General features: G+C 65.0%; 38 protein-coding genes (1 of these 38 running past the window's edge). 13 read left to right on the top strand and 25 right to left on the bottom strand.

Translation table 11 applies throughout. From position 1 onward, the window contains the following. Positions 1-10: 10 nt before the first annotated feature. Positions 11-283, bottom strand: a complete 273-nt coding sequence (locus NI2_RS26705; RefSeq protein ID WP_174552242.1) for a MoaD/ThiS family protein — start codon at positions 281-283, stop codon at positions 11-13. Positions 284-288: 5 nt separating this feature from the next. Then, complete coding sequence (locus NI2_RS26700) at positions 289-1,197, bottom strand: WD40/YVTN/BNR-like repeat-containing protein (RefSeq protein ID WP_243750112.1); 909 nt, start codon at positions 1,195-1,197, stop codon at positions 289-291. Between the two features lie 511 nt (positions 1,198-1,708). Here NI2_RS26700 and gntA point away from each other — a divergent pair. The 3 genes from gntA to NI2_RS26685 all read left to right on the top strand — a co-directional run bounded on the left by gntA (position 1,709) and on the right by NI2_RS26685 (position 5,504). Continuing rightward, the gene (gntA, locus tag NI2_RS26695) at positions 1,709-2,392 is read left to right on the top strand and encodes a guanitoxin biosynthesis heme-dependent pre-guanitoxin N-hydroxylase GntA (RefSeq protein WP_067496187.1); all 684 of its coding nucleotides are present in this window, start codon (positions 1,709-1,711) and stop codon (positions 2,390-2,392) included. A gap of 42 nt (positions 2,393-2,434) precedes the next feature. Further along, the gene (locus tag NI2_RS26690) at positions 2,435-3,070 is read left to right on the top strand and encodes an ATP-grasp domain-containing protein (RefSeq protein ID WP_067496144.1); all 636 of its coding nucleotides are present in this window, start codon (positions 2,435-2,437) and stop codon (positions 3,068-3,070) included. A gap of 490 nt (positions 3,071-3,560) precedes the next feature. Beyond that, a complete protein-coding gene (locus NI2_RS26685; RefSeq protein ID WP_243750113.1) occupies positions 3,561-5,504 on the top strand; it encodes a DUF2075 domain-containing protein in 1,944 nt (647 codons plus the stop codon). Here the strand turns inward: NI2_RS26685 and NI2_RS26680 are convergent. The 7 genes from NI2_RS26680 to NI2_RS26650 all read right to left on the bottom strand — a co-directional run bounded on the left by NI2_RS26680 (position 5,487) and on the right by NI2_RS26650 (position 24,398). Then, positions 5,487-7,619, bottom strand: a complete 2,133-nt coding sequence (locus NI2_RS26680; protein WP_067496141.1) for a DEAD/DEAH box helicase — start codon at positions 7,617-7,619, stop codon at positions 5,487-5,489. The genes NI2_RS26685 and NI2_RS26680 overlap by 18 nt on opposite strands. Then, the gene (gene brxD, locus NI2_RS26675) at positions 7,616-8,929 is read right to left on the bottom strand and encodes a BREX system ATP-binding protein BrxD (protein ID WP_067496139.1); all 1,314 of its coding nucleotides are present in this window, start codon (positions 8,927-8,929) and stop codon (positions 7,616-7,618) included. Before brxD ends, NI2_RS26680 begins: the two co-directional genes overlap by 4 nt. A gap of 124 nt (positions 8,930-9,053) precedes the next feature. After that, positions 9,054-11,840, bottom strand: coding sequence for a BREX-2 system phosphatase PglZ (pglZ, locus tag NI2_RS26670; RefSeq protein ID WP_255284039.1), 2,787 nt, complete (start codon positions 11,838-11,840; stop codon positions 9,054-9,056). A 29-nt stretch (positions 11,841-11,869) separates the two neighbouring features. Then, positions 11,870-15,769: a BREX-2 system ATPase PglY gene (pglY, locus tag NI2_RS26665; protein ID WP_067496132.1), complete on the bottom strand. Its 3,900-nt coding sequence runs from the start codon at positions 15,767-15,769 to the stop codon at positions 11,870-11,872. After that, positions 15,769-19,386: a BREX-2 system adenine-specific DNA-methyltransferase PglX gene (gene pglX, locus NI2_RS26660; RefSeq protein ID WP_067496129.1), complete on the bottom strand. Its 3,618-nt coding sequence runs from the start codon at positions 19,384-19,386 to the stop codon at positions 15,769-15,771. Before pglX ends, pglY begins: the two co-directional genes overlap by 1 nt. Next, a complete protein-coding gene (gene pglW, locus NI2_RS26655) occupies positions 19,383-23,867 on the bottom strand; it encodes a BREX system serine/threonine kinase PglW (protein WP_067496126.1) in 4,485 nt (1,494 codons plus the stop codon). Before pglW ends, pglX begins: the two co-directional genes overlap by 4 nt. 117 nt (positions 23,868-23,984) lie before the next feature. Continuing rightward, entirely contained in the window at positions 23,985-24,398 is a 414-nt protein-coding gene (locus NI2_RS26650) for a DUF732 domain-containing protein (protein ID WP_067496123.1), read from the bottom strand. Positions 24,399-24,541: 143 nt separating this feature from the next. Here NI2_RS26650 and NI2_RS26645 point away from each other — a divergent pair, with 143 nt between their 5' ends. After that, on the top strand, positions 24,542-25,963 hold the full coding sequence (locus NI2_RS26645) for a serine/threonine-protein kinase (protein ID WP_067496120.1): 1,422 nt from the start codon (positions 24,542-24,544) through the stop codon (positions 25,961-25,963). Between the two features lie 128 nt (positions 25,964-26,091). After that, a complete protein-coding gene (locus tag NI2_RS33280) occupies positions 26,092-29,172 on the top strand; it encodes an AAA domain-containing protein (protein WP_084476845.1) in 3,081 nt (1,026 codons plus the stop codon). Positions 29,173-29,428: 256 nt separating this feature from the next. On the opposite strand, the gene NI2_RS26635 is transcribed toward NI2_RS33280, so the two are convergent. From NI2_RS26635 to NI2_RS26610, 6 genes are read right to left on the bottom strand one after another with little or no spacing between them, the layout of a single operon-like run. Continuing rightward, positions 29,429-30,664: an McrC family protein gene (locus NI2_RS26635; RefSeq protein ID WP_208115416.1), complete on the bottom strand. Its 1,236-nt coding sequence runs from the start codon at positions 30,662-30,664 to the stop codon at positions 29,429-29,431. A gap of 10 nt (positions 30,665-30,674) precedes the next feature. After that, on the bottom strand, positions 30,675-32,720 hold the full coding sequence (locus NI2_RS26630; RefSeq protein WP_067496117.1) for a DUF8426 domain-containing protein: 2,046 nt from the start codon (positions 32,718-32,720) through the stop codon (positions 30,675-30,677). A gap of 11 nt (positions 32,721-32,731) precedes the next feature. Further along, positions 32,732-34,039 carry an AAA domain-containing protein gene (locus tag NI2_RS26625; RefSeq protein WP_067496114.1) on the bottom strand — a complete coding sequence of 436 codons (1,308 nt, stop codon included), beginning with the start codon at positions 34,037-34,039 and terminating at the stop codon, positions 32,732-32,734. Then, positions 34,039-35,502, bottom strand: coding sequence for a hypothetical protein (locus NI2_RS26620; protein ID WP_067496111.1), 1,464 nt, complete (start codon positions 35,500-35,502; stop codon positions 34,039-34,041). Before NI2_RS26620 ends, NI2_RS26625 begins: the two co-directional genes overlap by 1 nt. After that, positions 35,499-36,584, bottom strand: a complete 1,086-nt coding sequence (locus NI2_RS26615) for a hypothetical protein (RefSeq protein ID WP_067496108.1) — start codon at positions 36,582-36,584, stop codon at positions 35,499-35,501. Before NI2_RS26615 ends, NI2_RS26620 begins: the two co-directional genes overlap by 4 nt. Then, positions 36,581-37,357 carry a hypothetical protein gene (locus tag NI2_RS26610; RefSeq protein ID WP_067496105.1) on the bottom strand — a complete coding sequence of 259 codons (777 nt, stop codon included), beginning with the start codon at positions 37,355-37,357 and terminating at the stop codon, positions 36,581-36,583. Before NI2_RS26610 ends, NI2_RS26615 begins: the two co-directional genes overlap by 4 nt. 62 nt (positions 37,358-37,419) lie before the next feature. Here NI2_RS26610 and NI2_RS26605 point away from each other — a divergent pair, with 62 nt between their 5' ends. From NI2_RS26605 to NI2_RS26590, 4 genes are all read left to right on the top strand, one after another. Then, positions 37,420-39,918, top strand: a complete 2,499-nt coding sequence (locus NI2_RS26605) for an ATP-binding protein (RefSeq protein WP_133734230.1) — start codon at positions 37,420-37,422, stop codon at positions 39,916-39,918. An 8-nt stretch (positions 39,919-39,926) separates the two neighbouring features. Next, a complete protein-coding gene (locus NI2_RS26600; RefSeq protein ID WP_166655826.1) occupies positions 39,927-41,045 on the top strand; it encodes an aminotransferase class V-fold PLP-dependent enzyme in 1,119 nt (372 codons plus the stop codon). Beyond that, entirely contained in the window at positions 41,042-42,004 is a 963-nt protein-coding gene (locus NI2_RS26595; RefSeq protein ID WP_067496096.1) for an aminoglycoside phosphotransferase family protein, read from the top strand. The genes NI2_RS26600 and NI2_RS26595 overlap by 4 nt, the downstream gene beginning before the upstream one ends. 152 nt (positions 42,005-42,156) lie before the next feature. Next, complete coding sequence (locus tag NI2_RS26590; protein ID WP_067496093.1) at positions 42,157-43,239, top strand: Fic family protein; 1,083 nt, start codon at positions 42,157-42,159, stop codon at positions 43,237-43,239. Positions 43,240-43,347: 108 nt separating this feature from the next. On the opposite strand, the gene NI2_RS26585 is transcribed toward NI2_RS26590, so the two are convergent. The 5 genes from NI2_RS26585 to NI2_RS26565 form a co-directional block, all read right to left on the bottom strand. Next, on the bottom strand, positions 43,348-43,728 hold the full coding sequence (locus NI2_RS26585) for a beta-sandwich lipoprotein (RefSeq protein WP_067496090.1): 381 nt from the start codon (positions 43,726-43,728) through the stop codon (positions 43,348-43,350). A 168-nt stretch (positions 43,729-43,896) separates the two neighbouring features. Next, positions 43,897-45,690 (bottom strand): PQQ-binding-like beta-propeller repeat protein, encoded by a 1,794-nt coding sequence (locus tag NI2_RS26580; RefSeq protein WP_133734231.1) that lies wholly within the window; start codon positions 45,688-45,690, stop codon positions 43,897-43,899. An 82-nt stretch (positions 45,691-45,772) separates the two neighbouring features. Next, a complete protein-coding gene (locus NI2_RS26575; protein WP_067496083.1) occupies positions 45,773-47,281 on the bottom strand; it encodes a serine/threonine-protein kinase in 1,509 nt (502 codons plus the stop codon). Then, positions 47,278-47,493 (bottom strand): hypothetical protein, encoded by a 216-nt coding sequence (locus NI2_RS26570; protein ID WP_067496080.1) that lies wholly within the window; start codon positions 47,491-47,493, stop codon positions 47,278-47,280. The genes NI2_RS26575 and NI2_RS26570 overlap by 4 nt, the downstream gene beginning before the upstream one ends. A 211-nt stretch (positions 47,494-47,704) precedes the next feature. After that, positions 47,705-48,382 carry a TetR/AcrR family transcriptional regulator gene (locus NI2_RS26565; RefSeq protein WP_067496078.1) on the bottom strand — a complete coding sequence of 226 codons (678 nt, stop codon included), beginning with the start codon at positions 48,380-48,382 and terminating at the stop codon, positions 47,705-47,707. 91 nt (positions 48,383-48,473) lie between these two features. On the opposite strand from NI2_RS26565, the gene NI2_RS26560 reads away from it, so the two are divergent. From NI2_RS26560 to NI2_RS26545, 4 genes are all read left to right on the top strand, one after another. After that, the gene (locus tag NI2_RS26560; protein ID WP_067496076.1) at positions 48,474-50,021 is read left to right on the top strand and encodes an MFS transporter; all 1,548 of its coding nucleotides are present in this window, start codon (positions 48,474-48,476) and stop codon (positions 50,019-50,021) included. Between the two features lie 278 nt (positions 50,022-50,299). Next, positions 50,300-50,836 carry a VldE C-terminal domain-containing protein gene (locus tag NI2_RS26555; protein ID WP_084457481.1) on the top strand — a complete coding sequence of 179 codons (537 nt, stop codon included), beginning with the start codon at positions 50,300-50,302 and terminating at the stop codon, positions 50,834-50,836. Between the two features lie 104 nt (positions 50,837-50,940). Beyond that, positions 50,941-51,474: a hypothetical protein gene (locus NI2_RS26550; RefSeq protein ID WP_067496071.1), complete on the top strand. Its 534-nt coding sequence runs from the start codon at positions 50,941-50,943 to the stop codon at positions 51,472-51,474. 62 nt (positions 51,475-51,536) lie between these two features. Then, positions 51,537-52,265, top strand: a complete 729-nt coding sequence (locus tag NI2_RS26545; RefSeq protein WP_067496068.1) for an SDR family oxidoreductase — start codon at positions 51,537-51,539, stop codon at positions 52,263-52,265. 129 nt (positions 52,266-52,394) lie between these two features. Here NI2_RS26545 and ppnP read toward each other — a convergent pair whose 3' ends face one another. The 5 genes from ppnP to NI2_RS26520 form a co-directional block, all read right to left on the bottom strand. Next, a complete protein-coding gene (gene ppnP / locus NI2_RS26540; protein WP_067496065.1) occupies positions 52,395-52,706 on the bottom strand; it encodes a pyrimidine/purine nucleoside phosphorylase in 312 nt (103 codons plus the stop codon). A gap of 37 nt (positions 52,707-52,743) precedes the next feature. Continuing rightward, positions 52,744-53,766, bottom strand: coding sequence for a lipoyl synthase (gene lipA / locus NI2_RS26535; protein ID WP_067496062.1), 1,023 nt, complete (start codon positions 53,764-53,766; stop codon positions 52,744-52,746). Further along, positions 53,763-54,512, bottom strand: a complete 750-nt coding sequence (lipB, locus tag NI2_RS26530) for a lipoyl(octanoyl) transferase LipB (protein ID WP_067496173.1) — start codon at positions 54,510-54,512, stop codon at positions 53,763-53,765. The genes lipA and lipB overlap by 4 nt, the downstream gene beginning before the upstream one ends. A gap of 83 nt (positions 54,513-54,595) precedes the next feature. Continuing rightward, positions 54,596-55,963: a cryptochrome/photolyase family protein gene (locus NI2_RS26525; RefSeq protein ID WP_067496170.1), complete on the bottom strand. Its 1,368-nt coding sequence runs from the start codon at positions 55,961-55,963 to the stop codon at positions 54,596-54,598. Further along, a protein-coding gene (locus NI2_RS26520) for a lipocalin family protein (RefSeq protein WP_067496057.1) crosses the window boundary here: on the bottom strand, positions 55,960-56,170 show its 3' end. Its footprint extends 386 nt past the window's final position; 211 of the gene's 597 nt are visible here — the last part of the coding sequence; its start codon lies beyond the right edge, outside the window; it ends in the stop codon at positions 55,960-55,962. Before NI2_RS26520 ends, NI2_RS26525 begins: the two co-directional genes overlap by 4 nt.

Genomic DNA, 56,170 nt, shown 5'->3' with positions numbered 1-56,170 from the left:
CTAGACCAATTCACCCGCCGGCAACGGCCGGAATAATCATCACCTCGGTGCCTTTCTGGACCGCAGTGTCCTGGCCGTCGAGAGTCCGGCATTCGTCACCGTCGACATAGAAGTTCACATACCGGCGCAGCACTCCGCGTTCATCGCGCAAACGCCGTTCCAGCCCCGGATACTGCTCACGCAGCACATCGAGCACCTGGCGGAGGTCCGCCCCGTCGATGTCGAGTTCCCTTGCGCCGTCGACGTACGTGCGAAGCACCGACGGCAGACAGACGCGCGCCACGGCCCTTATCCGATCACCGCGGCGCGCACACAGAGCACGTCCGGCAGCTTGTCGGCCACCAGCCGCCAGTGATCGCCTTCGTCCGCACTGCAGTACACCTCGCCGTTGCGAGTGCCGAAATAGATGCCTGCCGGGTCGGCATCGTCAGCGCACATGGCATCACGCATCACCGCCGCCCAGAACGGCACCTCCGGCAGCCCATCGCTGAGCGCCGACCAGGTCTGCCCACCGTCCTCGCTGCGGTACACGGCGCACTTGGCGTCTGGCGGAAACCGAAAGCGATCCATGTCCGCGACCAGTGGGAACGTGTAGATCACGCCGGGCCGCCGAGGATGCGCGACGATCGGGAATCCGAAATTCGACGGTGGCAGCCCACCATCGATCGACTGCCAGCGCTCCCCGGCATCGGTACTACGGAACACCCCACCGTGGTTCTGCAGATACATCGTGTCGGAATCCGCGGCATCGAGCGCCACCTTGTGCACGCACTGCCCCCATTCCGGTAACTCTCCCGGCATGAAGTCCGCTGTGACCCCCTTGTTCGTGGGCCGCCACGATTCCCCACCGTCGGTGGTCTGATACACCCCACCCGTCGACATCGCGACAGCCATCCGCCGGGTATCCGCAGGGTGCGGAAGGATCGTGTGCAGTGCGAGTCCGCCGCCACCCGGCTGCCACTGCGTGCGATGCGGGTGGTCCCAGAGTCCGCGCACCAACTCGAAATTGTGCCCGCCGTCCTCGGAACGGAACAACGCCGACGGCTCGACTCCCGCATACACCACATCCGGCTCCGCCTCGGTAGCCGGCTTGATCTGCCAAACTCCTTGCAGCGCAGCATCTGTGTCGTCCGGAAACGCCAGCGGCGCGTCGTCCGGCTCACTCCACGTCTGCCCGAGATCGTCGCTGACTACCATCGTCGGACCGAAGTGACTGTTCAACACCCCCGCCAGCACTCGCGGCGTCCTCGATCGCGTGTCGATCGCCAACGCCTTCACATCGGCAACCGGAAACTGCGGCGGCGCCACCTCCCAGGTCTTGCGCCCGTCCCGGCTCCGTGCCAGAAACAGCCCCTTACGAGTCCCTATCCCGAGCAACACGTCCATCGCAGACCTCCACGTGGTCACCGCAACGCTGACGGATCCCGACGCTACTCCTCGGCACCGACAAGCCGAAGAGATCGCGTGGAGCGGTCCGAATTGCTCTACGAGTGTTCCGACCCGCACCGTCGAAGGTGATACGCGACACGCTCACCTATCCGATTGTGCCCTCGAACGGGGCGAATGATTGTCGGCATCGATTCGATCGATTCGCGCACCGGCTGGTCGGCTGACAGGATCAGCCTCGCAATATGGGCCAGGTGGCTGCATTCGCCGAATGGCTCGCACTCCGGCCCGGGTAGAGATGTGGTCGGAAAGGAACGCCGGGTTGACGACGGATGCGCGAGCTGAAGTGGGGAACTTCCTTCTCGGAGACCGGTTCGCCTGTCTGGCGGGTCGCTCCGCCTGGCGCCAAGGCGGAATCACCCATTGCCACTACGACGTGCTCGGCGGCGAAGAATCCGCCCGCCTGATGGCCGCCGACCTGGCCGAATTCGTCGGCACCGCGGACTGGAGCTCACGAAAGTTCACCAGCTTCATCGCCACCTTCGAACAGCCCCGCGGCGTCGACGAACTCCGCTTCGAAGAACTCCTGTGGCAGCACCTTCAGCTCCTCCACGAGGCCGACGCCCAACGCTTCGCCTGGGCAGACGGCTGCTCCTCCGACCCCCAATCCGAAGAATTCAAATACAGCGTCGCCGGCCACAAATTCTTCGTCATCGGCCTCCACGAAACCCACCGCCGCCTCGGCCGCCGCCCGCCCTTCCCCATGCTGGCCTTCAACTCCCACGACCAGTTCGCCCGCATCAAGGCCGACGGCATGTGGGACCGCCTGGCCGACAAGATCCGCAAGCAGGACATCATGCTCCAAGGCGACATCAACCCGAACCTCATGGAGTACGAAACCCTCTCCGAAGCTCGCCGCTACTCCGGCCGCCCCAAGCCTGTCGACTGGCAATGCCCGTTCAGCGCTCGTCCAGCGCTGGAAGGTGCAGAGGCTCAGCCCGCCTGAAATGCCTGACTGCGCGATTACCCCGCCGACTATTGTGCGAGGGTGACCGCCACCCTGCTGTTCTGCTGTGACCCGCTGAGCCTGCGAAAGGTCGACGAACACTTCACGGAGCAGGCCGAGAGCGCACGAGCCGCGGGCGCAACTGTCGCGCTGCTGGACCACGACGCGCTGCTGACCGGGGATATCGATGCTGCCGTCCGCCGTGTGGCCAGAGACAGCAGAGGGCTGTGGTATCGGGGCTGGATGATTCCGGCGCAGCGATATCGCGAACTGGCCCAAGCGCTTTCATCCCGCGGCTGCAGCCTGGCCGTCTCGCCGGACGAGTACGCCTCAGCCCACGAACTGCCCGGTTGGTATCCCTCGTTCGAGGAGTTGACGCCGCGAACTATCTGGTCGGCGACAAGACCCGGCGAGATCCCCGATGAATCGGTGCTCGCACAGTTGGTCGTGCCGCTCAGGGACGGCGCGGGGATCGTCAAGGACTACGTGAAGTCACGCAAGCACGAGTGGGACACCGCCTGCTTCATTCCCGACCTGCGGGATTCCGAGAACCTGCGACGGGTCGTCGAAAAATTCGTCGAACTGCAGGGAGATTTCTTGACAGGTGGACTCGTGGTGCGAGAGTTCGAAGACTTCACTGACAGGGCGGGCGGCCCCGCATCGGAGGCCCGAGTCTGACGGCGGACGGCAGCATCGATATCCCCGGTCAGCAGCGCGTCGTGGTCCAGCAGCGCGAATCCGTGAACGCACCGTGAGCCCACGTCTCTTCAAATACCGAACCTGCGGAGGACAGCACGCTGGCAGCAGAGGGGGGCCTGCGTGCAATCCGCGCTGTCCAGCCATCAGCTCCAGGTGTGCTGACGTTGAAACGCCAGCCTCCGAAGCGGGAGACGGTCGGCGCTATTGCGGTCAGGTCCGGTTCGACGTGGACTGTCGGGTTGTCGGGGTGCGGGGCGATGAGGATGGGTTCGGCGTCGAGCCACCTGCTGGGTAAGTCGCGGTGGTTGTGCAGTTGCTGGGCGGGACACCCGATGAACGATCTGCGGGCCGCATCCGTCAGCGTGGTGATGACGGGAAGGGCTGTGCCACAGAAGGATCCATGGTGTCGCTGCCGTGCGATACGATCTTGTAGTCAGGTTGCGGCCCGACGGGCTTCCGCTGGACGGATATGCCCCCGCTGCAGCAGGTTTCGTGCTGCTGCCAGGGGGATTTCGACGTGGTGGAGAGGGTTCTGCGGACGACGGCTGCCGAGGTGCGGAAGTGGTCTCTCGAGGCAGTGCTTGTCGAGATGATCATCGAGGGCCAGCGACGCAAGGCCAAGCAGAATAATGCTCACACACGGTCCTGGGAAGCGAGTCTCCCGGAGATTGCAGAGGACCTGTGCGAAGCAGGTTTGGGCGATGTCGAGATGTTGATCGAGTTCCGCCTGCCGGAGTCGCGGGAACGGGCGGATGTGATTCTCGCCGGGATCGATCCACGAACCGGTGATGACAGCTATGTGGTTGTCGAGCTCAAGCAGTGGAGTAAGGCCGAGCTGGTCTACAACAGTGATCGCATCGTGCGGGCCAGCGGCACGCGGGCAGAGGAACTCCATCCGATCGATCAGGTGCGCAACTACTGCAAGTACCTCATCCAGTACATCGAGGTACTCCATGACCGCCCACTGGCAGTACATGGTGTTGCCTATCTGCACAATGCCAGCGAGAACTCGATCAGTACTCTCCGGGCCAGACAGCCTGACCGGCTCGGTCGCCTGTTCACCGGTGAGCGGCGCACCGAGCTCCGGAAGTTCTTGACCGGCAGGCTGGCCCCGCACAGCGGAAGCGCGCCTGCTGAGCGGTTGTTGACGAGCAAGATTCTGCCGCGCCCGGATCTGATCACTTTCACCGCGTCGGAATTGCGCCGTCGAACCGACTATTCACTGCTGGACAATCAGGAGCTCGCCTTCCAACGGGTGCTCGACCAGGTGCGGTTGTCACATGAGCGGAACCAGAAGAGTGTCGTGATCGTGACGGGTGGTCCAGGCAGCGGGAAGAGCCTGATCGCGATCACCTTGCTCGCGGAGTTGGACCGAGAAGGATACAAAGTCCGGCATGCGACCGGTTCGAACGCCTATACCGAGACTCTTCGGAAGTTCCCTGCGAAGGGTTCGAAGGACCTGAAGGATCTGTTCCACTACTACCGAACCTTTGCGGACTACCGGCAGAACCAGCTCGATGTTCTGATCTGCGATGAAGCGCATCGCATTCGCGCGGTATCGACGAATCGTTTCACGCCTAAAGCGGAGAGGGCGAAGCGACAGGAGCGACCACAGATCGATGAACTGATCGCCGCTGCCAAAGTCCCGGTGTTCCTCCTCGACGAGCATCAGGTTGTGCGTCCAGGTGAGGTGGGGACGCAGGAGGAGATCCAGTCCCACGCGACCCGGGCGGGCTTCCCGGTCCACACGATCGCCTTGGACGGTCTTTTCCGGTGTGGTGGCAGCGATGAGTATGACGAGTGGGTGCGCAGACTGCTCGGACTGCGAGTGGGTGGACCGACACCCTGGTCCGACGACCCCGCGTTCGAGGTCCGGGTGGCGCAGTCGCCGCAAGAGATGCAGGACTTCTTGCGTTCGAAGCATGAGGCGGGTGAGTCGGCGCGCATCACTGCCGGGTACTGCTGGCCGTGGAGCGCGCCGAACGACGACGGGAGTCTGGTCGAAGACGTCAGCATCGGGTCGTGGTCGATGCCGTGGAATTCCAAGGCTGCCAGGACGCTCGGTGATGCTCCGGCCAGTTCGTTCTGGGCGACCGACCCGGCCGGATTCGGGCAGGTGGGCTGCATCTACACCGCGCAAGGTTTCGAATACGACTGGGCGGGCGTGATCATCGGCCCCGATCTGGTATTTCGTCAGGGACGCCTCGTCGGCGTGCGCGATCGGAACTTGGACGCGGCGATGAGGTCGAAGGCGTTGTTCGATGAGGATTTCGGCAAATTGATTCGCAATGTCTATAAGGTGTTGCTCACCCGTGGCATGCGTGGTGTCGTCATCTATTCGACAGACCCCGAGACCCAACAATTGCTCACTGAACTGGTGCCTGCGAAGGCTATGTCAGAGCATGTGCCATGAGGTTCGTTCGCTGAGGACCTGACGGGCGCCGTCGACGTCCGCCAGCCGGGCGGAAACGGTCGCGGCGGCGAGGTGGTCCGGAAGAACATCGGAGAATTTCAACCCTCTCGCTGCGCGTTCGTCGGCGATCGGCAGGACCAGGACCGAGCCCGGCCCCCGTCGCTCCGCGACAGCGTCGCGCCAGAGGCCGACGGACAGATCGGGTCGGAGCCGGATGCTGAAGTCGTTGGGGCGTTGAGTGGGGTCGACGACGGTGGGCAGGGATGCGGCGAGGGTGGCGTTGGCGCGATATCCCGCCCAGGTCCACCAGCGAACGGCTTCACCCTCGCGTTCGATCACGGTGGATTCGCCGCTGACTACATTCACGGCCCTAGTGGCGCGGATGTCGTCGAGTTGTCCACGGGCTCGTTTGGTCAGCGCTACGGGTGGGTCTGCGCCGAGCAGCGTGTCACGGATGGCTCTGGTCAGCTCGAACGACAGGCCGCGCAGGCCGATGCTCGACCATTTCGCGACGCCACCGGACTCGGCAGGTTCGACGAAAGCCCGTCGACGTGACCAGTCGATGTAGTTGACGTGCCAGCTGCGTCCTGCCAGCAACAGTAGACGGGGGCCTGGTCGGTCGTCGGTCAAGACGGAGGGATCTGTGTGCCCGATTTCCTGACGGCCTGCCAGGACGGTGAATTGTGGGGGTGCGGTGAATGCCGCGGTCAGGTCGAGGAAATGCCTTTTGCCGAAACGCTTTTCGGCAGCCGGGCCGATGTGGAGGAGTCCGCCGTCGTCATCGAGGTGGCCTTGCTCGACGAGGTGTCGCAGAATCGGCGTGGCCGAGGCATCGAACGGGGACAGCCCGTTCCATTCCCGTGGCCAGATTCGGTCGCCGAGGGTGTGGTGCTGGAGGGTGACGGCCAGAATTTGTTGCGCGACGAGATGGCGTGGCTCCGGTGGCGGGATGATCGGCTCGACCCAGCCTCGTCCCCACAGCAACAGCAGTCCGGCGGACTGGACGAGCGCGTCGTCCGTGGTCGCCAGGAACAAGCAATTTCGGGTGCTGCCCGCGCGGCGTCCGGTACGGCCGATGCGCTGCAGGAACGACGCAACGGTGGTCGGTGAGTCGATTTGGATTACTCGGTCCAGGTCGCCGACGTCGATGCCCAACTCCAAGGTGGAGGTGGACACGATGACGCAGTCGCGAGCTTCTGCGAAAGCCTGTTCCGCGCGCGAACGCTCATCGACGGAAAGCGAGGCATGCGAGAGGAATACGGTCACTCCACGGGTTCGCAGGGCCGCGCCGAGCTCCTCGACTTGGCGCCGGGAATCGCAGAACACCAGTCGCTTCTCACCACGATGCAGTGCTGCGATGACTTTCGCCGCATTCTCCAACGACCCGACATAGTCGAGTTCGATCTCTCCTGGAGGGGGAGCGGCGATTCGACCGGGCACCGGCAGCGTCACACCCGGTGCGACGACCTGCCCGGGGCGGGTTCCTGCCCCCGAGCCCTGGAGCCAAGTCAGCAGTTCGTCCGGATTGCCGACCGTCGCCGACAACCCGACCCGCTGGATCGGCCGACCGGTGACCCGTTGTAGCCGTTCCAGCACCGCGAGCAGATGCCAGCCGCGGTCGTCTCCCGCGAAGGCGTGTACCTCGTCGATAACGACAGCACGAACATTGCCGAGGAGCTGATTGTGATCAGTTTTCGTGCCGATCAGCATGGCTTCCAACGACTCCGGCGTGGTGAGCAGGATGTCGGGGTGTTCACGTCGGATGCGGTCTCGACGAGAATTCGTGACGTCACCGTGCCAGAGTGCGGCTCGCCGACCCAACCATTGGGCATAGCTGTCGACGCGTGTGACGAGGTTGTTCAGTAGGGCTTTCAGCGGGCAAAGGTAGAGGATCGATATGCCGGTCCACTTCTGCTGTGCCATGGCACTGAGCAGGGGAAAGCAGGCTGCTTCGGTTTTTCCACCTGCTGTGGGTGCGAGGAGAACGACATCCTCACCGTCGAGTAGCGGCGCGATCGCCTGCTGCTGCAAAGGGCGAAGTCCCGGCCAGCCGAGCGAGTTGACGATGTGGTGCACCACCACGGGATCGAGTCGATCCCACACCTCTTCCGTCACAGCTCGAGGTCGATGTCGTCGGCGCTGACGAGGTTGCGCTCGCTGTCGGTGAGCTCCGCAGTGTTGACCGTGAGTTGGTAGTGGGTGCGCGGGTCGAAGTCCGGGAATTGGTCGACGCGGTCCAGCACATCGCCGACCAGCTTCTTGAGGAACAGTCGTGGCGCGATGCCGACCTTGCCGCCGAGGGTGCCGTTGACGGCGCGGGCCAAGTCGGCGATGTAAGCGTCGTCGGCGACTGCCCGGATGCGGTCGGGATCGGTGCTGCCCTGGGCATAGAGATCGCGGATCGTGATTCCCAGTGCCACAAGGGATTCCATCGTGAATCCGGAGAGCCGCAGTTGCACCGCGCGGGGATTGTCGAAGCGAGGGTCGGTGGTGAAATCGGTCGCAAGGCGTTGGGCGAGAGGTGCCAGGCGCTGCACGCCCTGCTGGCCGTCGTAGAAGGCGGGTGTGCCGGTGATGAGGAGATATAGGCCGGGGAAACGTCCCGAATGCACCTCATCGATGAGCTGACGCAGCGCGTTGAGCGCTTTGTCGCGCGCATCCGAACGCACGCGTTGCAGAGTCTCGACTTCATCGAGGATCAGGAGCAGCCCGCGATGGCCGCTGTCGCGGAGAACCGTCAGCAGACCTTGGAGGAAGCCGAGCGCACCGAAATGGTCGAGCTCACCGCGAACGCCCGCGGCTCGACGGGCCGCGGCGGCGACGTTCGGTTGGCCTCCCAGCCAGGCGAGGATTGCCGCGGCGGTTTCTTCGTCGTCCTCCGCCAGCGCCCGGTGGTAGCCCCGCAGTGCGGTCGCGAAGGAGGGAGCGTGGCGCGACACCTCGGCCAGCCGTGCTGTCATCAATTCGCCCACCGCCTCGGGCAGTGTGTCTTCATCGGCCCCGGCCGCGAGCGCGTCCTCCTCCAACGCGTAAAACCAGGCGTCTACCACCGGGCGCAGGGCGCTCGGTGGGAAGCTGGACGTAGTGAGTTGCTCGGTGACCCTTCGATATACGGTCTCGAGCTTGTGCAGTGGCGTCTCGGTTTCCGAGATCTGGATCTCGGCGACGGCGAAACTCTTCTTTCGGGCACGTTCGCCGAGCCACCGGGAGAAGAACGTCTTACCGGAGCCGTACTCACCGCGAACCGCTTTGAAGACCGCACTACCAGAGGCGACCGTCTCGAGTTCGTTGTCGAGGGCAGCCTCGAAACGGTCCAGGCCCGTCGCCAGAAGGTCGAGTCCGTTGCCCGGCACGGCGCCGCGCCGCAGTGCATCGATGACGTCGCGACGACGGACTGCGCTGACCGGAGAAGGAACGCTACTCATCGGGACAATCCTGCCATGGGGCGTGGGTGCTCCCGACTCCACGAGCGGCCATGTCGAAGGGTGGGACCCGCCTTCGAAGCGCTCGAACGGCCGACGACGGTATACGACCCATGGCGTAGTGCGATCATGCCAGGCCGAATTGCGCTCGCAGGCGCCCGATATTGAGGCGCAATGTTCGACCGTCGGCCAGGATCTCGAGGACCTGAACGCCATCGACATTCAGTAGCTGTCCGAGGATCGCGGCGAAGCCGTTGGCGCGTGACGGTGGGTCGCCGACACGTTGAGCCAGCGCGGTGGTGGACTGCGGACCGTCCAGGAGTGCGCGGATCGCCTTCTCCAGCTTCGAATTGGCCGGTTTACGGGCCAATTGTTCCAACTGCGCCGCGAATACCTCCGACGCGAGAAGGTCGGCGACAAGATCCGCGGCCGGATTCGCGGGGCGGGAGAGCGGTTCGGCGGCGGGCAGCGGGATGTCGAGGGTGATCTGCGCGGCAGATTCCTCGGCGATCCGATTCGCCAGGCGCTTGGCTGCCTTTTTCACCGCGGCTGGTGGGGGCGGTGTGGGCAGCGGATCGGTGTCGTCGCGCCACCACGCGGGACGTTGATCGCCGAGTTCGAGCCAGCCGGCCGGACGGTCGGCGCCATACGGGAGGAAAGCTAGAACCGGGATGGTGATCTCGGCCAGCGCCGCCCCGCCGTGATATCCGGCTTTCTGAGCCGTGTACCGGGAGTCGTTGTCCCACAACGCGACAATCGAGGCACCGGGCTCCGGCCAGACGACCCGTGGTCCGTGCAACAGAATCTCGGTGTCGGTGCGTCGATCGAACTCGGCAGCGGGCACGCGATGCCGTGCGGATTCGACGCCGGTGGCCGCGATCGTCTTACCGTGCCGGTCGATGACATGCCCGTGATCGCTGGTGATCAGCACGACCATGCCCCGGGCAGTCGCCGCTGATGCGAGCGCTCGAAGGTCGCCGATCTCGCGAGATTCCCAACCGGAGTCGTCGAGTTTGGCCTCCTTGGCCAAGCGGTCGTCGATGGTGTTGAGGACGACGGCGACATGACAATCCGGGTCTTCCAGGGCTGCATTGAGGTCGGCGCCGAAGCGCTCACCGGGCTTGCTGCGCAGGTCGTTCTTGTGGAAGACGGCGGCGCGTTTGGCTCCCCAGAAGGAGTGCGCGGGGAACAGCCGCTGCTCGGTCTTCTGGTCGCCCTTCATGAGTTTGCCCGCGAACAGCGAGGTGCGCGAGACGGCGGTCAGGCTGGGCAGTGCCGCGGCCATGCAGCGACGGCGGGGCTCACCATCGGGCAGGGGGTCGTGTTCGGCGAAGGTGGTACGCAGTTCACCGGCCAGTTCGGTGGCGATGGAGGCGCTCATACCGTCGACGACGATCAGCAATACGCGATGCGTGGCGGCCAGCGGTCGAACCACCCGGTGGAGGAAGGATTCCACGGTGAGCAACGAGCCCGGTGGTGTCCCCGATTCGGTCCACACCGCAAGGTTTTTGGCGAATTCACGGTCGAACTCGCGGCGGACGGTCCGGGCTCGGGTCGCGATGGATTCGTACGCGACACGCAAGGCGGGATCGTCGTCGCCACCGGCGTCGAGATAGTCGAGTGCCCGGTCGGCCCAGGCGGTGCTGTGCATCTGGCGGTTGAGAGCCGCGGCCACGCTACCGTCGACGGTGGGGTCGGGGTCGGTGTCCAGCCACCGGGCGAGCCGCTGAGCCATCCGTACCCGGGTGATGCGGACGCGGTGATCCGCGGCGAGGTCGTGTTCACGCAAGGCGTTCACGGCTCGGTCGATCTCTTCGCGATTACGACGACCGAGCGCCTGCCCCGCTGCGGTGAACCTGGCTTCCAATCCGGCCGTGAGGATGGGGCTCTGGGCGGCGGCTTCGCCCGCGCCGAACTGCCGCACCAACAGATCAGCCTGTGCGAGGACGGTTTTGGCGATCTTGTGGGCGGCGAGGGCTTCGTCGCCTGCTTCATCGTGAAGATCATCCGCGACCCGGGCTTTCACCAGCAGGTTGCGAACATAGTCCTCGCAGGTTCGTCCGAAGGTCGCCAGCAGGCGGTCGAGGGCCTCGCCCTGGACCGGGGGGTGCTCGCCGAGCCAACGCTCGACGCGTCCCCGTGCCTGATACACGGCGTTGCCAGGGGTGGCGTGCTGCCAGAGTGCCGCACAGACAAGTCCGTACGCAAGTGCCTCAGGCCCGTGCCCAGCCTTGGTGAGGGCGCTGACCGCCGTGCCGGTCGCACCGGATTGCTCCGGCTCGCTGAGGAACTCGATGAGGCCGTCCCGTTCGGGAGCCCGGAGATCGAGCAGCAGTTGGGGCGCCCCCGGGTGCTGGGTCCATTCGAGCAGCGCGATCGGGTCGATGCGATCGGCACCGGAGTGGATGCGCAGTCGTCGACCTGTCAGCGCGGTCAGGGCCGCGACACGCGACAGGACACGACCAGCCATCGAGGCGGGCCAGCCTTGGGCGCCCGCGGCGTCGAGCAGTGCCTCGCACGCCCACCCCGCACGCTTGAGCCGCGGGTCGATGGCCGTGGCGCCGAACGATTCGCGGACGATGTCCCATCGGTCGACGGCGTGGACACGTCCTCGGTGGGTTCGAGCCAGGATCGCTGGGTCCAGGTCGTGTTCTTCGACATCGGTGAGCACGACGAGGACGCGCGGGTCGGGAGAGATCTCGCGGGCATGAGCCAACACCGTTTCGTGCACCGCGAGCGGTGAGGCGGCCACTGACACTCGCGCGGAACGGCCGTCAGCGAGGGAAAGGGCAGGGTCCGTATCCCATTCAGGTTCGGCCCTCAGTAGCAGTATGACCGGTGCGCCGGGTGTCGTCAGGTCGGATTGCAGCCGTTTGTGCGACGAAAGGTACTGGGCAACAGTGGCTCTCGACATGCGCAGTGCAGTGGCTTCGGTTGTGGTTGTCATGGGACGATCCGCCAGGAGATTTCGATACGCGCGGTGGGCTCGATCTCCGCCAACCCCGCGAGCTGCTCGGAGACGGTGGCTGCGGCTGCGCTCGCAGTCGTCGTGTACTTGCCGGAGCGGTTCACGGTGCGTGGTTTGGAAGGGTCGATCGGCGGAACGCTGGTCTCGGTCGTCAGGTCGACTTCGTTGGGTGTCGGTTGTGGCGCGACCACCTGGACCGTCGTGGCAGGTGCGTTTGATGCTTCTGTCTGCTGTCGTCGCAGCGATTCTTCGCGCAGTCTCCGGGTCGTCAGCTCCGTGACCTGTCGGTCGGTGGTGCGCAGCGCGTCGGCGAGATTGCCCGACCGCTGATCGGCGCGAGCGGTCGTGCGCAACGAATCAAGCAAGGATTTGCCTTCGGGGCCAAGCAATTCGGCCTGCTCGAGGTTTCTCCACGCGGTGTGTGTCAGAGCCGATGTCACTTGGTCGGCTGTCTTGATCGAGGTTGCGTACCGATCCGCGTTCACTCCGTCCAGGTCGAAGTGAGCAAGGGCCTCTACCGCCTTCTTCGCACCTGCCGATCCGCCGGTGCCGACTGCCGCAAGAGTCGAGAGCAACTCCAACGACCGACGCGCGAGGGCAAGGCGTTCACCGGCCACACTGTCATCGAGCTGCAGGAATTCGGCGTGCTTCTCCAACTGTTCGACGAGCCGTGCCGCCGAGTCGTGGTATCTCGTTGCAGCAGCGTTGATTTGCCGAGCGAATTGCTGCACCGGCCCACCACGAAGCAGGGTGGGTGCTTTGTCGCCGAAGATGACTTCGAACCGATTGCGTGCGGCATCGAAGTCTGCCTCGCTGGGCAGCGGTTGCCGACGCAGCGCATCGCCAGGCTGGATCTTGGTCAGTTCCGGCGTGTCGATGGGTACACCGCCGCGTACCCAGATCCGGTCGTCCATCTCGGCGAACGAAGCGATCACAAGGTTCGCGATATGTGCCTCCAAGCCGCGAGGTTGCGGCCGGTCGATCCAATCGCTGAGCGAGATGACCGACAGATCGCCGGTGCTGCCTGCGTTCTGCGCCTCGCGACGGAAGTGGTCGGCCCATCGCTTGAACAGTTCGAAATAGGCTTCCTTCTGCTGGCCGAGGCCGAGGGGCTCGGCGATGCGACGCATCAGTGCGCGTTCTTTGGCGGGCACTTCGAAACGCCCGTCGCGAGCTTCGGCTGCGCCCTTCACCTGTGCGAGAACGACTTTGGCATCAGTTGGCTTCACCGCTATGCCGCTGCCGTCGGGGTCGAGGTTCGGGTGCTCGGGGTACTGGTGCGCGAGGAGCTTGCCTGCGAGATTGCGGATCGCGTCGTGTAGCGACTGGCCGATCGACACGGTGAGGCCGTCGATATCGGGCAGCGGGTGGAACAACTCGCCCAAGTCGCTTGTGACGTCCTCGGGTTTGCGTTCGGCCAGGCCGTAGGCCTGCTTGAAGGTGGCGAGCACGCGTTGACGCAGGACCTCGCGCTGAGATTCGAGCAGTTGTTTGGCGCTGGCGCGGTTGTCCGGGTTGAGGTGCTGGGCGTACTGGGTGTCGAACCGGTACGGATCGGCGAGGGCCTTGGTGATCACCAGCAGGCGCCGGAAGTCTTCCCACCGCGGTTTGGTCAGGTGTGTGGGCAACCAGGCGACGGTGTTGGGATGATTGCCGCCCTGTTCTTCTTTGAGGCGTCGGATGCGATCGGCATCTTCGATCGGTGTGTGGGTGCCTTCGTCGTACGGCAGGTCGATGACGATGCGCCAGTGCGCCGGATCGGCGGGCTGGAGCTCGTGGTTCGGCAGTGCGTCTTCGTCGCTGACGTTGCCGAACACGACTTCCGCGGTGCGGTTGGAGCCACGCCAGACGAAGCGCAGTTCATCGGCACCGAAGCGGCCGTTGGCGCGGTCGAGACCGAATTCCTCGGCCAGGAGATCATGGGCGAGGGCGAGCCGGTTGGGCGGATTGTCGTTGACCTGCGCGTTGGCGATCACCGATTCCACGTCGACACCGGAGAGTTCCAAGCGCACACCGGGATTGGTGTCGGTGCCGGTCAACTTGATCTCAGGGAAACGACCAGCCCACTCGCCGACCATATCCTTGATCACGCCCTCTTCCCGGCCGGGGATCATGGTGGTGATCGAGCCGTAGTTGAGTGCGCCGAGCCGCCGAATGGTCAAGTCCCGCAGGGCAGGAACGCTGGGTGCGAGGGCAGCCAGCAGCACGGTGCAGGCGAGGCGGTTCTGGCCGACGAACTTCTTGCAGTTGCCGAGGAGCTTCGCGTCGGTGATGGTGTCGCGCCGGTTGATGTAGGCGTCGACGTCGTCCTCGGTGACCTCGCACGTGCTGAGGAGGTACGGGCGCAGCCGAGTTTTGTACAGCTTGTCGGCGGCGTCGAAAAGCACCTTCTTGTCGGCGACGAACGGGCGGTCACCACCGCGGGTGAGTTGCTCGTAGAGATCACCCAGCGGGACCAGGTCGCCCAGGCGCAGTTCGTTGCGGTGATCGGCGAGGAGCTGGCCCATCAGCTTCAGACCGGTGCGGGAACGCTGCAGGGCCGCAGAGATGTGGACGAGCGTGTCGAGGAAAGCGGGGGAGAACGGGTAGCTCAACCGGAACGAGGCCTCGTCGGCGCCGGTGGTTGACTCGTCGGAACCGAGCAGCGTGTCCCACACCTTCGGGCCGAGCTTCCTGGTCTTCTCGAATGCAGCCTCGACCTGGGCGGCCGCAGCGTCGTCGCGCGGCTTGAGCAGGCGGGCGTGTGCGATCTGCGGCAGGTTGCGGTCTTCGAGGCTGATCAGATCGAACCGGCCGGATGCGTGGTTGAGCGCGTCCTGGATCGCCGATTCCGCGGCGCCGGCGAGTTCCTCACCGACCAGTTCACGCAGGTCGCGCTGGCGGGCGATGAACGAGATGATCGGGATATCGCGCCGAGCGTCGCCACCCTCGCGGAAGTTGGTGATCTTGCTGGCTTCGCGTGCCACACGCTTCTCGTCGTGGATGAGGCTGGCCAGCCACAGGATCAGCTCGTCGAGGAACAGGATGATGCCGTCGTAGCCGAGCGACTTCGCGTGCGAGGCGATGACGCTGAGACCCTTGTCGAGGGAAATGAAACCGGACTCGTCTTCGGCGGCTTGATCGGTGAACCCGGGCAACAGAGTGGTGCCCGCGTCGTGAACCAGCTTGGCCCGCAGCTCGGGCGGGGTGGTCGGATTTACCAGGTTGAGGCCGCTACCGTCCTCTGCCTCGAATGCCGACAGTGCGGTGTCGAGCTTTTGCGTGGTCCAGAAGGCTTCGGAATCGCCCCATTCGTCGTCGCCATCGTCGGTCTGGTCGCGGTTGAGGGCGCCGAGGAATGCCTCCTCACCCATCGTGGTGCGCAGCGAGCGCAGGTTGGTGAACAGCGCGTCTGTGCGGTACACCGGCGGAATGATCGCTTCGGGATGGCGCTTGCGAACGAACTCGACGTAGCCGCCGAGAACGCGCTGCTCCATCGCCTTGGCGTCGATCATGTGGTACGGCACCATCAGGAACTTCTTGCCGCCCGACAGCAACCACTCGTGCTTGGTGAGAATCGGATCGAACTCACTGCGGGACCGTGCCGCCGGGTTGCCGGAAAGCAGTGCGTAGAGCACTGCCATGAAGTGCGACTTACCGGCACCGAACGAGCCGTGCAGGAAAGCGGGCTTGGATGTGTTCCCGTCGAGAGCCGACTTGATCAGCCCGAGTGCTTCATCGAAATTCTCGAGCAGACGCTCCGTCACCACATAGTCCTTGACCGCCTTGGTCGAACCTGCCTCGGTAACCGCATCGGCGAGCGCGAGCACATAGTCCGAACCGGCGATGTGCTCCTTGATGTCGATGAGATCGCGCAGAAGTGGGCGCTGGTCCATCAGTTATCCCCCTGTGCTGCTTCAGCTTTCTTGGTGGTGCGCTTCGTTGTGGTGCGACGGCCGCGGGTCGCCGGTTGCGGTCGCCAGTTCCGCAGATCGTCGTCGGTCAGGCCGTGCTCGCTCTGCCGGTCGCGTCGATCGCCCGCGAGGAAAGCTGCGGGGGCGATGCCGAAGTTCGGGTCGATTTCGTTGTGCCACTGGTCGAGCCATGGCTGCAGTTCGAGCAAGCCCGCGAGGAACGGGGTGATCTCCTCGGTGGAGAGGTTGTGCTCGGCGAGGTAGATGGCGATGGCCATGGCTTGTTCGCGGTGGTCCCAGCCTGCCCAGCCGTAGAGCTCGGGGGTGGCTGTGTTGGTGGAGCCGTAGGAGATGAAGCGTTCCTTGGGTACGTCGAGTTTGCCGCGGGCCTGCCAGTAGGAGGTGCGCAGGAAGTCGGCGGAGGTGTACTTCGGTGGGACGGGGATGGTCTTCCGGAAGTCGTTCTTGGCGGCGCCGTCGGGCATGGCGTCTTCTTGGCGCTGCATGTCCCACACGTGTTCCCAGTCCTTGCGCTTCTTCAGGCCTGACGGCTTGTAGCGCAGGGCTGATACGAACGGGACGTGCTGATCGGTGATCAGCTCGGCGACGACCTTGGCGAGATCCGTGCGTGGTGCATAGAGCCCAGCGACGGACACGAAGTCATCATCTGCAGCCAACCGATCCGTCAGCCTGGAAAGTGTGAGCATCTGTGGTTGATCGCTGTCGCCGAACCACAACTGGCGGGTCTCCATACGGTCGAGAAGCCAGGCGCGAAGCGCAGTCTCCTGCAGCGCATCCCAACCCTCTGTCGCCCAGCGTCGCTTGTACTCCGGACGTTCGATCATGCCTATCGCGCGGTTGGATTCAATGATCGCGATCCGCTGCTTGACAAGTTGTTTGTATGAGTCGGGCCAGTGTTTGGGTATCTCTGTTACTGGCGCGACATTATGTCGAGTGAACCAGTCATCAGGGGCTTCGCCACGAGCGGCCTTACGTGCCAGAACTATTTCGAAGGCGCGTTCACCGAAAGAAATTGGAGGATAAGTGCCATCAGTGGCTATTGGAGGTTCAGAAATCAGCCCGTAGATCGAGTACACCTGCCAGTCCAATTCCTCCTGGGTAGCCGTCATCATAGCTCGGGTGGCCTCCCATTTTTCTCGCTGGCTACGCATGAGAGAGATCGTTGGAACATGTGCAGACACTGCCTCCATGGGCGAGCTGACCTGCATTTCCTGGGCGAGCTTATCGAGCTGGGTTGCCAGTCTTGTGGGGTAGATTTCCGGCAACGGGAACTGTTCGAGTTTGGTCCCAGTGAACTCGTAGAAGTCATCGAAGGGAACCCTAGATTGCCGTGCGCCCTTTGAATCAACGGTGCTACCCTTGTTGTGACTCACCATCTTGAGCCAGAAGCAGGCGGTGGAGCTGTTGAGCAGCCCGAGCAGCCGCAGATGCTCCTCCTCGCTCGCCCCCTCCGGCAACTTGATCACCGGCGCGGACTGCTTGAACACCTTCCCGCCCCGGTCCAGCACGAAATGGTTGTGCGTTGCCACGAAGGCAAAGGTTATCGAGAGCGGTGTGCGGTATGCAGATGGCGTGTACTGCATGTACTGCCACCACTGAAGCCCGGCGGCGGCCATGTCGCCATGAAAGGTCCGTCGAACCTCGAGCATTCGTCGCAAGGGCCACAGCTCTACATCGATGCGGGCTGCTTCGTCGCCGTAGGGAAAGAAGATTCGTTCCGCAGTTGGCGCGTTCCAATCGCGGACGATATCCCCGGTGACCAAAGGCCGCAACGCCGCGGTATCCACGCTTGTCCGAAAAGAGTCCCGCAGAGGTCTGACGTAGGCTTCGTCCGCTCCTGCACGGATAGCCCGCCCGATTGGAGGTGCGATCACCTGCCGCATTCGAGTTACGTCGGCGGGCTCGAGTTGCTCTACGAGTTCGAGACCTCCGTCAGCAAGAACCCACGGCTGTCTTCCGAAGTAGCGACCTCTATCGAGGTCATCGACTGACATCCAAGCGCTTGACGACCCTGGCTTGTCGATCTGGTCGACAATCGCACGCCAAACGTAGCCCTCCTCGGGCCGTTCCGGTGCCTTCGGCTCGCCCTGTACGCTTCGTGCAGTCCGAATGGTGGTGCCACGATACTTCCCTGAGCGGCGAGTACCGACCAGGATGACAGTTGGTGTGCCATGGCCAGGAATGTATGCGCCAGAGGTATCGATAACCTCCGTGAGTTCCACGGAGTGACCGAAAAACTCTTCAATCAGTTTTGTGCCGAACTCGCGCTTCATGAACGAGTTGGCTGTGATTTGCCCTACGCGACCATACCCTGCCCCGTCAATTGATCCTGAAACAGCAAGCTCAAAGAACTTCTGGGCAAACGGGACGGAGAGGGCATAGGTTCCTCCGCACGCGGAGTAGAGGGTGCGATAGATCTCGTTGAGGTTTTTGTCTTTCACCGTGATATATGGAGGATTTCCTACGACCACGTGATACTGCCCCGAATCAAGTATTCCGGGATATTCCTGCACATCCTCGGTGGCGTATGAGAATTCTGAGAGTGGGTCACTGCTGTCACTGTCAAGACTGAGTTCGAGTTGTCTTGCCTTGATTAGCGAGTCTCCAACAGCAAGCTTGATAGGCCACTCGTAGTTGGCAGCGGCAGCGAGGGTTCGGACGTTAGCTGCGGCCATCGCTGAAACGAGCAGTCGAAAGCGTGCGATGGCGATGGCAAAAGGGTTGAGGTCGACGCCGTGAACGGAATTTAGTGCGGCTTGGACTCGTTCGTGTCGGTCCTTCGTCGGCTGTGTATCGGCCCAGCGCTGGTTTAACCGCTTGAACGCACCAAGGACGAAGTGCCCTGATCCGCAGGTCGGGTCGATGAGTTTTAATTCCTCGTATCCGAATTCGCGGATGGCGGGTTCAAGTGTGCGGTCGAGGATGAATTCTTCGACGAATTCGGGGGTTTGGAGGAGGGCGTAGTTTTTGCGGATGTCTTCGGAGAGGTCTTGGTAGATGTCGCCGAGGAAGCGGGTGTCCCAGCCGTTGATGCCGTCTTCGTCGAGGGGGTCGGTGAAGTTGTGGACGAGGGTGCCGTGTTCGTCGCGGGTTCGCCAGAATTCGATGAGGTCGCGGGCGCCGTCGTGGGAGAGGGGGATCTGGTAGAGGGCGTTGTGGTTAGGGTCGAAGAGGAGTTTGCCCGCTTGGCCTGCGCCGAGTTCGGCGAAGGCGCGCATGAGCCAACCGCGATAAGTGGGGTCGGGGTCGGTTTCGACGTAGGCGTCGTAGCGGGCGTGGGCGAGTTCGCGGCGGTCGTCGGTGGGGCCGGTGAGGTAGGGCTCGGGGATGAGTTCGTTGTCTTCGCAGAAGCGGACGAAGACGGTGCCGAGGACCCAGGCCACGGCGACCTGGGTGATGCGTTCGTCGAGCCAGGAGGTTTCGGTCGCGGCGGTGCGGTTGAGTTTGCGAGCGTGGGCCCACTCGTCGTGCAGGCGGGCCTTCACCTCGGGCAGGACGCGCAGCTGGGAATTGAGGTCGGCCTCCGCCGCGGTGACCTGCGTCTTCAGGTCGGAGAGCAAGGCGGCGCGGTCGATCATGCGGAGACTCCTGAGTCGGTCTGAGGCTTGGCGCGGTGGTGGTTGTTGATCCACGAAGCGGGCAATTGGATCCACTCGTTGAGAGCGGATTGGTACGGCACGGCCACGGCACCTAGGTGCGGGGGACGCATCGGGTCGGCTTGTGGGCACAGCAACCACAGGCCGCCCTTGCCGCGGCGCGCCTGCTCGGCCAAGCGGCCGAGCAAACCCATCGCGTTGTAGCGGGCGAACACCAGGGTGTCGGTGAGTAGCAGTGGGCCGTTACCTGCGATATTCGCCTCGATCTCCGGTCCGATACGGTTCCACGCGCTGATCGCGTATTCGGAGAACTTCATGGCGGCCTTCGATCCCGGCGGGGCGACGTCCGCGCGCAGAATGGTGTCCCAGGTCGGATTCTTACCCTTTGGAAGAAGCTCGTGCATGGTGGCCAGGAACAGGGCGGTCACCGACATCGGGCGAGCCGAGAAGCGGTCTCGCAACTCTGCCGCCGCATTGGGACAGTCCTCATCGTCGTTGCGCATGATCGTCGCGGTGAGCACCCGGAACCCGTCCCGCACCGACGCACCAACAAGCAGTTCTTCGGCCCGGGCGGCCTTGGCAAGGTTGGGGTCGTCGGAATATCGACCAGCGGCATGGGAACTGACGGCGGTGGTCCAGCGCGGGGTGTGAGCGGTGTAGCTCGAGTTCTGCTCGGCGATCTCCGGGAGGTAGCGCTGGGTCCGCGACGTCGGGTGCGTCGCCACAACCAGTCCGAAGCCCGCGTCCCGCAACGCTTTTGTGAGGTCAGCAGTCGGCAGATCCACGTTGCTGCCTGCGATCGACAGCTCAGGGAACCGGGCAAGGATGCGTTCGAAGACGGTCTGCGCGCGAAGGCCGGGCTGGTCTTGCAGCGGCATTCCGGGCGTGAGGGTGACCAGGCCTGCCTGAGTCAGTCGGACGGCACGAACCAACGGCAGATCACGCGGGTAGATCTCCAGGCGGGGAGTGACAGCCGCATTGCGGGACGCACCGACGGCCACCTGCACCAGGCGCCGTTCGTCCAAGGCGAAAGTGCCCGCAGGCGGCTCGATCGCCCCGAGCCGGTCCAGAACGGTGGTCGCGGTCGGCAGGGTTTCCTGGTCGGCCAGCGCGTCAGCGGTCTTGCCGAGTTTCAGTGCGTACTGAGCCAGCGCGGGCGCAGCAGGAGCGTCGAAGGCATTGTCCTCGTCAGCTTCGAGGGCCAACACCACGACAGGGTTCGCGCCGGAGTCACGCTTCTGGGCGACGTAGATCGCGGCCTCTTCGGGCGCGAGCTGCTCCACCTCGACCACTACGCGCACCGCGGCCAACCCCAGCGCCCGGCGTTGTGAACGCTCGTGCAGTCGGGTGCCGCGCCGGGCGATGAGAGCGTCGGCGAGTTCGGTTGCCGACGCCACCCTGCCCAGGCTCTCCAGCAGTTCGAGAACCTGTTCACGCAGAGCCTGAACGGCGGGGTCCTTTTTCCATTGAGTGCGTTGGCTTTTCAGCAGCTGCGCTACACGACCCGAGGTCAGATTCAATGTTTCGGCGACTGCGGCCTGTGTCGGCCAGGCATCCAGCTCGGGAAGGTCGCCCGCGCCGGGGATGCGGAGCAGCCGAGTGATCGCGTCCACTTTGTTGGCGTTGGCGGCCCGGCGCTCAGGGACGAAACCGGCAGCCAACGCGTCCAAGCTGAGGGTGCTCAATAACCCGCTGCTGAGATCGGTTCCGGCCGCGGTGATTTCGGCCTTCGCCTCCTTACGAACCTCGGAGGCAAGAGGAGTGGGCTCCTCTTTGCCGAGTCGGCGTCCCCACTGCTTCAGACGGTCCTGGATTTCGCGGCGGGAACGGGCACCCAGGCCGGGTGCGTTGATCAGCTTGCCGCGACCGTAGTCGAGGAACTCGCCGACCGTATTGACGCCGAGGCCGTAGAGGAACTGCTCGGTTGCCGCGGTGACACCGGCCTGGGACAGGTGAGTGTCGAGGGTCGCCTGCTCGGCGATCTGGCGCCGCTGGTCCTCCGGCGACTCCTCATTCGTATCGACCACCGGAGCGGGATGCGAGCTCAGCGGCCGTGACGGTACGGACCTGGTCATGTCGAGGAAGATCTTGCGCCACGCGTCGCGCATCGGCTTCAGATCCGAAAAGCGTTGAGCCGTATCGCGATGCAGCGCCTTGCGGAAGAACTCGACTAAACCGTCGCGCACCGACGGATCGAACGCATCGGCGGCAACCTCGGGATACGGGAACTCGACCGGATCCAGCTGCCGTGGCAGCACGCTGCCGTCGCCCCACCGCGGCAATTCGCCGGACGCCATCTCATGCAGGGTGACCGCCAAGGCGTATCGCTCGGCGTGAGCGTCGTAGACACCCCGCAGCAGTGTGCCGATGAATGGGTCGAGGTAGCCCTCGGTACCGGCGTCGGTGTTCTGCACCGGGTAGCCCGCCAGCGAGAAGTCGATGAGAACCAGCTCGCGAGTGCGGTTGGGACGCACGCGAATCGCGATGTTGTCCGGCTTCAGGTCCCGATGCCAGACGCCTTCACCCTCGAGGAAATCGAGGGCCGCGAACAGGTAGTCGCTGTAGGTTTCGAGGCGGCCCACCTGCAAGCGGCCGTTGTCGCGGAGTTCGCGGGCGACAGTCTCCTCGGTACGTCGCCTGGTCTTGGAATCGCCTTCCAGACTCAGCTCGTCGCCGACGTATTCCAAGACCAGCGTGGTGCGGCCGGCGAGGGTCGTCACGCCGGGGTCGACGAGGTCGATGATGCCCGAATGCCTGCGCAGCCCGCGCAGCACGCTCGCCTCGCGCGTCAGTACCTCGTCGCGGTCATCGGACAGCGCGACCTTGAGCACCACGTGGTTCTTGCGCTTGTCGGCGTCGGCTTCCAGATCGCGAACGAGGAGAGCACGGCTCGTGGACCCGGTGCCGAGGCGGCGGCGAACCAGCCAGCGGTCGGCCAGCATATCGTCGGGACCGGCTTCGAGCGGGTCGAGATCGGGTGTTTTCGGTTCTTCCTCGAGCGGGGTCGTCAATTGGTGTTCGACGCTTTCGAGGATTTCGATGAACTCGGCGATCGAACTGAAACGGCGCGTCGGTCGGTATTCGGCCGACGCGGCGACGAGCAGGTCCAGATCCTCCGGCAGATCATCGACCACGGCGCTCGGTCGAAGTTCTTCGCCCGCTTCGAATCGGGCCAGGAGCTCGGCCTGCGTCGAAGTCGGAGCCTTGCCGGTGACCAGGAGATAGGTGAGCATGCCCAGGCCGTAGACGTCCATCGCGATGGGATCGGGCGCCGGGGCGCTCACCTCCGGTGCGAGATAGGCGTCCGAACCGCTGGACAGGTGGTGCGCCGACAGCAAGGTCGGGGCGTGCCGCGTCATGGACAGGGCGGTGCCCGCGGAACGTTGTGTCGCTACCTGCCAATCCGAGATCTGGAGCAATGGTTCGCGCCACCGCTCGGCATCGTTCGCACCCCGACGAGGGACGACGTGGACCGACCGCGCAGCAAGGCCACGGTGATAGAGACGGGCAGAATGCGCCGACCGCAAGGTCTCCGCGAGCTGCCGGACCAGCTTGACGCGGTCGCCGAGGCTCAGTACCGCGCCGTGATTGGCGAGGTACTCGTCCAGATGCAGGGTTTCGGGGTGATAGCGGAAGATGAGCGCGGGTCCGGCGCTGTGCGCGGACGGGTCGAAATGCTCGAGCTGCACGACCCCGGGGTGCCGGAACCGACGCAGAACGGATGCTTCGCGGCGGGCGGTGGCATCCACCGACTTGCGTGCCTGTTCATCCGCTCCGCGGGCGCGGAGATAGATGCGGACGCGAACGGGCTCCCGCAGCTCGGTGTGGCGGGCCAGATAGTCCTGCCAGGTCGGACCGGCGTCGAGGGGCTTGCGTTCGAGTTCGTAAGGGCCGACAACGAACTCGGCGTTGCTGCGTCGGATGCCTACCTTTTCCAGCCCCTTTTTGATCGCCTTAGCGCGCTGGAAATCGATGAGGTGCTTGATGTCTCGCGGAGCTGCGTTGAGCCGAGCGATCAGCTCGGCGACGGTGTGGGTGTTCGCACGATCGCCGGGGAGCAGGTCGAAACGCATGTCCGGGTGGGTCAGGCATACCGCCGCCCCGACGAAAACGTTGACCTTCTGGTGATTGAGCAGCCCGGCCAGCTCACGGCTCTTTTGGGTGACCAGATGTAGTGGGCTCCGAATCACTCGTCGGTCGCCGCGATCGTTGGTCCTGATCCAGTCGCTGCCCTCGGAGGTGAGTCGGCCCCGCCAGTCCTTGAGCTCGACCATGAGCACCCCGTTGGGGGCGATCACCAGCAGATCGACCTCACGCACATGCCCGGTATCGGCGGTGAACGTGAAGTTCGACCAGGCAAACCACGGATCGACATTCGGCAACTGCGTCCGGATAGCTTCCAGCCCCCGGCGCTCATGCTCGAAACTCGACTCGGTGACAGTCGTCCACCGACCCTCGTCCATATGTGCGCAGTCCTGTCTCGTCGTATCGGCAGTTCACCGCCGCCACAGCCCTATTTCCGAATAGCAACACTAGCTTGCTCCGAACCTCCCCGAGGCCGAGCGGGCCGACCGGGTAGATCAGAGAGAGTGGTGCGGGCAGTAGGCCGTAATCGCGGCGTCGAGGAAGGTGTAGGGGTAGTCCAGCGTGTCCCGGGTGCTCTCGGCGAGTTCGATCTGGTTGCTCGCCGAGCCGCCGTGCGTATCGAGCCAGCGGCACTCGGAAAGAGCGAGGCGAATCGCCGAATCCTGGACGCTGCAGCTCTTCTCGTCGAAGTCGGATTCGCGCAGGAAGACGCGGTCGGCCGCTGACCGTCCACCGCAGTCGCTGCTGGAGGAGCCACCGGCTGAGCCGGTACTCGGTGCAGCGATCGCAGCGGGTGCGGTGGCGGACAGTGCGGCGGCCGTGGCGCCGACAGCGAGCATGGTCGAGAAGATACGAGCGATGCGCATGGGATGTTCCTCGGTGAAGTAGTAGTGGATCATGTAAACCATAGAGTAAAGTGAAAGCATTGTCAATTGAATTGTCCTGATTGCTTTGCGTTCATTCGGCGCTCGTGTCGACGAAGCCGTGCGTGGGAAGATCGACAGGTGGGCGCGGCATGCGCGCATCCACACCGAGTGCACGGAGGTGGGCGGTGCAGCCGCAGGTTGTGGGAGGGCGCTACGAGCTCATCGGTGAGATCGGGGCAGGCGGCATGGGGCTTGTGTACGAGGGTTTCGACCGCCATCTGAAGCGACGTATCGCCGTGAAGTTCACCCGGCCCTCCCTCGACAACGACCCGGGGTGGGCCAAGCGCTTCCTTCGAGAGGCCGAGCTGATGGCGCGGATACGTCATCCCGGGTTGCCTACGATCTACGACGCAGGCATGGCGGCGGGCAACCCTGGGCGGCCCTACCTGGTGATGGAGTACGTCGACGGCGTCACATTCGCAGCTCTACTGCTCCGGCACGGACCGCTGCCGGTCGGGGTGGTCGCAGCGCTCGGCGCGCAGACCGCCGCGGTACTGGCCGCGGCACACCGTCATCGGATCTATCACCGTGATCTGAAGCCTTCGAATTTGATGCTGTGTGCGGATGCCACGGTGAAGGTCCTCGACTTCGGCCTCGCCGTCGCGCTCGACGCCGACATGACCCGCTACACAAGTACCGGGCACACCCTCGGTACGCCCGCATTCATGGCACCCGAACAGGTCGAGGGCAAACCGGTGGTACCGCAAACCGACATCTACGCGCTCGGACTGGTCCTGCACGAATTGCTGTCCGGTCAGCCGGTAATGACAGGAGCAACGCCGTTCGTGGTGTGGCAGAACCAGATCCACCTACCCTCGCCGGACATCCGGAACGTCAGGCCCGACGTGCCCGACGTCGTTGCCGATCTGATCGCCGACATGCTCGCCAAGTCGCCCGCGCAACGCCCGGCCGACGCGGCCGCGGTGCATGCGGTGCTGCTCGAGCACGCCGCCGACCTGGGCATACTGCCAGAAGTCGACGACCTGCCCAGCCCTACCGTGCTCTACGCACTCGCGGTCGGTAAGGGAGGGGGAGCCGGAATGCCCGGCTCGACCGCCATCGACATACCCTGTGTCGAGCCGGGGTCTGAGACACGTGCTGCTGCTGTTGGCCTCACTCGGGCTGAGCTGCGGCAAGCCGTCGAGCGGGCGCATGACCGGTTCGACGTCAGCATGCTCGAAACTGTCGTCACCGAGTTCGAAACGATCGTCGAAGCCGCTGTACCGCTGTTCGGTTCGCGTGATGCGGACGTGATCGAGGCCAGGGAACAACTCGCGGCTCTGCGATTCGACCAGCGCGACTACAGCGCGGCATCAGCGTTCTACCGCGCGCTGATCGACGATCTGACCTCCGAACTCGGGCCCTACGATGATCAAGTGATGCGCTGTCAGCGTCAGCTGGCGCGCTGTGACGCGAACGGTGGCGATAGGAAGGCAGCGCGCGCACGCTTGGCTGGCCTTCATACGCAGATGGCTGTTCGCTACGGCGAACAGGACCGTCGGGTGATCGAACTCGCCACGGAGATACGAGAAATCGGGATCGGCTGACGCACCTACCGAGCGCGCGCAACAGCGACGCATTCGCGAGTAGTGACCGCCCGAAAAAGGTTGTCGGAGTAGTGTATTGGGGTCGGGGCCCGAGCTGGCGGGGTGAGCGCATACTTCGGGGGTGAAGCGTGAGTGGAACCATTAGGCCTTACCCGATTTCCGAACTACTCGACGCTGTTCGGCTCGAGATCGCGGCCGAACTTCGTTCCGACGGGGGTGACTCGCCGAAGATTTCGCTGTCGAGTGGCGTGTTGGTCTCCTCCTCTGTCGACCGCGTCGAATACCTGTACGCCTGTAAGAAGTGGGATGTGTCGCTGGACGGCAGCCCTGTTCTGGTGCGTCCATCGCGGTCGAGCGACCCGTGGACTCCCGCGGAAGTGTCGCGTTTTCCGGATGGGAAGGTGCGGGTGGTCGTCTCCCGCCCGATCGCGGGAAGAACCTCGAATCTGCAGTTGCGCAAGGATGATTCGGCGATCTTGACGGTACTGGCGCAGCGCATCGAATCGGTGGCGGCGGACGAGAAGATTCGCGTGGACTCCGCCGGCTGGGTCCTCGGGCTGGGACGGCCTCACCTCGGCTATGAGAGCGACCCCGCCCGTTGGGTTTCGAACTGGGAAACGCTGCGATTGAACGCGCGGCAACGGACCGCGGTCGCGCATGCGCTGTCGAGCGAGGTGACCTTTCTGTGGGGGCCGCCTGGTACCGGAAAGACCGACGTCGTCGGGCATATTGTCGAAGGCAACTTCCGGCAGGGGCACAATGTTCTCTTTCTCGCGCCGACCAGGGTTGCCGTCGACCAAGCGCTGGAAAGAATCTGTGACTTGCTCGTCGACGAACCGGGATTCGCCGATGGGATGGTTCAGCGCGGTGGCGATATCGAGTCCAAGACGTTGCGCGAGCGGTTTGGCTCATCGATCGATATCGAGCAGATCACTGTCCGGGTAGCCGCAGATCTGGACGCGCAGTTCGATGAGATGTCGGCAGCGTTGGCGAAGGCCCAGGATGAAGTCCAGCTCTACACCACTGAAGCGGCTTGGCGGGAAAGCCTCGCCCAGGCACGCGAAGATTCCGCGACGGCCGCCGCAGCGCAATCCGAGGCAGAACGAGCGATTGATCAAGCACGTCTCGAAGTCGACACGCTGCAGAGTGCGCTCGCGCGCGTCGGAAGCCCCAGCGGGTTGTTCGCCAACCGTCAGGCAGCGCGAGTGGAGAGACTTCGTCGTCAGTGTGCGGACGTGGAGGGGCGGAGACAGCAAGCCGCGCGCGATGCTCACAACGCCAAAGCACGCGCGACCGCGGCCGCCGAGACCATCAAAGCCGTGCACAGGGAGCTCGCTGTGCTGGAGCCGAAACTGCGTGGGGTGGCACCCCTCCCAGCATTGCAACGGCACACAGAACAACTGCGTACCGAAGTCGAGGGGCTTCGTCGAGAGCGCGACGATATTCGGCGGACAGTCCGTCGCCGATGCCGGGTCATGGGAACGACGGTGGCCAAAGCGGTGCAGTCACGCGCGCTGCTGGAACGAGTGGACGTCGTTGTCATCGATGAAGCAGGAATGGTCGATCTGCCTTCGGCATGGCTCGTGGCCGGACTCGCACAAAAGAGAATCGTGATCGCTGGTGATTTCCGGCAGCTGCCGGCCGTGACGAAGGGTGCGGGAGACTCGAAGGCCACCGATACCGATCGTGCGCACTCACGGAAGTGGTGCGCTCGCGACCCGTTCCGGGCAGCCGAATTGGTAGACGACTCGGGTACGGTGCGCGAAGATGATCGGCTGGTCGCGCTGGATACCCAATATCGAATGCGTCAGCCGATCTGTGCGCTCGTAGATGCGGTCGCTTACCCCGATGCGCCCTTGAAAACCGGGCGAGGCGACGGAAGCAGTATCCCTGCCAACTCCCTGGTCGATACGGCCATGCTGCTCATCGACACCTCCCGGCAGCGAATACCCGGCCCCGACAACAAGGCGAACACCGTCAACGAGGCGGTCGTGCACGAATTGATCCGCGGGTTGCAGTACGAAGGGGTACTTCCTGGGCGGAAGTGGCAGGCCGCGGAGATACCCGCAGGTGCACAAGCTGTCGACCGCCTCGCCGTCATCGCACCGTATCGCGCGCAGGTCAAAGCACTACAAGGAAGTTTGAAGTATCGCTTCGGCGCCGAATACGAGGGTTTGGTCGACACCATCCATCGATTCCAGGGCAGCCAGCGTCCGGCGGTCATCTTCGATACCGCGGTGGGCGCGGGCAAGGATCTCGGCTACTTCTACCGCGAGACGGGGCTGTCTTCGCAGACATGCAGGCTGCTCAATGTGGCACTCAGCCGCGCACAGGACCATCTGATCGTTGTCGCCGATCTCGAGCATCTGAGAAGGCATCTGCCGCCACGTAGTGAGGCAGGCGCGATGATCGACTATCTCGAGGCACATGCGCAGGTGCTGTCGGCCGATCAGTTCGTGCCGATACGTGACGCGGCCCAGCTGTCCGAACTTTCCGGGGAAGAACTGAGCCGCCCCGCCTTCTTCCCTGCGGACGAAGTACCGAAGGCCGTGGCATGGGACATCGCCCGCGCAGCGCGAAGCATCGAGATCTACTGCCCGTTTCTGGATCCCGAGCCCGTACGAAAGTGGTCGAAACTGCTCGACGAACGAATTCGGGCGGGCATTCGCGTCGTCGTATCCACGAGGGGCACCGACGAACAGCGAGACGACAGAGCTGCAAATCGTCACCGCGCGCTGATCGGCGAATTGCGAACTGTCGGCTGCGAGGTCGATTTCCGTGAGCGGATGCACGAGAAGGTTCTCATCATCGACGGCTCCGTACTGTGGCACGGTTCGCTCAATCTGCTCGCCAACTTGGGACCGACGGACCTGATGATGCGCTTCACCGACCCGGCGTCGTGCGAACGTGTCAACAGAGTGATCGACCGTGCCCGTAAGGACCGGGCGGCGCGAAACATGTATGCCCCGGCATCGGACCGTGTCGAAGCCGCGCCGACGGTCCGAGCGAATGGCTCGCCCTCGATGCAGCGACCCGAGCCGGGAGTGATCCTGAACGGTCGGCTCTACCTGAGCGTTCCCTTCGCCGATAAAGATGAGGCGAAAAGGCAGCTCCACGCACGCTGGGACGGGGAGAACAAGCTCTGGCATGTCGACGTGAGCGAGGTCACTCGGGATCAGGCGCAGCGCTGGTTGCCGCCCGCGCCTTGACCGCTGACCTTCGGTGCAGGTCAGTGGTGGGCAGGTCGCAGGGTTCGCTTCAACTCATCGTTCGAGATGCCTTGTGTCACTTCGACTACCCGATCCCAACCGTCCTTCCAACCGGCGCTGACAGCGATGGTTCGCAGGGTGAGGGGCTGCCGACTGCGACTGTGGCGTTGGCTTGGTCGGCGAACTTGTGGCTGATGCCCGGCGGCTCGGCGGTGCCGAAGCGGGATCGGATGGGATCGCGGCCACCGCGACGGCGCTACGAAGCAGTGTGCTGACTGCTTTCCGGGCCCCACAGCTCGCTTCGGAGCCAGGCTGCGCTCGAGGCGGGGGATCGGTCGACGTCGATGCCGATGGTGTGGATTGTGCCGAGGTGGCGGTTGTTGCCGCGGATGCGCAGGGTTCGGTGGGAGTGTCGGTGGGTGGCCGGGTGGATGATGGCGGCTTCTGGGGTGTCGGTCGGGGAGTAGCCGCTGATGTAGGTGAGAAGTTGGTGGGTGTCATCTGCGGAGACGGAATTGCCTTCGTAGCGTTTGTATTTCGCGTCGACGGGAAAATAGTGGGGCGCTGTGGTGGGACGGAAGGTGACGACCACGTCGGGGCGGAAGGTACGGGTGGAGATGTCGCCGGTGACCGTGATCTTGGTGGCCGTTGCCGTGGTGGCGCCGGGTGGGGCGGCGTCGGCGAGAATGCGGGCGACTGCGGTTTCCCACAGGGTGGGGAGGTCGAGGAGGAGGCTTTCAGCGGTCGAACCCACGTCGGTGAGTAGATCGGTGACGCCGCCCGCGCGCAGGACCAGACCGGCCCAGACGTGGGCTGGGCGGTAGCGCCGGTTGAGTCGAGTGTAGGTGGCTCGGTTCAGGGCGCGGACGGCACCGGAAACCCTTCCGGACGCGGGGAACTCGGCTGCGAGTACGGACAGGCGTTGGGCCAGTACGGGATCGGAGACCATGGCCCGGGCGGCGCGGAGGGCATGGCCGCAGACTTCGTTCTCCCAGATGGTTGGGCTGCGGTCGAAGGTGTCGAGGTGGAGTTGGTCGAGCATGCCGTAGCGTCGGGTCGCCTGGCTGACGGCATCGAACCGGCCGCGCAGTACCGGGGCGAGTTGCTGGGTGCGGACGTAATCGCGGCGCAGGCCGTCGCGGGCCAGGATGCGGCATTCGTGCAGCAGTGCGGCGGCGACGATATCGGCAAAACCTGTCCGGGAGACGGACCATTCGCGTGCGGTCGCGTCGTGGGGGACCGGCGCCGCCAAGGCGTAGCACAGCCACCGGATGAGGGATTCACCCGTGAACGTGAGCTTCGGATCGATCACCAGACGTATCCGGTCCAGGTTGAGGACACCGACCGTTGCGCGGGCTGTGAGGCGCCAACCGGTGCGGGACTGTTCCACACTGAAGCGGCGCCGATCTTGAAGTGCTCGGAGGCGGACGAGGTCGGCTGCGGTGAGTTGGTCGTCGGCTACCGAGACAGACGCGTATTCGCTGATTCTCACCTCGGCCCGTTCAATCATCGAGACCGCTGCCATCAGAGGTGAATTCGGCAGCCAGGGCGATCGGCAAGTCCGTTACGGTGAATACCGCGGGGCGGCCCGTATCGGGGTCGACGAGGGTGCCGAGGATTCGGTGCAGCAGTTCGGTACGCCCCATGCAGTAGTCCTCGAGCAACGGAACTATGTCGTGGTAATAGGCGGCGGCGATTTCTTCCTCGGTCGAGACCGGGAGACCGTTGTGGAGCAGATAGGCGTGACCGATCTGATGGTCCGCGTCGAGATGGGTAGATATGCGGTCGTTGAGGGATGAGAGGAATTCGGACAGGTCGAGTGGTCCTATGGTGCCGGAGACAACGTCCGGGTCCGGTCCGACAAGGACGAATGCGAAGCGGCGCCGAATCGCGGCGTCGAGATGGCCGACACTGCGATCGGCGGTATTCATGGTGCCGATGATCCGGACATTGGGCGGAACGGCGAAAGTGCGCTGGCTGATCGGCAGATCAATGGAGAGGCCACGCTTGTCGGTTTCCAGGGCGGTGATCAGTTCGCCGAATATACGGGGCAGGTCGCCGCGATTGATCTCGTCGATGATGAGCAAGAAATTGTCGGCCTCGTCGGCTTTCGCGGCGTCGGCGCACAGCTTGTGGAACAGTCCGTCGGTGAGTTCCAGATGCAGGCCCGCGGTGCCGGGATGGTGTGCCGGTTTGAAGCCTTCCACGAAATCCTCGTAACCGTAGGAAGGGTGGAAGGTGACCAGTCGAACGCGTCCGGTGCGGAGCAACTCGTTGACGGCCGCATTGCGGGTAGAGCTGTCGATGTCGGCTGTGCGACCGTGGATCGCGAGCGCCACGTCGAGCGCGCGGCGGGTTTTGCCGGTGCCGGGCGGGCCGTGCAGGATCACCTGTCCTTTGCGATCCAGGGCTGCCGTGATCTCCGAGATGGATTCCGGCAGTTCAGTTTCAACAGAGGAGGCCTGCGTGGGAGTGTCCGTCCGATTCTTGGTGATTTCGGCGAACAGGCTGTCCTTGACCTTGACAAGGGTACGTCGCCAACCCTGCGGTGTTTCCAGGCGCTGCGCGAAACTGGTATCCCAGTCGACGGGGACGACGTGTTTGCACTCGTCCCGTGAGTCGTCGAAATAGTAACCGCCGGTGACGGTTCCAATCGCCAGCACGGTCGACAGACCGCGGTTGGCGACGATTCGATCACCAGGCTCGAGATCGCGATAGGCGAGCAGATTCTTCGCACTGCTCACCGCGGCGCTCGGCAACAATTCCGCGAATGCCTCCTTGAGATCGGCGTCGCTGGTGTATTGCGTGAGGTCGCCGAGTTCGTCCCAACCGACGCAAATGTATTTGCCGTCTACGCAATCCTGCCAATGCTTCGCCTGCTCGCCCGGCGCGATCTTCCAGATCGCACGGCGACGTTCCCGCGGATCGAAATTGTCGTACAGGAACTGCATTACAGCGTGAGGTGCCCAGTCGGACAGCTCCTGATGCTGTTTCACGAGTGCAAGAAGCTGACGGTTCGCCCGCCAGGACGTAGCACCGCGTTCCGGGGTTCCGCCGAGACGTTCGATGAAGCTACGCAAATGGGAGCCCGAGAACACGGGGAGGAAGTGCTGGGGAAAATAGGTTGCCAACGACTTCGTCACCAGCGACTGGCCGGATCGCAGAGCATCCAGGTCGTCGAGTTCGTCGAAGGCTTCACGTTCGGCCGCGTCGAACGCCGCGACGAACTGTTCCCGCAAACGTCGCCATCCAGCCTCGAGGTCCGAGCCGAGTTGCGGAGCGAGCTTCCATTCACCCGAACTGCGTCGGAAAATGATGTGTTTGCCCGCGCTACCGCCACCGATACCACCGAGGTCGACTGTGTCGAACTCCATCAGACGGCAGTACGTGCCCGGACCGCAGCCCAGGGCGTAGCGCTCCACAGGGAGGGTCGGCCAGTCCGCCAACGGGAATTCGACAAGGACCAGCTTTCGCTGCTGCTCGGCCTTGGCAACTCGGTCGGCGGCCTGGCTGGTGTCGTAGGCGGCGATCGCGGTCGAAATGTCCATGTGTCGTTGTCCTACAGTCGAATTCGATGGCGTTCGAGGTGGCTGAGGATGGACTGGTTGGCTTCCCAGCCGTCGGGGAATTTGACCGGCACACCCAGGTGGACGGGCTCCGTGGACGGGTAGGCGTCGAGGAGTTCGGCGATGCCGGTTCGGGCGACCACGATGCAGGCGTGGCGGTGGCGGGAGGTCAGGACGCACAACCGCCCGGCTTCGAGGTGGAAGGAGCTGGCGTCGCGGCGGCCTGACAGGGGGTGGAGGACGATGGTGATGTCGTATTCGCGGCCCTGGAGGCGGTTGGCGGTGTCGACGGTGACCGTCTCAGCGAGGGTGCCGCGCAGGGCCAGGCGGATGGCTTCGGCTTGGTCGCGGTGGGCGGTGCCGATGGCCAGGCGGTTGGCGGTGACGGGGTGGATGCCCTGTTCGGAGGTGGCGGTGGCGCCTCGTTCGAGGATGCGGACGGCCAGAGAAGCGATGGCGGACACCGCTTCTCGGTCGGTGCGCAGGGTGTTGCGGGCGGGGAGTTCGTAGAGGGCCCAGCCGTGGTCGGCTGCTTCGTCGAGGCAGCGGTCCAGCGGAGTGCGCAGGCCGTGGGTGACGTAGGAGAGTTGGCGGGTGCCGGGGGCGGTGCCTGCGGTGAAGGGGGTGAAGGGGTAGAAGGCGGCGGAGATGACGTCGGCGGCGGTGGTGGGGAGGCGCCAGGAGACGGGGAGGCGGTGGATGGGGATGTGGCGGTCGCGGTTGTTGGCGAGCATGACGGGGACGGCGCTGCGGGTGGGGTCCCAGTCCAGGCCTGCCCAGCGGTCGGATTCGACGGTGGCGAAGGGGTCGAGTTGGCCGGGGTCGCCGACGAAGAGGCCGCGGTCGAAGCGGCCTGCGATGCGGAGGAGCATTTCGGAGCGCATCTGGTAGGCCTCGTCGACGATGGCGTGTTCCCAGGTGCCCTCGGTGAGGGTGGCCCATTTGGCGGCGGTGCCGATGAGGATGGTGCGGTCGGCGAGGTCGTCGACTTTGGCGGCGGCGCGGACGTTCGGGAGGTCGATGCGGTCGCTGGGGCGGTAGTCCTGGGCTGAGAGGCGGCCGATGGGGAGGTCGGGGTGGGCGGCGGCCAGGCGGGCGATGAGGTCGTCGACCTGTTCGTTGGTTTGGGCGACGATCATGCGCTGGGTGCCGTCTTGGGCGAGCTGACCGGCGGCCTTCACGACGAGGGTGGATTTGCCCGCGCCGGGAGGTGAGTCGACGACGATCGCCTTGTGGGAGGTGTCGGCTAGGTCGGTGAGGATATTGCTGACGGTGGTATCAGCGGCGTGTGCGGCGGACATCAGTTCTCCTCATCGGTTTCCGGTGGGCCGCCGTGGGTCCAGGGAGTTTCCTCCGGGGGTGGGAGGGTGGCGGCTCGGAAGTTGCCGTTGGGGCCGAAGCGGGCCAGGACGATGCGGTCACCTTCGACGTTCACCGTGCCTTCGGCGGGAGCTTTTGCGCTGCGGCCCATTCCGCCGCTGAGTTCGAGCACGATCACGTCGTCGTCGACCTCGAGAACCTTGGCTTGCTGGTTCTTGACGGCGGCGTTGTGCAGTGATTCGCCGGCAACAGGTGTGAAGGGGTCTGTCGTTGTCACGCGCAGCAAGGGGCGCAGCACGCTTTTGCCCTTGTCGCTCAGCGTGGTTCGGGTGGGCTCGGAGTCGATGACGGTGGCGAGACAAGCTTCGCCTGCCAGTCGGCGCTCCAGCATGACGTAGGGATCGTCGTAGGCCATTGCGGCGGTGAGTCGTTCGAGCGCCTGTTCACGGGCGAGCAGTCGCCGGACGGCGGAGGTAGGAGAATCGCGCCGGGACTGGGCCTGGGTTTCGACGATCTCGGTGAAGTAGGAGAAGGAGCGCACATCCTCGGCCCAGCGGGCAGCCACACTGGATCCCTCGGGGAGCGCGCGCAAGAGCGAAAGGCCTTGCCACATCAGCTCCCACGTCGGTTCCAGCTGGGTTCGGAGCGCCTGTTCGAGGCGCTGGACGGCGCGGGTGCGGGCGATGTCGTCGGCGGCTGTGTCGTAGGCGTTGATGAGTGGGGCGAGGACGACATTGTCGAAGCCGGGATCGGTGGCCGGACCGGCCGGCGGGCAGATGGTCGGGTCCTCGGCGCGGGCCGCGGCTTCGGGACCGGTCAGGTTGTCGGGCGGTGCGATCCAGCCGAGGAGAGCGGTGAGGTTGGCGTCCTCGAGAGCGGATTGCCCGGTGGTCCAGTGCGTGGACAGGTGTGACGTGAGGGGTGCGAGCGCGGTCGAACCAGGATGTTCGGCGCGGTCGCAGTACCAGGTGAGCCATCGGCCGACGAGCGGGATGGCGGGGGAAACGGCGTCATCGCCTTCGGTGCGGCGGAAGCGCAGGGAACGTCCGAGGAGCTTCAAGAAGGTGACGGCGGCTTGGTTGGGCACCCAGATCTGCGGGGCGTCGACACAGCGGTCGATGGTCTCGTTGGTCTTCTTGTCGATCACGACCGGTTCGGTGTCGTCGGCGTGGCGGTCGATGTGGGGGAGCAGGATCGCCGCCAGTTCCTCGGCGAAGCGCAGGCGCAGGACGCGGTCGCGGGGCTGCGGGACGATGAGAAGCCTCGCCTCGTCATGGTTGGCGCCGACCAGCACTGCCAGCGGTGCCGCCGCCTCGCCCGCGAGATGCAGGGGGATGAGGACGAGGGGCTGCTCGGCGAGGTGACAGTGGCGGACGGTCGCGGTCGGCACGGCGCGGCCGGCGTCGACCGCCTCTACTTTCGCCAGTGCGGACAGCACACTCACGCGATCTCCTGACGCAGACGGTGTGCGGTACGGAGCAATTCGGCGATGTCGACCTGGTCCTCCGTGGGAGTGCGCGAACCACGGGCCAGAGTGAGGACGTCGTCGATATTGTGCAACCCGCCGAGTTCGTCGCGGACGCCGCGACCGAGCGAGTCGACGGAACCGCAGGCACGGGCTTCGGAGCGGCAGAGGAAACCGAGTTCGCACGTGGAGATGCACTCGGGGGCGAAGCGGGCGGGGATCGCGGAGATCACGTCGTCCAGTTGCGGGCCGGGTTCGAAAGTCGCTCCGGGCGGGACCAGTTCGACGAGAGACTCGATCGACGTCAGCCGGGACAACTGGCGCGAGACGACGGACAGTTGATTGCGCAGGTCGACGAACGTCGCGGTGGGACGGTTCGAGAAATCCTTCGTGCACACCAGGATCGCGTTGTGGGAGACGAGCTTTTCGGGGTCTGCGCCCAACTCCTCGAGCAGGCGCCGCAACGCGATCACGTACACCGCGGACTGACGCGCCGCGGCCGCGACCTGTGCGGGGTCGGCCTGGCCGTCGATCATGGGGAACGACTTGATCTCGACGATGTGGAACTTGCCCTCGATCTGGAGGGCGACCAGATCCGGCTCGAGGTACGCGAGCGCGCCGGCGATGTCCAGACGCAGCATCGGATGGTCGAACAGCGTGCCTTCACCGGTGTCGAGCGCCTGCCCGAGTAGTTGGCGGGTGCGCTGATACCGCACCGCGTTTCCGACGTTCTCGCCGACCGCGTCGAGGTTGTGATAGGCCACTTCGGGAATGGTCAGGCCGAGGACGTCGCGCAGGAGCGCGAGCAGATCGGCGCAACCGTTCGCCTTGACCATCGACTCGAAGGCGTTGCCGCGCGTAATCGCGAACGACGACTGGCCGTACTGCGGCGGGTAGCCGAGTTCCCGTGCGACAACAGCCTTGTCGACAGCGGCGGCGTCGAGCAGCGCGCGGCGGGCGCAGCCGGGGTTCGCGGTGAGCGCGGCGATGGTCCGGGCGTTGTGACGGATCGAGGGGGCTCCGCCGCGCAGCTCCTGCAGGCGGGCCGAAAGTTCTTTCATCCCATCTCTTTTCGTGTGGCGGCCAGGCTCAGCCGGGTGCCGAACAGTTGGGCGGGTTGATCGAGCTGCTGTGCCGCCCTGGTCGCGGCATGTTGCCGCTGGAATGCGTCGTCTTCTTCGTGGACCGCGAGCTCGCGTTGTGCGGCGGTCTTCACGTCCTCGGCATCGATGGAATCGGGGGTGCCTGTTACGCCGGGGATGGAGTTCGCCAGGCGCCACATCAAGCGGATGCCGTCCGGTGAAATGTCCGGCTGGCCTCTGACGTGGTCGGCCAGTCGGATCGCTGAGGTCAGCAGGTTCACTCGGGGGCTCAGGGGTCCGATCATGCGTTGGGGGAGTGTCCAGCTGCTCAGGGCGAGGAGTCCGCGTGCCGGAGCGAGGAGGTCGGTGGTGAGTGCTGCGCAGATGTAGTACGGGCGCGCGAAAGGTGCGGCGCGGAAGGAGCGTTCCTCGTCGCGGCGCAAGCTCGTCAGCCGTGCGGGGGCCAGGTCGCCGGAGAAGAAGGCGGTGTGGACCTGCATCACCAATTTCGGCGCCGACGGTGCGCCGAGCAGGGTGAGTGCGCGGTGAACATGCTCGCGTACCGGAACATTCGGATCCGGGGTCGGTGTTTCGCCGGGTCCGAGAACTGCTTCGTCCCACTCGGTTTCGACCGCGCGCAGCTCATTGCGCAACTGGCGGGCAGCCAGGCGGTCGCCGGCGGAGACGGCGCGTCTGACGGCTGCGCGCAGTTCGTTGATGCGGGCTTCCAGCAGCTCCGCAGCTTCTGACATGGGGCCGAGGGTAAGTGGAAGTTCCAGTGATGTCCAGTATTTTCCAGTAACTATTGTCCCGGTTGCTCGGGATCGATTGCCCGACAGCGTCGATCGAGGCCATGCAGCGGCTTATGATTCAGGTAACAGCCTTGTGCGCTGCGCAAAGGCACAGAAGCGAGGGGAACGCTTTGGCGGGGACAGCTGCACCGGCACCGTTGGTGGACAGAATCGATGAGCTCGCGACGTTGCTGAATACCGTCGATCGGTCGGTAGAAGAACGTCAGCTGAGCGTCATCGTCCTGCGCGGTGAGGCTGGGGTGGGGAAGACGAGTCTGCTGACCCGCTTCGCGCACGAAGCGGCGGTCCGACACCAGGGCGCACACCTGCTCACGGGCTACGGCCAGGCAATGCTGAATTCACTGGCCTCGGACTCGTTCCAGGCGGTGCGTGAGTGCCTGAGGTCGATGGCGTCCTCGGCGCAGCGATCCGGATCGCCCACCCGCTGGCAACGAATCACCCAGTCCTTCAAAGAGAATGCACCCGACTGGATCGAGTCGGTACCGGTGGTCGGACAGGTGCTTGCCGCGGGCGTGCGAACGGGGCAGTCCTATGCGGCGAGCAGTGGCGGTGAGCGCACAGAGATGGACAGCCGTCTCGACCAACTCCTGCTGCTCATCGAGGACATCGTCACGGATGCTCCGCTGCTGATGGTCCTCGACGACCTCCATTGGGCGGATACGGCCACGATCGACCTTTTGACGACAATCGCGCTGAGAGTCAAGGGTCCGCTCGTCCTCGTCCTGGCGTATCGCTCCGATCAATTGAAATCGACCGACGAGACACATCCCCTGCAACGCACAGTCTTTCGCTTGTGCCGATATCTGCCCGATACCCAGGTCATCGACTTGCCGCGTTTGTCTCCCGAGGACACCGAGGAACTGGTCCGGCGAACAGTGGCAGGTCCGCGGATCGCGCCACACGCGGTGTCGAGGATCGTCCGGATGAGTGCGGGTAATCCATTGTTCGCGGAGTCGTTGGCGCGCGTGGATCACCGTAGCGGGCATCAACCGCCGCGACAGATTACAGCGGTTATCGAGGACCGCCTTTCCTACCTCACTGCCGAGGATCAGCGGTTGCTCGAGACGGCAGCGTTGATCGGCTACAACTTCGAAGTCGACTACCTTGCCGAACTGGCCCGGCTCGATGTGGACGATGTATTCGAGCGGTTGCACGTGCTGTTCGACGAGCACGATCTGGTCCGTCCGGCGGAAGTGCGAAACGAATACGACCGGTACCGGATTCATCATCCGCTGTTCGCGCAGGTGCTGCGTGAGCGTGGCGTGGCGAATGGACCTCGGTGGCGGCGCCACCACGCCAAACTGCTGCAGATTCTCGAAGCCGAGCAAGACTGGGACGACGAGATGTGGGTGCGTGCGACAGCCGTCGCCGTCGAAGCGCGCAACCGCGCGAAGGCCGGGTCGTTGGCGTTGCAGGCGGCTCGACGGCAGTTCACGCTCGGAGCCGTCTCCAAGGCGCGTGACCTCGCCCGAATCGCGGTCGAGCACACGCCGAGCTTCGGTGCCCACGCCTTGCTCGCCGAATGTTTGTCCGCCGGTGGTGACCACTTGGCAGGGGTCGATGCCTGCGTAGCGGCTCTCGGCCTCACCGAATCCACGACAGTCGATCCGTCGACCTTGGCACACGTGCGCCTGCTGTGGGCGCGCAATCTCCGAATGACCTGCCGCTGGACACAGGCCGTCGACGTGCTCGACCAGTTGGCTGCCGCGTACCCGGAACCCAGCGAGTTGCTCGCGGAGACGTTGAATCTCTATGCCGAGGTCGCGCTGTGCGGTCCGGTTCAGGACAGTGCACGATGCATCGAGCTCTGCGACCAGGTAGCGGTGATGTCCGCGGATCCCGAAGTGCAGTCGCGGGCATTCGGCCATCGAGGGCTGGCGCATCTGACCGCGTATCAGCCCATGGAAGCCGAACAATGGTTGCAGAAGGCGATCGACGTCGCGGTTGCTGCCGATCACCCCTACGCCGAATACGAGGCGGTGCACTGGCTCAGCAAGAAGACGATGGCGTGCATGGAACTCGAGCGGTCCGCTCAGCTACTCGCTCAGTTGCGCGAGATGTCGCAGACGTCCGGGGTTGCCAGCGAGAACCCGCCACACGTCCGCGACCTCAGCCGTGTGCTGGGGCTGCTGGGTGAATTTCCCAATGCCGCGAACGCTTTTGCGGTGTTCACAGATCTCAGCCAGGTGTCTGCGGCGGGGCGTGTGTCGACGACATTGGCATGTCAGCTGTCCGAGATCGAGTGGCTGCACGGTTCAGGGGCGGCGGCCGGCTTTCTCGACGAGTTGTGCAGGGCGGCCGATGAAGACTTTCTGATGGTGGAATCACGAGAACTGCTGCGCCGTTTGGTGGATGGACTTCGGGTGCGGCCGGCGATCTGGGATCCCGTGCACTATGCGATCAGCGAGTTCGGGGTGTCCGACGACGACGCACGTGCCGCCGACGCCATCTTCCGGTTCGACGTTCCGAGCTTGGCTCAACTGCGCGCGGGACTGCAATGAAACCCGCTGTGGCAGCGGAGTTCCCACTGGCTGCCAGGCTTACGCAGTTCAATCACGCCTCGTACGGGCTCAGCTCCTTGCGCGTGATCGAACAGGGAGAACGTCTTCGGCGTCGGATCGAATCCGACCCGACTGTGTACTTGGGGTCCGAGTTGACCGATCGGCTCCTGGCGCAGACCACGAAGGTGGCTCGGGCCGAGGGATTGGCCGAAGAACGAATGACGCTGTGCACCAATGCAACGTCGGGCGCTGCTGCGATCATCGATTCGGTTCCGCTGTCTGCGAACAGTACGGTAGTCGTCCTCGATGTCGAGTACTCGTCGATACGCCGTGCCTGGGAGATCGCCTGTTCGAAAGCCGGGGCAGCTTTCGTGCCGGTGCCGGTGCCGGTGCCGTTCGAATCCGCTGCTGATCTATTGTCGGCACTCGATGCACGCACCCCTGAGCGGGTCGACTACCTGCAGGTCAGCGCGATCACTTCCTCGACCGCGATACATCTGCCGGTCGCGGAACTCGGTGATTGGGTGGTGCAGCGTGGTGGCCGCCTCATCGTGGATGCGGCACACTGCCCCGGACACATTCCATTGGAGCCAGACCATTGGAAGGCCTCGGCGGTCTTCGGCACCCTGCACAAGTGGTATCCGACCCTCAGGCCGGTTGGTTTCCTTTGGCTCACGCCAGAATTCGATGCTCTCATCCGGCCGGCCGAGGTGTCGCTGACATGGGATTCCGCGAACCTCGTCGAACGGTTCTCCTGGCCTGGCACATTCGATCCCGTTCCACGCCTCTGCGTCGACACCGCCTTCGAGCAGTGGCGCGAATGGCGAACGGAGGGCCTGCTCGAGCAGTGCCGGACATTGGCCGACTCAGCGGAGAATTCGCTGGCCGGGGTCGGCGCCCGATGCACGGCGTCACGAGAATTTCAGCCGCCACGGCTGCGTGCTTTCGTTCTGGACGGAGCCGACCCAGCCGAGGTGAAGAACTCGCTGCTGGGCGATGAGGTCCGGGCGTGGGTCGGGCAAGGCGCGCAGGGAGAATGCCTGCTGCGTTTGGCGACGCATATCTACAACGACGAGAACGACGTCGACCGTGTCACCCACCGAATCAAGGAGGTGCTGTCTCGATGAACGTCCCGACAATCCCCGAACGGCTGGAAGCGGCGATCATCTTCCTGCGCGGAGAGGAGGACGGACGTGCCTGGCTCGGTGCGTTGCCCGACCAGCTCGGTGACTACGCGGCGCGGTGGGGACTCGAGCTGCACACCATCGCCGAAAACGGCGCGATGTCGTGCTGTGTCTTCTGTACAGAAGTCGAGACCGGTCGTGCCGCCGTGCTCAAGATTCCCGTCGATCTGGAGGCCGGCAACACCGAGACGCGGATGATCGAGCGGTGGGCCGTCGGCAGTGCCGCACCCACCGTTCTGCAGCACGACACCGAGACCGGGGTCTTCTTGATGACCCGGATCATCCCGGGCGCAGTCGCTTGGCCAGGTGCTGATCCGGCCGAATCGGACAAGTTTGCCACGCTGCTCAGCAGGCTCAATGCTCCCGACCTGCCGGAGCCGCCGGTGCTGAAGGACATCGCCGACATCGCGGAGATGCGAATGGGTTGGGCGAGAGAACGATTCGATGATCCGAAGTTCGCGGCCTCGATCGAACGTATCGACGGCAAACGGCACCTTGCGTCAGCGCAGCGCGTGCTCGAAAAGTTGTTGAGTACCACGGGGCGCCGGCATGTGCTCCATGCCGATTTGCAGGCCAAGAACATCTTGCAAGGCCCTGACCTCTGGTACACGATCGACCCGTTGGGGGCAGTCGGAGATGTGAACGCTGAAGCCGCGTTGTGGGTGGCAATTCAGGACGGGCCGCGCACGATCTCCGAGCGACTCGATGATCTCGCTCACCATCCACTACTGACGCCGAGCCGCTTGCAAGCGTGGACCTATGTCTTCGCGGTCGCGGAGTATCGACCCTACTTGCCTGCTTCAGGGGAACGAATCGAGCGATTCATCGCTCTCGGAACTCCGGCGATTGACACCCTTCTGACCTGCGAAGACTGGGCAGTGGAGGATGGGCAAACTACGTGAGTAGGGACGCTGGCACGGGCGGAAGACCCACACATGCCACCGTTCGCCCGGTAGGTCCTGCGCATGTAAAGAAACTTCACATCTTGTTATGATGTGTAAAAAAATCAGAGAAAACTTTACATATCCCTGTGCTGATGTGGCATGTTTAGACAGTGAACAAGTGGCAGCCCGAGATCCCCTACAACGATCTTCCGCCTGTTCCGTCCGGCGAGCAGCTCGAGACGCGCGACGTGCTCAAGGCTGCGATCTGGGCGAACAGGGCGCTTGCCCAGTTGGATCAGGCTGCGCTCGCGATGCCCAACCCTACGGTGTTGATCAACACGATTCCGTTGCTGGAAGCTCAGGCCAGCTCGGCGATCGAGAACATCGTCACTACGACGGACGCGCTGTTCCGGCATGTGGACGATGACGCCCATGCGGATGCGGCAACGAGGGAGACCCTGAGATATCGGCATGCGTTGCGGATCGGCTATGAGCACACAGTCGAGCGGGGTCTTACCACGTCGACCGCGATCGAGGTGTGCAGCACGATCAAAGGTCGCCAGATGCGGTTGCGGGACCTATCTGGCACGCGGATCGGGAACCCCACGACAAACGAGGTTGTGTACAGCCCGCCGGAAGGCCCGGATGTCATCGCGGGCAAGCTCGCGGAGTGGGAACGCTTCGTCCATTCGGAGGATGGTGTCGACCCGTTGATCGTGATGGCCGCCGCCCACTATCAGTTCGAGGCGATCCACCCGTTCGCGGACGGTAACGGGCGGACTGGTCGCATTCTCAACGTGCTGATGCTCGTGGAAGCCGGTTTGCTACGTCTGCCGGTGCTGTACCTGTCGCGCTACATCATCGACACCAAGCACCAGTACTACCGTCGGCTGCGAGCGGTGACCGCCGAGTCGGCATGGGAGTCGTGGTTACTGTATGTCCTGGCGGGAGTGGCGCAGACTTCCGAAGCCACTGTTGCCAAGATCAATAAAATCCGTTTGCTGCAGGAAGATTTCGCACAGCGGGCTCGGACGGTGTGCAAGGGGGGATCACATTCCGAGTTTCAGGCTGTCCTGTTCGAGCAGCCGTACTGCCGGATCGCGACGGTGATGGAAAGGTGCGATGTATCGCGTCCCACGGCCACCGGCTGGCTGAGTGGGCTGGCCGGCGCTGGGATGCTGCGGGACGTGAAGATCGGGCGTGACAGAGTGTTTATCAACGCCGAGTTCCTGCAGTTGTTGACAGCGCCATGACTTCATAGACGCTTCGGTCCGACAAGCTAGGCGGGGGAGGAGATACTGCGGCAGACTGCCGATCTCGACGGGAAGATCGGCCGTCTGCCGTTGGTGATGGTCACTGGGTCAGGGGCGGTCGACGTCGGGGAGGATGACCTCGGGCTTGAAGATGACCTTGTAGTGGTAGCGGTCGACTTCGGCGGGCTCGAGCTGTTCTACGAAGTAGCTGACGTTGTCGGACAGGCCGAGGAAGTGCTTCTTGTATTCGTCGTCGCCGGTTTTGCAGGTGACCTCGAGTTGGTTGTTCTCGTCCTTGATGGAGCACTTGCCCTCTACCGACAGCAGGTACTTGTCGGTGATTCCGTTGAAGAAGACCACGCGGCGGTTGATCTTGAACTGGTCGGATTCCTTGGACAGGTTTTCCGAGACCACGTCGGCATCCGACGAGCAGCCGGTGAGTGTGATGGCGGACAGTGCTGCGATGGCGACGATGAGCGTGGTTTTCATTCCCTACCCCTACTTCGGTGTATCCCCCGGAGAATGACTCCTGGATGACCGATTTTAGCTGTGGGTGGTTGGATTGCCAGGCGATATTTGCTGGGGCACAAAGGCGTTGACTCGTCCATCGGCCAGAGAGTGAGGCTGGAGAGGCGCTCCCGACCGGTGGGTGAGGGTTCAGCGGTAGCCGATGATGTCGAGGGTGGCGTCGCCGATTTCCTCGTTGTTCTGGCAAACGACCAGGATCGATGCGGGGACAGGGAGAAGTGTCGGCTGAGTCGCTTTGGGGCGGCAGGTGGCCTCGATGGGGACGGCGTTGGGGGAAGTCGGATTTCGGAGGGGCCAGCGCGAAAGCCGCAGTGCGGTGTTGTATTCCAGCGCGATGATCTCCTCGGCGAGGACATGGACAGCACCGCTGTTCGGGTCACTCGGCGACATCTCGGCGACTCGGGTGCGTGAGGTGCCGTCGTAGGTGGTCAGGTCGACATGGCTCTGGCGGGTCGCCGGGTCGAAGAGCCCGACGAGAAGGTCCGATCCGTCGGCGGCTGCGGCGAAGGGTGAACCCGAGGTCCGGAGTGGGGTGGTGGCGAGCTGGTCCGGTTTTTCGACGAGCATGTATGCGGGGTTGTCGGGAGTCCAGAAGTCGATGAGCGTCATGTTCTGTAGCAGCGTCAATGTGGGCTTGTTCGAGGGCGAGGCTGGGTAGTCGCGGTGGCCGATCACACCTCCCGTTGCGGTGTCGATCGCGATAACGCGCCATGTCGAGCCGCCGCAGCGGAGCACGCGATAGACGGCATCGGCGGTGACGCGGGTACCGACATCGGTGGAGCGGCAACCGGATTCGGCGACGGGTGTCACCCATCGGCGGGCCGCGGTGCGGGCGTCGTATCCCTTGACAGCGGTGTCGGTTTCCACGATCAGGGTGTCCGACGCGGGGGCCTCGAGGAGGCGCGCTGGGCTGTCGGGGTCGTCCGAGGTGAAATCCGTGTGGTCGTCCGAGGTCCACAGGATCTGGCCCGTGACGGCGTCGAAAGTGATGCGGCGGGTGCCGCTTCGACCCGTCCAGCGGGTCGTGACGATGGCACCGTCGGCGGCCGTGATGGCCGATCCGCGGTCGTATATCAGTGTGCGGGTACCGGATTGGGGCCTGCGCAGGTAGTGCCAGCGTGGTTCGCCGGTTGCGCCGTCGAAGGCGCGGAGGCCGTCGACGCCGATGACGAGGAAACCGGTGCCCGCTGGGATGACTTCGCGTCCGGTCGCCTCGGGGCGGTTGTTCAGTGGCGGAAGTTGCAGTCGAAATGCTTCGGTGCCGAATCTGTCGGCTGCCGCCGGCACCGGGGTGGGGGCGGCGGTGCTGTGGTCGACGTTGAGCCTGTCGTCGCCTGCGCGCACGGCGACCACGCTCACCACAGCGGCGATCGCCAGCCCCATCGCCACGGCCGCCGTCGAGGTGCCCCGGCGAAGTGTTCTTGCTACACCCATGTGAAAAGCGAGCGGCAGCACCAGGATCGACCCGATCGCGACCAGTGCGAGCGCGCCGACCGAGGTGGTGAGTTGCTCGAAATACGGCATCTCGGTTCGCAGGGTGGTGTAGCTGCTCGGTAGATGCTCGTTCCAGGACATCGTGCCGAGGAAGCCGAGTACCAGCACGACGGTTGCTGTGGCGCCGAGTTCCCATCGGTGATGAGTGCTCCACAAGTCGGCCTGTCGTGAGCGGCCGGCGAACCATGCCGCGACAGCGATGGCCAGTACCAGTCCGCCGGCCACGGCGGCGGCTCCCGCGACGTGACCGGCTTGCGCGTACGTGTCTCTCACCGCGACCGGCGCCGTGCCGAATCGGCTGAAGAGGCCGAGAGCAGTTCCGCCGGTCAGGAGTCCGGCACCGACGGCACCCGCCAGCGCCTTGTACCGTGCCGAGCGTCCTAGGTCGCGCGTAAGAGTCGGCAACGACGGGGACGGCCCCGTGCTCACTGCTGTTTCCGTGTCCCCCACGAAACCCCTCCTGACCGGCGCACTGGTGGCAGCTCGGACTCGTCCAGCATATTCGGCGGGTCTATTGCCCGCCCGACAGCAGGTCGGCGAACTCGTTCTGCCCGCATTCTTTCGCCTGCACCGTGAGCAGCTGCCGCAACCGTTCCGGAAGCTCGGTTCGTATCTCGCACAAGCCTTTCCATATCGACAAGTCCGTCGGGGTGAACGTGGCCACGAGGGCCTCGATGTCACCGAACTCGTCGAGGAGGGTGAGGGACCGTGAGCGGGACGCGACGTCTTGGCGCAGGGCGATCTTCACCACGGTTGTGGTGCAGTCGGCGGCCGGGGCGGCGGCCATCGCGGCGACAAAGCTGTCGTCGGGAAGGTCGCTGATCGCCGAAGCGAGAGTGTCGTGGGTGGATTCGGGGAGGATGTCGAGCAGCGGAAGGGCTTCGGGCCACAGGTTGTGGGTGGCGGCGGTCGCGACCGCGGTGGTGAGGGTGTCGGGCTGATGCACGACAGGGAGCGAGGCGAAGCGTTGGCGGGCCTCGGGGTCGAGGGCGAGGGCTACTGGGAAGAGGGTTTCCCAGTGGTCCCGGGCCTGTTCGATGAGGGTGGTGAGGACGTCGTCGGGTTCGGTGGAGATTCGGGCGGCGACGGGCTGGAGTTGCGTGGGGGCGAGGTGTTCGGCGAGGGGGAGGAGGTCTAGCCAGAGGTTGTGGGTGAGGGCCAGGTCGGCGATCTTCGTGAGGACGGTGGGGTCCTGCATCAGTGGCCGGGTGGCCAGTCGTCGCAGCCCGGCGGTTTTCATTCCCGCGGCGACGGGGAGCAGGGTGTCCCAGGCATCCAGGGCCGTGACGGCGGTGAGGAGGCCGTCGAGGATTTCGACGTCCTGGGCGGCGACTTCGTCAGCAAGTTGCGAGCGTTGGGTGGGGCCGAGGGTGTCGAGCAGGGCGATGGCCTCGGGCCAGTGGCCCTCGGCGTTGGTGGCGTGGATGAGTTCGGGGAGGCGGTCGGTGATGAGCGACAGGAGGCGGTCGGCGGCGCTGGGGTCTTCGAGGTAGTAGCCGACGTGCAGGAGATCGATGTCGGCGGCGTGGGGCAGGGCTACGCGCAGGACGTCGTCGGGGACCGAGGTGGCCAGGCGGCCCATGGTGAGATAGTCACGGCGGCTGAGCAATTCGCGGGCGACGTCGGCGGCCATGCGGTCGGGGATCTCGGCGATCACCTCGGCGGCGCGGCGGGGGTCGAGCGTGACGGCGACGTCGGCGAGGAATGTGGGCGACAGGGCGCTGGCGATGGCGACGGCGCGGGCCGGGTCGACGGAACCGGCGATGGCGGCGGCGAGGACCGGGCCGAACGCGGCTTCGGTGATCTTGGCGGCGAGGGTCGGCGGCACCAATTTGGCTGCGGCGGCCGTCTTTTGCATGCGACGGGCCTCGCGGGCCGAGACCTGGTCACTGATCTGTTCGCGGAAGGCGCGCAGGGCAGACGGGGGGAGCGCGGCGAGGAACTCGAGATCGGCGGCGGGGCGGTCGAGTGCGGCGGACAGGCGGGCGATCTCGGCGGCGGTGTGGTGGGACGCGGTCATAGTCCGAGCACCTTCTTCACGGCGGGGCGGGCCAGGCGGGGGATGAGGCGCATGCCGGAGTCGAGTGCGTCGTCGAGGGCGGCTTTGCGCTGGTCGAGGGCGGCCTGGACATAGGTGTTCAGGGTGGCGAGCTCGTCGGGCGTGAGGGTGGCGAACTCGGGCGGGGGTGGGGTGCCGAGCGTGGTCGTGAGCTGGTGCAGGGCGTCCGGCACGGGCCGTCTCCATTCGATGCGGTACGGATGTCGGTGCGGGTGACGATACTGGGCCGACCTGACGATGCGCTTGGGGGCGACACGAAAACTATTCGGGCAGAGTGCGATTGGCGTAGGCGGACTACGGCAGCGACGCTGCTTCCGCACGCGCGAGCCGGAGCCTGGCAGCGGAACAACCTCGAGTGGTTCGGCGCCCGGGTGGAGTGGCGTTCTAAGTGGGCCTCTCGAGGTGAACATGGTGGGTACCGGTCTGGTCGACATGATCACCGTCGATGGCTCGGCTGTGGGCCAGCAGGGCCTCGTAGTCGACGGCAGCCCCGCGCATGACGGTCTCGATGACGCGCTCGGCGTCGGCGTCCTCGAGATGGTTGCCGAACAAGGCGCGGTAGTGGACGAAGGCGGCGATGATGTCGAGCATTCCTTTGATGTCGACGTCGTCGCGCAGATCGCCGCGGTCGACCGCGCTGCGGAGCATCGCGCGCACGGCCTTGCGAGACGGCTCGATCACCGCCTCGAGGTAGCGCTGGTGCAATGCGGGATCGGCGACGCATTCGGAGTACAAGGCGCCGAACACTTCTGGACTGATGGTGCGGTAGGCCGCGAGGAAGATGGTGAGGCTCTCGGCGATATCGCAGAGGGTGCACCCGGTGTCGGGTGGACCGGGCGTGTCGAGGCGGCTTTCGATCGCCGCGAGCACGAGTTCGGGACGACCGGACCACCGCCGGTAGATCGCGGGACGTGAGGTCTGTGCCGCGCGGGCGACCTCGCCGACATTGACCGCGAAGTACCCACCGTCCGCCAGCAGACGCAGCGTCGCTTCGGTGACGTCGGTGGCGATGCGGGCATCGCGCGGCCGACCACCCGGCCTGCTGCTCGTGGGCTGCTTCATGGACCTAATGATAGGCATTCGTTACGTGACGTAGCGTAACTATTCCTGATAGCCTTTTTCGTGACACCATGTAACGAAACTGGGGGTTGTGATGGCGGCGCAGAAGGCGACGATCCGCGAGTGGCTCGGACTCGGACTGCTCCTGTTACCGATGCTCGCGCTGGCGACCGACCTCACGGTGCTGTTCTTCGCTCTCCCCGCGATCGACGCGGACCTGCGACCCAGCGCCTCACAGATCATCTGGGTCACCCACGTCTACGGCTTCCTGATCGCCGGATTCCTGGTCACCGCAGGACGACTCAGCGATCGGATCGGTCCGCGTCGCTTGCTCCTGATCGGGGCCTCGGCCTTCGCGGTGCTCTCCGTCGTGGCCGGTCTCGCCACCTCCGCCGAGATGTTGATCGCCGCGAGGGCCGCACTCGGGATCGCGGGCGCGACCCTGATGCCCGCGCTGTTCTCGCTGCTGCGCACCATGTTTCGTGACGACACCCAACGACGCATGGCGATCGCCATCGCGTTCAGCGCGTTCACCGTCGGCGGAGCTGTCGGACCGGTCCTCGGCGGAGTGCTCCTGGAATTCTTCTGGTGGGGTTCGGTCTTCCTGATCAATGTGCCTCCGCTGGTAGTGCTGCTGCTCGGCGGCCCACGGCTGCTGCCCGAACGCGCGGAACGTAATCGCGCCCGGGTCGACCCGCTCAGTGTGGTCCTGTCGGTGGCGGGGATGCTCGCCATCGTCTACGGGCTGCAGGAGCTCGCGGCGGGACATTCGGGCGACGGCGGCCAGGTGTGGCCGCAGCTTCTCGTCGTCGGAGCGGGGCTCGGTATGTCGGCGTTGTTCGTTCGGCGGCAGCGCCGGATACCCGAGCCACTGTTCGATCTGGAACTGCTCGACAACCGTCGGGTACGGGTGTCGCTGGTGGCTCTGGTTCTGATGGGCATCAGCGTGACGGGCCTGTTCTATCTGTTCACGCAGTACTTGATGTTGGTCGCCGGAATGTCGCCGCTGCGAGCCGGAGTGTCGACGATGCCCTATATCGTGGCCAACATCGTCGGCGCGATGCTCGCTCCCGCCGTTGCCGCTCGTCGCCGACCTACGACGGTGGTCGGTGGTGGAATCACCCTCGCCGCTCTCGGAGCACTCGCCTTTGCCTCGGTGGTGGGTTCGGGACTTCCCCTCCCTGCCCTTGTCGCGGCGATCGCGCTGGTGGGCTTCGGTCAGGGGACGGCCGGGGCGCTGATCAGCGACCTGATCATCGCCAGTGCTCCCACTGAGAAGACCGGGTCGGCGGCTTCGGCCCAGGAGGTCGGCGGCGAACTCGGCACCGCCCTGGGGATCGCGGCGGCCGGTGTGGCGAGCGTGGTCGCCTACCGCCACTACCTGCGTGCGCACCTGGTGGATGCGCCCGAATCGGTGGCGCGCGAGCTGAATTCGGGGATCCATGACGGTGCGGCGTTTGCCGGAGGGCTCGCGGACCATGCGCTGCTGGGAGCTGTAGAGGACGCGATCGGCTCCGGAACGCAGATCTATGCCGGTATCGCGGGCGTCGTCCTCGGTGTGGCCGCAGGACTTGTCCTGCTCCGTCGGGGCGGTGCGCGCGAGGCGAGTTCGGTTCGCAGTGACAGTGCGGCTGTCGGATGAACTTCTCGGGGAGTCGGTCACGGGCCGGTGGATTGATCGTGTAGATCTCGCGGCCGTGATGTGACGGTATTGCGACTTCGGGCCGCGTGGGGGATGCTGATTCCGTCGTCCGACGCAGTCGGCGTGACATTTCCGCGACCATTTCGTAATGTAGCGGTGACCTTGTCCTCTACGAGTAGCTGGTGATCGACATCGTGCGTGGTCAACATCGCAAACCGGCGCCGCCGCGTGGGCGCGCTCAGCTTGCCGTGTGGAGTGTCGCTGCGACAGTCCCGGCCATGCTGTGGATGACGATCCGGCCGGGGCCTGCGGTCCAGGAGGCTGCCGCGGTCGAACCGCAGACCACCTCGACAGTCGACCCCGATCCGATCGCCGCCGCGGCCGCGTTCGTGGAACCCGAGCCGGCGCCGGTTTCCGCCCTCGACGAGTCGGCGACGCTGTCGCTGATGCATGCCACCACGCCGTGTGACACCGAGTGGAAGGGCGTGCGGCCGCACGTGGCGCAGGTGAGCCACCTGCTGCAGAAGATGTTCGGCATCAGCGATATCGGCGGGGCACACGGCCGCTACGACGGTGACCACGGTGCCGGGCTCGCGCTCGACGTGATGACCAGCGGCGGCGTCGGCGACGCGATCGCCGAATTCGTGCTGGCCAACAAAGAGCGCTTCGGCGTCACCTATGTGATCTGGAAGCAGCGCTACAACGACGGTGGCGGTTGGTCGTTCATGGAAGACCGTGGCAGCCCGACCCAGAATCACTATGACCACGTGCACATCTCGTTCGAATCTTCGGGTGCGACGAATATTTCCTGCTGAAATCGGTTGCTACCAGCGATTTCGCGGATTTCCATCGCCGTGGAATCGTGCCGTATCGGCCGAACCGGGCGACAGGGGCGTGCTGAATCGACCATGATCGATAGATGGCCCCCAACAGCGCGAAATTCTTGTTCAGCAACGGCACCGACGACCGGGTGTCGCTTTTCGACGACGGGCGTGTGAAGGTCTGGTCGACCACTCATCTCTGGTCCGAAATGGGCCGCGAACGGCACAACGCGCTGGGCGAGACGGTTCTGCTCGGGATCGGGCGCACACTCGACGTACCGGGACCGGGAGACCGGCGCCAGACCTGCGATGCCGAATTCGCCCTGACGCCCGAACTCGGACACACGGTCGCCGCGACCGTGGCGGCAGACAACGGGACGTTCGTACAGTTCTTTCACGACGGGACCATCGCGGTCGGCAACGACGGACGCGATGTGGCGACGGTGTTCAACGCGGGCCGTGAAGCGACCGCCGAGCGAGGCGTGAACGGGGTCGGCGGGTCGGTGATGGTGACCTTCGGCGGCAGCTATCGGCCGAAGACGGTGCGCCAGAGCGACTACCAGGTCGAGCTCAGCGAAGCGACGGCGCCCCGGCCGAACCGGCTGTACAAGGACGAGTTCCTCGTGAAATAGCCCCGAATCGCCCCTGCGCTCGTACGGTGTAAACGGCAGGGGCCGGCAGAAGGATTCGTGGCATGGGACGGTTGACAGGCAAGGTCGCGGTGATCAGCGGCGGTGCGCGGGGCATGGGTGCCGCGCACGCGCGCCGATTCGTCGACGAGGGCGCGTCGGTGGTGATCGGCGACGTGCTCGACGACGAAGGTGCCGCTCTCGCAAGCGAACTCGGGGTGCGGTATCAGCACCTCGATGTCCGCGAGCCCGAGCAGTGGCAGGCGGTGGTGCGCACGGCGGTCGAGGAGTTCGGCGGGCTGCACGTGCTGGTGAACAACGCCGGGATCGTCAACGGCAACCTGCTCGTCGACTTCGCGCTCGAGGAATGGCAGCGCATCATCGACATCAACCTCACCGGCACCTTCCTCGGGATGCAGGCGGCGGTCCCCGCCATGACCAGCGGTGGGTCGATCGTCAACATCTCCTCGGTGGAGGGAATGCGGGGAAGCCCGGGGCTACACGGGTACACGGCGACGAAGTTCGCGGTGCGTGGGCTCACCAAGTCGGCGGCACTGGAACTGGCGTCGCAGGGGATCCGCGTCAACTCGGTCCATCCCGGACTCATCAGCACCCCGATGACCGAGGGAATCCCGGCCGACTTCCTGCAGATTCCGCTGGCTCGCGCGGCCCAGCCCGACGAGGTGTCGGCACTGGTCGCCTACCTGGCCTCCGACGAGTCCTCGTATTCGACGGGGGCGGAGTTCGTGGTCGACGGCGGACTCACCGTCGGTGTGCCGCACAAGAGCTTCTGACATCGGATCGCTGGGCGCCTCGGCGAGAGTTCTGCGCGGTTGCCACGAGGGCAACTACGAGCGCGGGCCCGGGTGGTATTTCGACTACAACTGATGGGGTGCCGTCGGTGGTGACGGCACCCCGGGGGATCAGCCGTAGTGGCAGATGTAGTGCATGGTGTCGACGACCTCGATGTCGAACGAGCTGTCGCCGGGGACCTTGAACGACTCGCCCGCGCGGTAGGTGATCGGGGTGGAGTCACCGGCCAAGGTCACCTTCGCCTCGCCCGCGACCAGCTCCATGATCTCCGGGGCGCTGGTGGTGAAGGTCAGGCTGGACGGCTGGATGACACCCACCGACTTCGAGGTGCCGTCGGGCAGCTCGAGGCTGTAGCTGACACATTTGCCGTCGAAGTAGACATTGGCCTTCTTGCTGACGGAGACGTTCTCGAACTTCGACATGGGTCCTTCCGGGGGATGAGGGGACCCTTAGTCTAGGTCAGCTGCCGTAGCGGGCCAGGACCGAGCTGGCTTCCTGGGAGGCGGTGCCTTCCTGGGCCAGGTGGGCCATGGCTTCGGGGATTTCGCGGCCGTGGTGGGTCATGGCCTGGGCGTAGAGGCGGCCGGCTCGGTAGGAGGAGCGGACGAGGGGGCCTGCCATGACGCCTGCGAAGCCGAGTTGTTCGGCGACCTTGGAGTGTTCGACGAATTCCTCGGGCTTCACCCAGCGGTCCACGGGGTGGTGGCGCGGCGACGGGCGAAGGTACTGGGTGATGGTGAGGATGTCGCAACCCGCTTCGTGCAGGTCGCGCATCGCTTCGGTGACCTCTTCGGGGGTCTCGCCCATGCCGAGGATGAGGTTGGACTTGGTGACCAGGCCTGCCTCGCGGGCCGCGGTGATCACCGCGAGGGAACGCTCGTAGCGGAACGCGGGGCGGATGCGCTTGAAGATGCGCGGCACCGTTTCCAGGTTGTGGGCCAGCACCTCGGGGCGGGTGGAGAACACCTCGGCGAGCTGGTCGGGGTCGGCGTTGAAGTCGGGGATGAGCAGCTCCACGCCGGTGCCGGGGTTGAGGGCCTTGATGGCGCGCACGGTTTCGGCGTAGAGCCAGGCGCCGCCGTCGTCGAGATCGTCGCGGGCCACACCGGTGATGGTGGAGTAGCGCAGACCCATGGCCTGCACGCTTTCGGCGACGCGGCGGGGTTCGTCGCGGTCGAGGGCGGCGGGCTTGCCGGTGTCGATCTGGCAGAAGTCGCAGCGGCGGGTGCACTGTTCACCACCGATGAGGAAGGTGGCCTCACGGTCTTCCCAGCATTCGAAGATGTTGGGGCAGCCCGCTTCCTCGCAGACGGTATGCAGGCCTTCGCGTTTCACCAGACCCTTGAGCTCGCTGTACTCGGGGCCCATGGTGGCGCGAGTGCGAATCCACTTGGGTTTGCGCTCGATCGGCGTTTCCGCGTTGCGCGCCTCGATGCGCAGCAGCTTGCGTCCGGCGGGGGCAGAGGCGTCTACGGAGCTCACTGGACCGACTCTACGCTCGGGGCCCGCTCGGGCGCGGGGCCGGTGGTGCGATCGATGTCATGCGGGCGGACGGGAATTTCTCCGTCGAGCGCGGCAACAATCGCGGTGGCGACGAGCGGCTTGATTTCGGCGACGGTGACCTCGCGACCCAGCTCGCGGGTCAGGGTGGTGACACCCGCGTCTTTGATGCCGCAGGGCACGATGGCCTGGAAACCGTCGAGGGCGGAGTTGCAGTTGAGCGAGATGCCGTGCAGGGCGACGCCGCGTTGCACGCGCACCCCGATCGCGGCGATCTTGCGTTCGGCGAAGTAGTCGGTGGCGGGCAACCACACTCCCGATCGGCCCTCGACCCTTCCGCAGGTGATGCCGAGACTCGAGATCACGTCGATCAGTGCTTCTTCGAGACGACGCACGTACTGCACCACATCGACCGGCTCGGCCAGCCGGATGATCGGGTAGCCGACGAGCTGCCCCGGCCCGTGCCAGGTGATCTTGCCGCCACGGTCGACCTGCACCACCGGGCTGCCGTCGATGGGCAGATCGTCGGCCTCGGTGCGGCGGCCCGCGGTGTAGACCGACGGGTGCTCCAGCAGGAGCAGCCGGTCGGCGCCCTCGCCTGCGGCGCGTTCGTCGGCGATCTGCCGCTGCAGCTCCCAGGCGGCGTGGTAGTCGATGAGTCCGAGATCCTCGACCACGATCGGGGTCGTATCGAATCGGGCGGACGCGGAGGGGCGCGTGTCGTTCACGATCCTGACGTTACGCCCGGGGGCCGACGACGCCAACGGATGGTCGGGCCGCCGTGTCGCACGGTTGCCGAGAGGACGCGGGGTCACATGCCCGGGACGTCGACCAGCGGAGCGGGATAGTCGGAGCCGGGCAGGTCCGCGCGCCACGGCCGGTGGATGGCGCCGCCCGGGAGGTGGGCGAGTTCGGGGAGGTGACGGCGGACGTAGGTGCCCTCGGGGTCGTGACGGTCGGCCTGGCGGAGGGGATTGAGGACACGGTTGGGGCGTGTGTCGGTTCCGGTGCCTGCGGCCCACTGCCAGTTGAGCTGGTTGTTGGCCAGATCGGCGTCGACGAGCCAGTGCAGGAAATGGGCGGCGCCGATCCGCCAGTCCAAGCGCAGGGTTTTCGTGAAGAACGACGCGGTGATGAGGCGGGCGCGGCCGGGCATCCAGCCGTCGGTGACGAGCTGACGCATCGCCGCATCGATGATCGGGTAGCCGGTGCGGCCCTCCTTCCACGCGGTGACGGCCTGAGGGTCGCGGCGCACGGGGAACGGACCGGGGCGAAGGCTGTCGGCGGCGATGTCGGGGCGGGCCGCGAGCAACTGGTGGTAGAAGTCGCGCCATGCGAGCTGTCGAGCGAAGGCATGACCGCCGTCGGTGGACAGGTCCGTGCGGTGCACGACCTCGACCGGGGACAGGCAGCCGAAGTGCAGGTATGGCGACAGGTGCGAGGTGACGTCGGCGGCGAGGTCGTCGTTGCGGTCGGCGTAGTCGTCGATCGGGCCCGCCAGCCACTTGCTGAGGAGTGCGCGGCCCGTGATCTCGCCGCCGGTCGGGCAGTTGGCGGAGGGTTTACCGGGCGACAGCTCGGGAACGGAAGGTATTGCCGCACTGGAGATGTCGGGTACGTCGAGCGCACGGGGGCTGTCCAGTGGACGACGTCGATGGGTGTCCAACCAGCGGCGGAAGTACGGGGTGAATACGGCGTAGTAGTCGCGGCCGGTGGCTGGTGCCAGGGCCGATGGGTCGACGGCGGTGATCACGGCCGAGTGCGGGTGAACGGTGCAGTCCGGACGTCTGGCAGTCGTCACGCGCGTGGCTCGCCGTGGGTGAGCACCGGTCGACAGTGCTGCGCGCAGGGCGTTCTCACGTCGGGTGGCGAAGGCGCTGACGTCCTGGGCGACGTGTACCGACTCCGCCCCGGTTTCCGCGACCACCCGCGCGACCTCGGTGGCGACGTGACCACGACGCACGACGAGATGCCCGCCGATGTCGCGCAAGCCGGCGTCGAGTTCTGCCAGGGCGCTCGCGAGGAAGGCTGCCCGGTTGGGCGGGCAACGATCGGGCACGATGTCGTCGTCGACGACGAACAGCGGCACGACCGTGTCGGCGGACCGGCGGGCGGCGTCGAGAACGGGATTGTCGGCCAGGCGCAGGTCGCGCGTGAACAGGGCGATCGAAACGGTCATCGGGCGCACAGCGGGGCGATGTCGGCGCGCCCGCCGGTGGTCGGCGTGGTCAGGTACAGGCAGGTGTTCTGGCCTGCCGTTTCGATCGCGGTGTGGATGTCGTCCCATGCGGCGGCGTCGAGGGTGGGTGTGCGGGACAGGACGAAACCGGACAGGCGGCTCGGCGAAGTGACCAGCGCCCACGAGTACTCCGGGCCGAGCGCGGTG

The sequence above is a fragment of the Nocardia ignorata NBRC 108230 genome (genome assembly GCF_001612905.1).
In the GTDB taxonomy this organism is placed as follows: domain Bacteria; phylum Actinomycetota; class Actinomycetes; order Mycobacteriales; family Mycobacteriaceae; genus Nocardia; species Nocardia ignorata.
This window is presented reverse-complemented; position numbering and strand designations above follow the sequence as displayed.

Excerpts from the sequence above, each read along its gene's own strand:
- pglY (WP_067496132.1), bottom strand. The coding sequence starts at position 15,769 with ATGGACCAGCGCCCACTTCTGCGCGATCTCATCGACATCAAGGAGCAC.
- NI2_RS26650 (WP_067496123.1), bottom strand. The coding sequence starts at position 24,398 with ATGGTTTACATGATCCACTACTACTTCACCGAGGAACATCCCATGCGC.
- pglW (WP_067496126.1), bottom strand. The coding sequence starts at position 23,867 with ATGGACGAGGGTCGGTGGACGACTGTCACCGAGTCGAGTTTCGAGCAT.
- NI2_RS26630 (WP_067496117.1), bottom strand. The coding sequence starts at position 32,720 with ATGGACATTTCGACCGCGATCGCCGCCTACGACACCAGCCAGGCCGCC.
- NI2_RS26625 (WP_067496114.1), bottom strand. The coding sequence starts at position 34,039 with ATGTCCGCCGCACACGCCGCTGATACCACCGTCAGCAATATCCTCACC.
- NI2_RS26545 (WP_067496068.1), top strand. The coding sequence starts at position 51,537 with ATGGGACGGTTGACAGGCAAGGTCGCGGTGATCAGCGGCGGTGCGCGG.
- pglZ (WP_255284039.1), bottom strand. The coding sequence starts at position 11,840 with ATGTCGAGAGCCACTGTTGCCCAGTACCTTTCGTCGCACAAACGGCTG.
- NI2_RS26685 (WP_243750113.1), top strand. The coding sequence starts at position 3,561 with ATGCCCCCGCTGCAGCAGGTTTCGTGCTGCTGCCAGGGGGATTTCGAC.
- ppnP (WP_067496065.1), bottom strand. The coding sequence starts at position 52,706 with ATGTCGAAGTTCGAGAACGTCTCCGTCAGCAAGAAGGCCAATGTCTAC.
- NI2_RS26575 (WP_067496083.1), bottom strand. The coding sequence starts at position 47,281 with ATGACCGCGTCCCACCACACCGCCGCCGAGATCGCCCGCCTGTCCGCC.
- NI2_RS26615 (WP_067496108.1), bottom strand. The coding sequence starts at position 36,584 with ATGAAAGAACTTTCGGCCCGCCTGCAGGAGCTGCGCGGCGGAGCCCCC.
- brxD (WP_067496139.1), bottom strand. The coding sequence starts at position 8,929 with ATGAGTAGCGTTCCTTCTCCGGTCAGCGCAGTCCGTCGTCGCGACGTC.
- NI2_RS26525 (WP_067496170.1), bottom strand. The coding sequence starts at position 55,963 with ATGACCGTTTCGATCGCCCTGTTCACGCGCGACCTGCGCCTGGCCGAC.
- NI2_RS26560 (WP_067496076.1), top strand. The coding sequence starts at position 48,474 with ATGGCGGCGCAGAAGGCGACGATCCGCGAGTGGCTCGGACTCGGACTG.
- NI2_RS26700 (WP_243750112.1), bottom strand. The coding sequence starts at position 1,197 with ATGGTAGTCAGCGACGATCTCGGGCAGACGTGGAGTGAGCCGGACGAC.
- pglX (WP_067496129.1), bottom strand. The coding sequence starts at position 19,386 with ATGATCGACCGCGCCGCCTTGCTCTCCGACCTGAAGACGCAGGTCACC.
- NI2_RS26555 (WP_084457481.1), top strand. The coding sequence starts at position 50,300 with ATGCTGTGGATGACGATCCGGCCGGGGCCTGCGGTCCAGGAGGCTGCC.
- NI2_RS26550 (WP_067496071.1), top strand. The coding sequence starts at position 50,941 with ATGGCCCCCAACAGCGCGAAATTCTTGTTCAGCAACGGCACCGACGAC.
- NI2_RS26595 (WP_067496096.1), top strand. The coding sequence starts at position 41,042 with ATGAACGTCCCGACAATCCCCGAACGGCTGGAAGCGGCGATCATCTTC.
- NI2_RS26585 (WP_067496090.1), bottom strand. The coding sequence starts at position 43,728 with ATGAAAACCACGCTCATCGTCGCCATCGCAGCACTGTCCGCCATCACA.
- NI2_RS26610 (WP_067496105.1), bottom strand. The coding sequence starts at position 37,357 with ATGTCAGAAGCTGCGGAGCTGCTGGAAGCCCGCATCAACGAACTGCGC.
- NI2_RS26565 (WP_067496078.1), bottom strand. The coding sequence starts at position 48,382 with ATGAAGCAGCCCACGAGCAGCAGGCCGGGTGGTCGGCCGCGCGATGCC.